Source organism: Nostoc sp. DedSLP04 (genome assembly GCF_034530775.1).
In the GTDB taxonomy this organism is placed as follows: Bacteria; Cyanobacteriota; Cyanobacteriia; order Cyanobacteriales; family Nostocaceae; genus Nostoc.
The window spans coordinates 1-57671 of sequence record NZ_JAVRCL010000053.1 but is presented as its reverse complement, the minus strand read 5'-3'; the positions used below and the strand labels follow the sequence as shown (position 1 = coordinate 57671).

46 protein-coding genes are annotated in these 57671 nt (G+C 41.6%); 20 read left to right on the top strand and 26 right to left on the bottom strand.

Features of this window, described 5'->3' with window-relative positions; translation table 11 throughout:
* Positions 1-12: 12 nt before the first annotated feature.
* Together RMX89_RS25400 and RMX89_RS25395 are read right to left on the bottom strand one after the other, a co-directional pair.
* Positions 13-1932 carry a sensor histidine kinase gene (locus RMX89_RS25400; protein ID WP_322690900.1) on the bottom strand — a complete coding sequence of 640 codons (1920 nt, stop codon included), beginning with the start codon at positions 1930-1932 and terminating at the stop codon, positions 13-15.
* 116 nt (positions 1933-2048) lie between these two features.
* Positions 2049-7958: an AAA family ATPase gene (locus RMX89_RS25395; RefSeq protein ID WP_322690899.1), complete on the bottom strand. Its 5910-nt coding sequence runs from the start codon at positions 7956-7958 to the stop codon at positions 2049-2051.
* Positions 7959-8149: 191 nt separating this feature from the next.
* Between RMX89_RS25395 and RMX89_RS25390 the strand changes: the two genes are divergently transcribed.
* The 4 genes from RMX89_RS25390 to RMX89_RS25375 all read left to right on the top strand — a co-directional run bounded on the left by RMX89_RS25390 (position 8150) and on the right by RMX89_RS25375 (position 11061).
* Entirely contained in the window at positions 8150-8875 is a 726-nt protein-coding gene (locus RMX89_RS25390) for a pyridoxine 5'-phosphate synthase (RefSeq protein WP_322690898.1), read from the top strand.
* 135 nt (positions 8876-9010) lie between these two features.
* Entirely contained in the window at positions 9011-9730 is a 720-nt protein-coding gene (locus RMX89_RS25385; protein ID WP_322690897.1) for a SnoaL-like polyketide cyclase, read from the top strand.
* 66 nt (positions 9731-9796) lie between these two features.
* On the top strand, positions 9797-10126 hold the full coding sequence (locus tag RMX89_RS25380) for an MgPME-cyclase complex family protein (RefSeq protein WP_322672049.1): 330 nt from the start codon (positions 9797-9799) through the stop codon (positions 10124-10126).
* Between the two features lie 269 nt (positions 10127-10395).
* Complete coding sequence (locus RMX89_RS25375) at positions 10396-11061, top strand: hypothetical protein (protein ID WP_322690896.1); 666 nt, start codon at positions 10396-10398, stop codon at positions 11059-11061.
* Positions 11062-11338: 277 nt separating this feature from the next.
* Here the strand turns inward: RMX89_RS25375 and RMX89_RS25370 are convergent, their stop codons facing one another.
* The 3 genes from RMX89_RS25370 to folD form a co-directional block, all read right to left on the bottom strand.
* Positions 11339-11794, bottom strand: coding sequence for a divergent PAP2 family protein (locus RMX89_RS25370; protein ID WP_094350479.1), 456 nt, complete (start codon positions 11792-11794; stop codon positions 11339-11341).
* A gap of 293 nt (positions 11795-12087) precedes the next feature.
* On the bottom strand, positions 12088-13020 hold the full coding sequence (crtE, locus tag RMX89_RS25365) for a geranylgeranyl diphosphate synthase CrtE (RefSeq protein WP_322684944.1): 933 nt from the start codon (positions 13018-13020) through the stop codon (positions 12088-12090).
* Between the two features lie 175 nt (positions 13021-13195).
* Positions 13196-14083, bottom strand: a complete 888-nt coding sequence (gene folD / locus RMX89_RS25360; protein ID WP_322690895.1) for a bifunctional methylenetetrahydrofolate dehydrogenase/methenyltetrahydrofolate cyclohydrolase FolD — start codon at positions 14081-14083, stop codon at positions 13196-13198.
* A 256-nt stretch (positions 14084-14339) separates the two neighbouring features.
* Here folD and RMX89_RS25355 point away from each other — a divergent pair, with 256 nt between their 5' ends.
* The 3 genes from RMX89_RS25355 (at position 14340) to RMX89_RS25345 (ending at position 16440) form a co-directional block, all read left to right on the top strand.
* Positions 14340-14756, top strand: a complete 417-nt coding sequence (locus RMX89_RS25355) for a hypothetical protein (RefSeq protein WP_416212008.1) — start codon at positions 14340-14342, stop codon at positions 14754-14756.
* A gap of 21 nt (positions 14757-14777) precedes the next feature.
* The gene (locus RMX89_RS25350; RefSeq protein ID WP_322690893.1) at positions 14778-15212 is read left to right on the top strand and encodes an NUDIX hydrolase; all 435 of its coding nucleotides are present in this window, start codon (positions 14778-14780) and stop codon (positions 15210-15212) included.
* A gap of 124 nt (positions 15213-15336) precedes the next feature.
* Positions 15337-16440 carry an AI-2E family transporter gene (locus RMX89_RS25345; RefSeq protein WP_322684948.1) on the top strand — a complete coding sequence of 368 codons (1104 nt, stop codon included), beginning with the start codon at positions 15337-15339 and terminating at the stop codon, positions 16438-16440.
* A 216-nt stretch (positions 16441-16656) separates the two neighbouring features.
* Here the strand turns inward: RMX89_RS25345 and RMX89_RS25340 are convergent, their stop codons facing one another.
* The 6 genes from RMX89_RS25340 to RMX89_RS25315 all read right to left on the bottom strand — a co-directional run bounded on the left by RMX89_RS25340 (position 16657) and on the right by RMX89_RS25315 (position 23167).
* Complete coding sequence (locus RMX89_RS25340) at positions 16657-17787, bottom strand: sensor domain-containing diguanylate cyclase (protein ID WP_322690892.1); 1131 nt, start codon at positions 17785-17787, stop codon at positions 16657-16659.
* Positions 17788-18265: 478 nt separating this feature from the next.
* Positions 18266-19000 carry an HAD family hydrolase gene (locus RMX89_RS25335; RefSeq protein WP_322672057.1) on the bottom strand — a complete coding sequence of 245 codons (735 nt, stop codon included), beginning with the start codon at positions 18998-19000 and terminating at the stop codon, positions 18266-18268.
* Between the two features lie 131 nt (positions 19001-19131).
* Positions 19132-20226 (bottom strand): 30S ribosomal protein S1, encoded by a 1095-nt coding sequence (locus tag RMX89_RS25330; RefSeq protein ID WP_322672058.1) that lies wholly within the window; start codon positions 20224-20226, stop codon positions 19132-19134.
* A gap of 322 nt (positions 20227-20548) precedes the next feature.
* Positions 20549-20656, bottom strand: coding sequence for a photosystem II reaction center protein T (locus tag RMX89_RS25325; RefSeq protein ID WP_084227385.1), 108 nt, complete (start codon positions 20654-20656; stop codon positions 20549-20551).
* A 135-nt stretch (positions 20657-20791) separates the two neighbouring features.
* Positions 20792-22321: a photosystem II chlorophyll-binding protein CP47 gene (gene psbB, locus RMX89_RS25320; RefSeq protein ID WP_322690891.1), complete on the bottom strand. Its 1530-nt coding sequence runs from the start codon at positions 22319-22321 to the stop codon at positions 20792-20794.
* Positions 22322-22840: 519 nt separating this feature from the next.
* On the bottom strand, positions 22841-23167 hold the full coding sequence (locus RMX89_RS25315) for a hypothetical protein (protein ID WP_289795423.1): 327 nt from the start codon (positions 23165-23167) through the stop codon (positions 22841-22843).
* Between the two features lie 533 nt (positions 23168-23700).
* Here RMX89_RS25315 and RMX89_RS25310 point away from each other — a divergent pair.
* Both RMX89_RS25310 and RMX89_RS25305 read left to right on the top strand, forming a co-directional pair.
* A complete protein-coding gene (locus RMX89_RS25310) occupies positions 23701-25353 on the top strand; it encodes an ABC transporter substrate-binding protein (RefSeq protein ID WP_322690890.1) in 1653 nt (550 codons plus the stop codon).
* Between the two features lie 174 nt (positions 25354-25527).
* Positions 25528-26553 (top strand): ABC transporter permease, encoded by a 1026-nt coding sequence (locus tag RMX89_RS25305; RefSeq protein ID WP_322690889.1) that lies wholly within the window; start codon positions 25528-25530, stop codon positions 26551-26553.
* 452 nt (positions 26554-27005) lie between these two features.
* Here RMX89_RS25305 and RMX89_RS25300 read toward each other — a convergent pair whose 3' ends face one another.
* The 3 genes from RMX89_RS25300 to RMX89_RS25290 all read right to left on the bottom strand — a co-directional run bounded on the left by RMX89_RS25300 (position 27006) and on the right by RMX89_RS25290 (position 29921).
* Positions 27006-27695: a class I SAM-dependent methyltransferase gene (locus RMX89_RS25300; RefSeq protein WP_322690888.1), complete on the bottom strand. Its 690-nt coding sequence runs from the start codon at positions 27693-27695 to the stop codon at positions 27006-27008.
* A 97-nt stretch (positions 27696-27792) separates the two neighbouring features.
* On the bottom strand, positions 27793-28908 hold the full coding sequence (locus RMX89_RS25295) for an ABC transporter permease (RefSeq protein WP_322690887.1): 1116 nt from the start codon (positions 28906-28908) through the stop codon (positions 27793-27795).
* Between the two features lie 131 nt (positions 28909-29039).
* Complete coding sequence (locus tag RMX89_RS25290; RefSeq protein ID WP_322637286.1) at positions 29040-29921, bottom strand: Npun_R2479 family HD domain-containing metalloprotein; 882 nt, start codon at positions 29919-29921, stop codon at positions 29040-29042.
* A 568-nt stretch (positions 29922-30489) separates the two neighbouring features.
* Between RMX89_RS25290 and RMX89_RS25285 the strand changes: the two genes are divergently transcribed.
* The 3 genes from RMX89_RS25285 (at position 30490) to RMX89_RS25275 (ending at position 37212) form a co-directional block, all read left to right on the top strand.
* Entirely contained in the window at positions 30490-31947 is a 1458-nt protein-coding gene (locus tag RMX89_RS25285) for an efflux RND transporter periplasmic adaptor subunit (RefSeq protein ID WP_322690886.1), read from the top strand.
* A gap of 140 nt (positions 31948-32087) precedes the next feature.
* Positions 32088-35231 carry an efflux RND transporter permease subunit gene (locus RMX89_RS25280; RefSeq protein WP_322690885.1) on the top strand — a complete coding sequence of 1048 codons (3144 nt, stop codon included), beginning with the start codon at positions 32088-32090 and terminating at the stop codon, positions 35229-35231.
* A gap of 607 nt (positions 35232-35838) precedes the next feature.
* Positions 35839-37212 (top strand): alpha-amylase family glycosyl hydrolase, encoded by a 1374-nt coding sequence (locus tag RMX89_RS25275; protein WP_322690884.1) that lies wholly within the window; start codon positions 35839-35841, stop codon positions 37210-37212.
* Between the two features lie 60 nt (positions 37213-37272).
* Here RMX89_RS25275 and hisD read toward each other — a convergent pair whose 3' ends face one another.
* Entirely contained in the window at positions 37273-38553 is a 1281-nt protein-coding gene (gene hisD / locus RMX89_RS25270) for a histidinol dehydrogenase (protein ID WP_322690883.1), read from the bottom strand.
* Between the two features lie 140 nt (positions 38554-38693).
* On the opposite strand from hisD, the gene RMX89_RS25265 reads away from it, so the two are divergent.
* Positions 38694-39506, top strand: a complete 813-nt coding sequence (locus RMX89_RS25265) for a tryptophan-rich sensory protein (protein WP_322690882.1) — start codon at positions 38694-38696, stop codon at positions 39504-39506.
* Positions 39507-39669: 163 nt separating this feature from the next.
* Positions 39670-40416 carry a pentapeptide repeat-containing protein gene (locus RMX89_RS25260; RefSeq protein WP_322690881.1) on the top strand — a complete coding sequence of 249 codons (747 nt, stop codon included), beginning with the start codon at positions 39670-39672 and terminating at the stop codon, positions 40414-40416.
* On the opposite strand, the gene RMX89_RS25255 is transcribed toward RMX89_RS25260, so the two are convergent.
* The 3 genes from RMX89_RS25255 to RMX89_RS25245 form a co-directional block, all read right to left on the bottom strand.
* The gene (locus RMX89_RS25255; RefSeq protein WP_322690880.1) at positions 40388-40912 is read right to left on the bottom strand and encodes a hypothetical protein; all 525 of its coding nucleotides are present in this window, start codon (positions 40910-40912) and stop codon (positions 40388-40390) included. The genes RMX89_RS25260 and RMX89_RS25255 overlap by 29 nt on opposite strands.
* Positions 40913-41252: 340 nt before the next feature.
* The gene (locus RMX89_RS25250) at positions 41253-41615 is read right to left on the bottom strand and encodes a hypothetical protein (RefSeq protein ID WP_322690879.1); all 363 of its coding nucleotides are present in this window, start codon (positions 41613-41615) and stop codon (positions 41253-41255) included.
* A gap of 107 nt (positions 41616-41722) precedes the next feature.
* Positions 41723-41992 carry a hypothetical protein gene (locus RMX89_RS25245; protein WP_322690878.1) on the bottom strand — a complete coding sequence of 90 codons (270 nt, stop codon included), beginning with the start codon at positions 41990-41992 and terminating at the stop codon, positions 41723-41725.
* A gap of 78 nt (positions 41993-42070) precedes the next feature.
* Here RMX89_RS25245 and RMX89_RS25240 point away from each other — a divergent pair, with 78 nt between their 5' ends.
* Entirely contained in the window at positions 42071-43714 is a 1644-nt protein-coding gene (locus RMX89_RS25240; RefSeq protein WP_322690877.1) for a calcium-binding protein, read from the top strand.
* Positions 43715-44608: 894 nt separating this feature from the next.
* A complete protein-coding gene (locus RMX89_RS25235; protein ID WP_322690876.1) occupies positions 44609-46276 on the top strand; it encodes an MBL fold metallo-hydrolase in 1668 nt (555 codons plus the stop codon).
* A gap of 99 nt (positions 46277-46375) precedes the next feature.
* Here RMX89_RS25235 and RMX89_RS25230 read toward each other — a convergent pair whose 3' ends face one another.
* The 5 genes from RMX89_RS25230 to RMX89_RS25210 form a co-directional block, all read right to left on the bottom strand.
* Positions 46376-46687, bottom strand: a complete 312-nt coding sequence (locus RMX89_RS25230) for a DUF6679 family protein (RefSeq protein WP_012408115.1) — start codon at positions 46685-46687, stop codon at positions 46376-46378.
* A 575-nt stretch (positions 46688-47262) separates the two neighbouring features.
* Positions 47263-47481 (bottom strand): hypothetical protein, encoded by a 219-nt coding sequence (locus tag RMX89_RS25225; protein WP_322672909.1) that lies wholly within the window; start codon positions 47479-47481, stop codon positions 47263-47265.
* Between the two features lie 271 nt (positions 47482-47752).
* Positions 47753-48541, bottom strand: a complete 789-nt coding sequence (locus tag RMX89_RS25220) for a Nif3-like dinuclear metal center hexameric protein (protein ID WP_322690875.1) — start codon at positions 48539-48541, stop codon at positions 47753-47755.
* A 32-nt stretch (positions 48542-48573) separates the two neighbouring features.
* Positions 48574-49323 carry a hypothetical protein gene (locus RMX89_RS25215; protein ID WP_322690874.1) on the bottom strand — a complete coding sequence of 250 codons (750 nt, stop codon included), beginning with the start codon at positions 49321-49323 and terminating at the stop codon, positions 48574-48576.
* Between the two features lie 310 nt (positions 49324-49633).
* A complete protein-coding gene (locus tag RMX89_RS25210) occupies positions 49634-50047 on the bottom strand; it encodes a secondary thiamine-phosphate synthase enzyme YjbQ (protein WP_322690873.1) in 414 nt (137 codons plus the stop codon).
* Positions 50048-50246: 199 nt separating this feature from the next.
* Here RMX89_RS25210 and RMX89_RS25205 point away from each other — a divergent pair, with 199 nt between their 5' ends.
* On the top strand, positions 50247-50993 hold the full coding sequence (locus RMX89_RS25205) for a class I SAM-dependent methyltransferase (protein WP_322690872.1): 747 nt from the start codon (positions 50247-50249) through the stop codon (positions 50991-50993).
* A gap of 368 nt (positions 50994-51361) precedes the next feature.
* Here the strand turns inward: RMX89_RS25205 and RMX89_RS25200 are convergent, their stop codons facing one another.
* Complete coding sequence (locus tag RMX89_RS25200; protein ID WP_322690871.1) at positions 51362-52447, bottom strand: glycosyl transferase; 1086 nt, start codon at positions 52445-52447, stop codon at positions 51362-51364.
* A 78-nt stretch (positions 52448-52525) separates the two neighbouring features.
* Positions 52526-53719 carry an aminotransferase class V-fold PLP-dependent enzyme gene (locus RMX89_RS25195; protein ID WP_322690870.1) on the bottom strand — a complete coding sequence of 398 codons (1194 nt, stop codon included), beginning with the start codon at positions 53717-53719 and terminating at the stop codon, positions 52526-52528.
* A gap of 23 nt (positions 53720-53742) precedes the next feature.
* On the opposite strand from RMX89_RS25195, the gene RMX89_RS25190 reads away from it, so the two are divergent.
* From RMX89_RS25190 to RMX89_RS25180, 3 genes are all read left to right on the top strand, one after another.
* Entirely contained in the window at positions 53743-53931 is a 189-nt protein-coding gene (locus RMX89_RS25190) for a hypothetical protein (RefSeq protein WP_322690869.1), read from the top strand.
* 274 nt (positions 53932-54205) lie between these two features.
* A complete protein-coding gene (locus RMX89_RS25185) occupies positions 54206-55570 on the top strand; it encodes a histidine phosphatase family protein (RefSeq protein WP_322672902.1) in 1365 nt (454 codons plus the stop codon).
* 265 nt (positions 55571-55835) lie between these two features.
* Positions 55836-57113, top strand: a complete 1278-nt coding sequence (locus RMX89_RS25180; protein ID WP_322684973.1) for a dihydroorotase — start codon at positions 55836-55838, stop codon at positions 57111-57113.
* 249 nt (positions 57114-57362) lie between these two features.
* Here RMX89_RS25180 and RMX89_RS25175 read toward each other — a convergent pair.
* On the bottom strand, positions 57363-57671 hold a 309-nt coding region (locus RMX89_RS25175), incomplete at its 5' end, for an ATP-binding protein (RefSeq protein ID WP_322690868.1).

The window sequence follows — 57671 nt, the reverse complement described above, 5'->3', positions numbered from 1 at the left end:
TTTCAGGACTTTTTAATTTTTACTTGTTAAAGGAATACGGATGGTAAACTCTGTACCACATCCTGGGGTTGAATCAACTTCAATAGTCCCTCGATGTTTATCTACAACAATTTGATAAGCGATCGCCATTCCTAATCCGATTCCTTTACCCACAGGTTTAGTAGTAAACATATGGTCAAATACTCGTTGCTTGACATTCTCTGACATCCCAATACCGTTATCGTAAATCTGAACGATCGCGCAATGACTTGATTTGTCAATTTGGGTTTGGAGCTTAATTTGATTGGGGTTAGTTTTAAGATCCTCAAAACTTCGCTTTTGGCTGGCTTCTTCTAGTGCATCGATCGCATTCACGAGAACATTCATAAACACTTGATTGAGTTGCCCTGCGTAGCATTCTACTAGCGGTAGATCGCTGTATTGCTTAACGATCTGAATTTCTGGTAGGTTGGGCGTGGCTGTAAGGCGACGATTCAAAATCATCAGAGTGTTATCTAATCCTTCGTGAATATCTACAAATTTCATATCTGCTTCATCGAGGCGCGAGAAATTACGCAGCGACAGCACAATTTCACGAATGCGTTTGGTTCCCACTTGCATTGATGCCATTAATTTAGGTAAATCTTCTGCCAGAAACTCAATATCAAGGTCTTGAACGCGATCGCTAATTTCGGGGGTAGGATTTGGGTATGTTTGTTGATAAAGCTTGAGCAAATCGAGGATATCTTGGCTGTAAACGCTGGCATGGTTGAGATTGGCATGGATAAAATTGGCGGGATTATTGATTTCATGTGCCACTCCAGCCACTAATTGTCCCAGACTAGACATTTTTTCGGTGTGGATGAGTTGAGCTTGAGTATTTTGCAATTCTTTCAGGGTTTTGCTGAGTTGTTGCGTCTGCTGGCTAGAAATCAAGGCGCGATCGCGAATCTGTTCATATAGTTGCACCTGTCGCCACGCACTAATCAACCCAACCGCCAGCAATCCTCCCAAAACGGTAGCCAACAAATTCAACGCCTGTAATGGCGATTCAATATTTTCTTTTAGCACAATTAACGCTACTGACCAATTTGCCTCTCTGAGGGGAGTGTAAGCAACATAGCTCCATTTACCATCCAGTTGAGCTAATTCAATACTTGTGCGTTTAGCTACCATTTTTTGGGTAATTTCCGCTAACCTGGGATTGGGCGAATTAAGGAAACTCTGAGCGGCTTTTTCGGCTGTACCAATTAGTTCCGTGTTGGGATGGGCGATGGGAACTCCTTGAGAATTCAGCGCAAAGGCATAGCTGCCTTTACCTTGATGCAAATTGCCGATCGCCTCAACGACTCGGTTAATTGGAATTCCTCCCATTAAAACACCTGCTGGCTTTATGCCTGTTTCGGCAGGAATCGGCGAACTAATCTGAATCTGTAACTGTTTAGTTGTGCGTCCAATAATTGGATCGGTTGCTACTGTTTCACCTGCTATACTCCGCTGAAAAAATTCTCGGTCTTTAACATTGAGATGATCTCCGTGAGTATTGATTAATAGAGCATCCGGTGTGACCAACCCCATGAGCAAAAACGTTTGTAGCCGCTTCAATTCAGATTGCAAGTAAGGTTCCATTACAGACCAATCGAGCGATCGCACCACACCAGAATTTGCCAAAGTATTAATTTCTGTTTTACGAATGGCTAACCAATTATCAATATCATCCTGGCCTTTGCGTGTTTTTAATAGTACTTGTTCTTTCAGACTATCGAGTAGCAATCCCTTAACAATTTTGTAACTAGTGATAGCTGTAGCGCTAATACTAATAGACAAAAATACTACAATTGATAATAATATAAAGTTACGCGATCGCCATTTAAATGAGTAGTATTTTTTGTCGATTTGGGCATTCCATCGGGGATTAATTTTCAACCATACTTTCCGCAATTGAAGCATCATTGTAGCTTGACTCCAAACTAAAAATTTAAAAAGCAAAAATGAAAAGTGCTGAGTAAAGTGGAAATTACTCAGCACGGGCTAAACACTCCGCTATCGCTAACAGTACTCAACACTCATTATTGTTGTTGAGTAGAGATTTGAATGACAAACTCTGTACCTTTTCCAAGTTCGGAAGTACAAGAGATCGAACCGCCATGTGCTTCTACCACAATTTGACGAGCGATCGCTAATCCTAATCCAGTGCCTTTTCCTACAGCCTTGGTAGTGAACAAATGGTCAAACACTTTTTGTTTAACCTCCGGTGGCATCCCCACCCCGTTATCAGCAATCTTAATCAAAACATTTTGACCTGAATCTACTACACGAGTTTGAATAGTGATGCAATTGGGGTTGGCAAGAATCGCTTCCAAACTGCGTTCTGTATTGTATTGTTCAAGCGCATCAATGGCATTTGCTAACAAGTTCATAAACACTTGATTAAGTTGTCCCGCAAAGCATTCCACTAGGGGGAGCTTGCCATAATTCTTCACTACCTCAATTGCTGGACGGTTTTCATTAGCTTTTAAACGGTGTCTGAGAATCAGAATAGTGCTATCAATCCCTTCGTGAATATCAAAAGGAACTTTATAATCCTTATCTGCTCTGGAGAAGGTTCGCAAACTGGTACTGATACTACGAATACGGTTAACACCCAATTTCATCGAGTCTAGTAATTTAGGCAAATCTTCGCGTAAATAATTCAAGTCGATGGCATCAATTTCATCTTGAATATCTAAACTGGGATTGGGAAACTTTTGTTGATAAAGATTAATTAGTCCAAACAAATCTTTAACATAATCTTTGGCAGGTTCAATATTACCAGCAATGAAGCCTACAGGATTGTTGATTTCATGGGCAACACCTGCTACCAGATTGCCAAGAGCAGACATTTTTTCATTTTGCACCACTTGCAATTGCATCGTTTTGAGTTCTTGCAACGCTTGTTCCAACTGTTGTTTTTGCTGCTGTAACAATTGTTGTGCTTGTTGGCGTTCAGTGATGTCTTCAGATGTGCTTAGAATGCCAAAAACGTTTCCTTCTCTATCTTTTAGAGGAATTTTATTTGTATTAGACCACTTTTGTGTTCCATCTACTTGCTGCACGGTTTCGATAATGTTGAGTTCCGCTTCCCCAGACTCAATAATGCGGCGATCGCGCGCTACAAAAAAATCTGATTGCTCACTAGTCCAGGGAAGATTGTAGTCTGTTTTCCCAATAACATCTTCTGGCATTCCTAGACCCCAAGTTTGTGTAAATTTATGATTACAGCCTAAATAAACACTATTGCAGTCTTTCCAGAAAACAGATTGTGGGATATTGTCAATAATTAACCGCAAAAATTGTTCCGTCTGTCCCAAGTTTTCTAGAGTATTTTGTGCTTGCTGGTAAAGTCGGGCATTTTCTAGGGAAATTGCAGCTTGAGTGCATAATAGATTGAGAATTTCGACGCGATCGCTAGTAAACGCCCCACTCATCAGATTGTTTTCTAAATATAAAATCCCTAACAATTTTCCTTGATAGAGAATCGGCGTACACAGCAAGCTTTTGGGTTGCTGACGAATAATATAGGGATCGGTTATTAGCGCCGGATGCAATGTTGTATCAAAGATAACGGTAGATTGCAAGTTACGTTTAACGGCGTAAATTAGACTATGAGGAACGTCTGCACTATCTTCCACAAAAATGGACTGTAACACTGTTGATTGTTGCCCAACTTGAGTCATCGCCTCAACTAGCAATCTATCTTCTTTAAGCAGTAGTAACGCACACTTATCTGCTCCAGCATTTTCAATCACTACTTGTAGCAGCTTCGTAAGTAATTTATCTAATTCAATTTCACTGGAGAGAGTCTGAGAGGCTTTTAAAACTGTTGCCAAATCTAGCATTACTGATGTATTGCTGCTAGATGTTACTGATTTATGAATGCTTGGGTGGAAGGTAGTAATGCTGTCAATATTTGCGATTGTGTCATTGGGTGTGAGTGGCGATCGCCTCTGTTGTAAAATTGGGGCTAACAGTTGTGAATAACGCTGTTCTAGGTCATCGACTTTAGCTTTAGCATCCCAACGGGTGTAGCAATAGTAAGCATTAATTAAATACTCTTGAGCAATGCGTTCTTTGCCCCATTCTAAATAAAACTTGGCTGCAAGCTCGTTGGCGAGAGCTTCTTCGTTGACATATTCGTTTTCTTTGGCTTTAGCAATGGCGCGATCGTATGACTCGATTGCATCCATATATTTGCCAGAAATTCTTGCTATTTCCGCAGATAACAAGAGATATCGATGTAGAAAGTTGTCTGGGCAACTATTCGCCCAATTTTTCTGAATTTGTTGATGCTCTCGAATAATGTCCCAATACTGCTTTTTCTTCTCTAATGTCACATTGGGATAAAGAGCTATCAAGCTGAGTGGATAATAGAAATGATACTGAATAATTGGGAAAAAACCAGAGTTACAACCAAGAGTTTTCTCAGCTTCTTCTGCTGCTTGTACAGCATCTGTGTAACGACCATAAAGGTACGACAATTGGATTTTAAGAAAACAGTACCAATTAATTCCATGATCGAAGTTACTCTTCTGTCTCCATACTTCTATATAGGGAATATTTTCATCGTTGCGATCGCCTAATAAATCGGTATTTTTAGATATATCTTGCAGATTTAATAAAAACTGCTGCTGTAAAGTAAATGCATACAGCATATTGGCATCATTAACCTGTTGGACATAACTCAGATATTTTTCAGTTTCCGCGTAAACATCTGAGAGGCGATCGCCTTTAATTAACATTGCCCAAATCAAAAACGAAACCGCCCAAACACCAAACACCAAATTTCCAGTTTCTTGACAGACTTGGAATGATTCCTGAGAAAGTGGCAAATTCGTTTTCAAATGCTGATTATAGGGATTAATCGTGTGTGCAAAGATATTATTGGTCTTAAAAATAAATTGAGTACTATTAAAGTGACGATCGAGTTTTAGTGCTAATGTACCGAACTCATAAGCAGTTTGATAATTTCCTTGATTTGCCAGACTCATCCCATATATACAGTAAGCAAAACCAGAACTTTCTGCATTGCCATATTTAAACGATAAATTGATCGCTAATAGAGGAACCAAGCAACTGAGGTATCGATCTCCTCCCATATAAGCTGCTGCCCAAAGGTCAGCTAAAATACCCATACAAACCTTCTTCTCTGGATCTGTCATCTCAGGCAGATCGAATAAATCTGATATGCGAATCGTTTGCAGTTTAGCTTTTAATTCTTGAAGTTCAGTTTCGATAACAGCTTGCTGTTCTTCAGGAGTGACTAGCAGATGCATCCCCATAATGCTCAAACCTTTTACTCCAGCTTCAATACTAGCTGCTATATTTTCACCTTGAGTCATTCTCAGATACATCTGAATCCTATAAATCTCTACTTGCTCAAACCTATCTTGGCTTTGAGCTAACGCTATCTGAAATAATGTTTCGGCCTGGTGAAAATTACTATTTAAATATTCACATTCTGCGGATTCTCGATATAATTCAAATGTAATTTTATAATTAAATAACCAACTTTCTGCTATCAGCAAGCTTCTACCCAATGTAAAATATTTCAGGGCTGCTTTATAAGCAGTAGAAGCTTTCGCTTTCTTACCAGCGATTAGATTCAGTTGAGCTAGTTCATATCTTTGAGATTGTCCATCAATTATGTCAATTCCCTCATTTAGCTGATTAACAATGTCAAAAATGCTAGCTTCAAGCGCTTCAGGTGATGTATTGTTTAACAGTAATTGCCCAATCTTGAAATGAGTAGCTTTTCGTTGAGATTCAGGGATAAGAGAATAGGCTGCTTGCTGAACGCGGTCATGAAGAAATCTGTAAGAGCAAGAATCAGGAAAATTGTGTTGCTGAAATTCGGAGTTTTGAATTCTCAATTGCGACTCGTCATGATAGAACTTGTAAATTTCATTGGTAGGAATAATCAACCCATCTTGCAAAGCTTTCCAAAAGTCTGCGGCTGTTTCGACTTGGGATTTTTCATGGACGATCGCTAACGTCGCTAAATCAAATTGATTTCCTACACAAGCCGCTAACTTCAAAACTTCTTGAGTTTTTGCTGACAATTTCTGAAGCTGAATTGCCATAAACTCTACTACATCATCGGTAAGAGCGAGCGATCGCACCTGAGCAATATCACATTCCCAATAACCACCATTAAAATTAAATGTAATTAGTTTATCTTGATGTAGCGCTTTGAGAAACTGGGTGCTGAAGAAAGGATTTCCTTTAGTTTTGCTCAATACTAATTCTGTTAGAGGTGTGGCTAAAGCTAAAGAGCAACTCAATGTATCTGCAACCAAATAATTGATAGAAACTCGATCGAGAGGTAATAAAGTAATCGTATTGACTGTAGCATCTAACTTTTGAATCTCTTCTAAAGTCAGCATCAGGGGATGTACTGGGTTGACTTCGTTATCTCGATAAGCACCAATTAACAGCAGATAACCGATGTCAGCTTCGCTCATTAACAAGTGCATTAAGTTTAAAGAAGCAGCATCTGCCCATTGCAGATCGTCAATAAAGATTGCCAATGGATGCTCTGATGCAGTGAAGACTTGAGTGAATTTCAAAAACAGCGAATTGAAGCGATTTTGGGCTGCACCACCAGAGAGTTCTGGCGCAGGAGGCTGTTTACCAATCATACTTTCCAGTTCTGGAATCACCTCAATCATCACTTGTCCGTGTTCACCCAAAGCAGAAAGAATTTTGCGCTTCCATTGCTGGAATTGGGCGTCAGTTTCACTTAGCAGTTGCCCGATTAAGTCTCGAAAGCCTTGCATAAAGGCAGAGAAAGGGATGTTGCGCTGGAACTGGTCAAATTTACCTTTAATGAAATAACCCCGTTGTCGCACAATTGGCTTGTGGACTTCGTTCACCACAGCAGTTTTGCCAATGCCAGAAAAGCCCGCTACCAACATAATTTCAGTGCTTCCCTGGCTGACTCTCTCAAAGGCATCCAGTAAATTTTGAACTTCGGCTTGGCGACCGTAGAGCTTTTCTGGGATGATGAAGCGATCGCAAATATCCCGCTCACCCAATTGAAAGGATTTAACCCTGCCAATTTCTTGCAATTGAGACAAACATTTTTCTAAATCAAATTTCAGCCCTAATGCACTCTGATAGCGGTCTTCAGCATTTTTCGCCATCAATTTCATCACAATCCCACAAAGAACTTCGGGAATTTCTTCTTCCCCCCTGATCCCTGCCCCCTGTCCCCTGCCTCCTAATTGCTCTGGAAGCTTTGCAATATGACAGTGAACCAACTCCATCGGATCGTTAGACTCAAAGGGCAGATGTCCAGCCAGCAATTCATAGAAGGTAACGCCGAGGGAATAGTAATCACTGCGATAGTCAATTCCACGATTCATCCGCCCGGTTTGTTCTGGGGAAAGATAAGCGAGAGTACCTTCTAAGACATTGGGACTGTGAATTTCGCGGGTTTCTTTAGGTAAAAGAGAGGCAATACTAAAGTCAATTAACTTGACTTGCTTAGTTTCCGGGTTGATGAGGATGTTGGCAGGCTTAATATCTTTGTGGATAACCTGATGGCGGTATAGTCCGTCAAGAATATTACTTAGAGCGATCGCAATATCCAAAAACTCTGTCAAAGTATATTGGTTGCTCGCCATTTTTTGGTTGAGCCAATCTCTGAGGGAAATACCACCAAAATCCTCCATCACCAAAGCATAGCTATTGCGGTAAGGTTCCAGGCTGTAGGGATGAACAATACCGGGTAGGTCAAGATTTTTAGCAATAGTGTACTGATTACGGAACAGCAGCAGTTCATTGAAGTTAGGATACTCTTGCTGGAGCAGTTTAATCACAACCGGAAGTCGATCCGCCTCTCGAATAGCACGGTAAACTACGGTTCTAGAGCCTGCATAAAGTTGTTCGCTAATTTGATAGTTCAAAAGCTTGTCCATCGGCTCAACTGCTGTATTCATACTTCATCAACTCTTGTGAAATCAGCTACTTATTTAAAGTAGTTTGCCCAAGAATAAGCTTTTGCTAACTCAGTTTTCTTTTAAACAATCGCATTGTACGCGTGTAATCTATCTGTAGCTCCTTCAGCAAAACTACCGCTATTTCCAGTAAAATCAAATTCTAAGGACTGTGGATTTGGGAGAAACTTGGGGTGCCTACACTTGGCGTTAACATTGACCACATCGCCACTATCCGGCAAGCGCGGCGGACGGTGGAACCAGACCCGGTAGCGGCGGCGGTACTGGCAGAATTAGCAGGTGCAGATGGAATTACGGTGCATCTGCGCGAAGATCGGCGACATATCCAAGATCGGGATGTGCGGATATTGCGGCAAACAGTGCGATCGCATCTTAATTTAGAAATGGCCGCTACAGATGAAATGCTGGCGATCGCTCTCGATATCAAACCAGATTACGTGACTTTAGTCCCCGAAAAGCGCGAAGAAGTCACAACAGAAGGCGGACTAGATATTGCCCTCCAAATTGCTAGAATAGGTGAGATAGTCGATAAATTGCAAAGCGCTAGCATTCCAGTTAGTTTATTTATCGATGCCCAACCAGCACAAATTGAAGCATCTGTCAAGACACAGGCGCAGTTTATTGAATTGCACACCGGACAATATGCTGAGGCTAAAGATGAAACAAATCGCCAGCGAGAATTAGCCATATTAGCAAAAGGGTGTGAACAAGCGATTCAAGCCGGATTGCGAGTTAACGCTGGTCACGGACTCACCTACTGGAACGTCTATCCAGTGGCCGCGCTTCCAGGCATGGAAGAATTAAACATTGGTCATACCATCATCAGTCGGGCAGCATTAGTAGGTATAGAAAGGGCAGTCCGCGAGATGAAACAAGCTATAAGAGGGAATGGGGAATAGGCAATAGGCAACAGGGAAATACTTAATAAAACTTCCCCCCTGCCCCCTACTCCCTGCTCCCTGCTCCTTATATAAAAAGAGGGGTTGTCACTGCGAAATCTAGAAATTGGGATCGAATCTTCAGCAAAAACTTCTATGAGCGCAACACAATCTAACAACCTGCCACTTTGGGTACAGGATCGCGATCGGGTGATAGCAGAAAGCACTGATGTCGAGTGGCGCTATCAGACACCGCCTGATTATTCTCGTTCCAAAGAGAATCTTGCTAAAGAAAGTATCTATAATCATCTTGAAGGAACGCTGGAAGCGATCGTGCAAAACTTGGTGAGAACCTTCGAGATGGAGGTATCCTTCAAAGCTAACCCGCAAGAGTGGTTATCTATTGTGAATGACAACTTTCGCGTCAGTACCAATGGCGGAGTAGAGTATACCGCAGCAGATTTATCAGCCCAAGGTACTTACAATCTATTTATGCCTGATTCAGAGCATTACAAAGCTTCAGAAGAAACCTTTGAATCATCCGCAAAAGTCTTCCACACAACATTTCCTCAAGGATTTCCTTGGGAAGTGCTGGAAGTTTTCTCAGGGCCACCGAATGTAACATTTAAATGGCGGCATTGGGGACATTTTAACGGAGAATATAAAGACCATGCACCTACTGGAGAAACAATAGAAATTATCGGTATGAGCATTGCAAAAGTTACCGATGACTTGAAGGTTATTTCCTTAGAACATTACTTCGACAATAATCTGTTCTTGGAAAAGCTAACATCTGGTGGCAAACAGACAAAATCTGAAAACCAGAAAAGTGCTTGTCCGTTCAGTTCTTGGTTCAAGAAATCCCAGAAAAGTTAGTTAGTTTTGTTAGGGTACAGAGTCACTGTGCCCTGAAATTATTCACATAGCAAGCAAAGGATGAAAATGCAAACATACCATTACGTTTTGGCAAGTCACCGCTTTCTTCTCGAAGAAGAACCGATACACGAAGTTCTCAAAGAACGCACCCGTAACTACCACGAACAAGAAAAAGAAATAGATTTTTGGTTAGTTGAGCAACCAGCTTTCTTGGAAACACCGCAGTTTAAAGAGCTAAAAGCAAAATGTCCCCAACCAGCAGTAGCAATTATTTCTACAAATCCTCAATTTATTACTTGGTTAAAACTGCGTTTAGAGTACGTTATTACTGGCGAATTCCAGGCTCCTTCTGAGGCAATACCAGATGCTTTGGCATCGCTTACTACCGTATCTTAGGCATAGCGCATTCGACATTGGGCATGGAGAAAAGATAAGGAAGATGGGGAAACAAGGGAGATTGTTCAATAATTCTCCCTTGTCCCCTTGTCTGCTCTGCTCCCCTGCCCCTCTGCCCCTCTGCCTCTTCCCCCACTCCCTGATTTTATTTTTGAGTAACAAAATATATTTTTTGACACATATTTCATCACCATACTGAAGTAGCTAGGTTTTCAGCTTTTTTCTTATAAAATCTTCTAGGACACCTTAATTTACATAATCTAACTTTTGTGCATAGATTTCAGAATTTCCCAAGTGTTTTAGGATTAGCGATTGTAGGGTTGATTGGTGGCATGAGTTCTGTACTTGCTCAAAAAACCATTCCCTCTTGTCAACCACCAAATGCGGGTGAGTATCTTTTATTAGTAGTCAGTCCCACAGCAAATAATCAAAAGCAGTTACGTAGCGCTTTACCACCTGAACTTAAAACTATCACCTGCAAATATCTCAACGAAACCGTGACGCGAGTCGGAGGCTTTAACAAAATTGATGATGCCAATCGTTGGGCAAGATATGTCAGCAATATTGTTGGCTTATCTGCCATAATTACCACTCGACCAACGACAACGGCAGATGTGCAGCCACAGTCACAGCCACAGTCACAGCCCAAACCACCTCAGCAGACAGTCAGCTATAATCCTCAAGCATTAGGAGAAGGTTATGCAGTACTGGTAGATTATTACAACCGTCCAGAATTAGTAAATAGTGTGCAGCAAGTGGTCGGAGGTAACGTCGGTTTTGTTTCTTATGGACAACGCCCTTACTTGCTAGCAGTTTATACCACTAACCAAACTGAAGCGTATAATACATTGCAAAAGCTAAACAATGGCGGTTTCGTTGCCAGCCTAGTAGATAGTCGTAAAGTGATTCTGCTGCGCTCGACTGTGCGGTTTTAGCGATCTTAAGTTCAGTGGTATCTTGATGCGGTCTACCAGAGTGGTAATTTGTCAATTGAATTAATTTGTGATTTTAAATTCCAAATTTCAAAGGGTTTTCAGCGAATATATTTATACTCGCTTTGCGTGAAATAAGTTCTTTGGAACAAATCCTTTCATTCTTAATTCCCTAAATTTATTCACGGGGTAAATTTAAAATCCAAAATCCAAAATTGATTGACAAATTACCAGTTATTAATTATCAATAGCCCCTCAAACAAAGATTTATTACTCTAGTTTAATAAGCAGACCTAGCTAACCAATAGATGGTTATACCCAAAGCCGATCCAGCGATTACCTGAACTGGTGTATGTCCGAGTAATTCTTTCAGACGGTCTTGGCTAAAGTCTGGTTTTTCATGGAATAATTCATCAATCATTTGATTGAGAATACGAGCTTGCTTGCCAGCTGCTTGGCGAACTCCGGCTGCATCATACATGACAATGATGGCAAAAACGATCGCAACGGCAAAATCAGGAGATGCCCAACCCAGTGTTTGCCCTACACCAGCGGCTAAAGCCGTAACCAGAGCCGAATGGGCACTGGGCATACCTCCGGTTGTCACCAAAACACGCACATTCAGTTTGCGATGTTTGACGATCTCAACTACGAGCTTTAATGCTTGAGCAATTAAACAAGCTACCAGAGCAACCAGCAGCACCCGGTTGTCTAAAATGTTGCCTATGTCCTGCATGTTATTTTGGTTAGGTTAGTAAATATTAGCAGCAGTTGTTGGTTGAGGAAACATTTAGATTCAACCCAAAATCCCAAATTAATCTATCACGTTAGAAAAAGACCAGCGATTCAAAATAACCTAAAAGCTTATCAAGTAAGCTTTTGTAATTTTGAATCAGTGAATTTTTAATTTCGTTGGGCAGTAGTAGTACAGTATGGTGTAAATAAACCACCCATTCCCAATCAATGAAACGCTTGCGGTATAGGAATTACGAATTACGAATTACGAATTACGAATTACCCAAAGCGTTACTAGTTATTACGGCTGATAATAAAATGAGCGATCGCTTGGAGTGGTTTAGCTCTGTCTCCAAATGGTTCTAATTCCACACAAGCTTCTTTAACTAGCTCTTGGGCAATTGATCGCGATTCCTCAAGTCCCCACAGGCTGGGATAGGTAACTTTCTGAGCTTTTTGGTCTTTGCCAGCTGTTTTACCTAATTGCTCTTGGGTAGAAGTGATATCCAAAATATCATCGATGATTTGGAATGCTAGCCCAATATTTTGAGCATAACGGGTTAGTCGCTGCACATCTTCAGGTGATGCATTAGCAATCAGCCCGCCACAAACTACGCAAGCTTCCAACAGGGCGGCTGTTTTGTGTTTATGAATGAAATTTAGGGTTTCTAAGGAAATATCTGATTTACCTTCCGACTCTAAATCGACAACTTGACCGCCGACCAAACCACTTGCCCCTAAGGCTCGGCCAAGACGGGCAATAACCTGCAAGACCACCTCTCTCTTAACACTTTGGGGGGTTTGAATGGCAACAGACTCAAAAGCAAGAGCCAACAAGCCATCCCCAGCCAAAATCGCTACATCTTCCCCATAGACTTTATGATTCGTCAGCTTTCCACGACGGTAATCGTCATTATCCATCGCTGGTAGGTCGTCATGTATCAACGACATTGTGTGGAGCATCTCCACAGCACAAGCTGTTGGCATGGCCATGTCAATGGTTCCACCTATCATTTCACAGGTGGCAAGGCAAAGAATGGGACGTACACGCTTACCTCCAGCTAATAACGAGTAGCGCATCGCCTCATAAATCTTTTCTGGATAAATGACTGAGATAGACCGATCCAAAGCATTATCACAAAGCTTTTGTCGCTCTTTTAAATAAGCTGCTAAGTTAAATGTGGCTTCTTCTGGTGGTGTCTTTTGGACGTTATCAGTTGCTACCATTCTTTAATTCCTGACATTTTGCGATTTTTGCCTTATACGTCACAATTTTAAGGTGCTGGGGGACTGAAAAAAATGAAGAGTTAAGAGTTAGGAGTTAGGAATTAGGAGTTAGGAGTTAACAACTCTTAACTTTTAACTGATCGCTTTCAACTTTTAACTCATCACTCCTCACTCCTCACTCTCTTTCTTCTTTTGCCGCTCTAGAATAGCTAGCAAATGTATTTTCCAACAATATGGCAACAGTCATCGGGCCGACACCACCAGGAACTGGGGTGATAAATCCTGCGACATCAGCGGTGGATTCCAAATGGACATCGCCAATGAGACGACTTTTGCCATTAGCATCGGTGACGCGATTCATCCCCACATCTACCACAACAGCGCCCGGTTTCACCATATCAGCAGAGATCAATCCGGGACGACCTACTGCTGCAATTAGAATATCAGCATTTTGGGTGATGGTTTTGAGGTCATGCGATCGCGAGTGAGCGATCGTGACTGTGGCATCAGCTTCTAATAGCATCAGCGCCATCGGTTTACCCACCAAAATACTGCGCCCTACCACTACTGCCTGTTTTCCCTGCAAAGGAATCTCATATTCTTCTAAAAGCCGCATCACACCAGCCGGGGTGCAGCTACGTAACCCAGTTTCTCCCCGTACTAGTCGCCCCAAGTTAACTGGATGCAGTCCATCAGCATCTTTATCGGGATCGATTTGATGTAGCAGAGTTACAGCATCCAGGTGGTTAGGTAAGGGCAATTGCACAAGAATGCCATCCACTCTTTTATCGTGGTTGAGTGCAGCAATTACCTCTTCTAACTCTTGGAGAGTAGTTTCGGCAGGAAAATGCTTACCAAAAGAAGCGATCCCAACTTTAGCGCAGGCTTTTTCTTTATTGCGTACATAAGCGGCTGACGCTGGGTTATCACCAACCATCAACACTGCTAAACCAGGTGGTCGTCCAATTTTTGGTTGTAATTGTGTAATGGCAACAGAAAGTTCTTGCTGAATTTTTGCAGCTAATGCTTTCCCATCAAGGATTTTGGCAGTTTTGGTTTCCATGAAAATTCCCAGCTATGTTCGCTTTTTGTCCAAAGTCCAAAATGAAAATATTGATTCTTAACTCTTGACTTTCGACTATTATTGTGTTGCTGTTTGATGTCGTAGCGTTTCTCTCACAGTAAATTCATAATGTTTATTTTCTCAGATCAACGGCATCATCTGAAGAATAAAGAATTAGGAAGTGGGGAAGAGCAGGAGAAGAATGCCCAATGCCCAATGCCCAATGCCCGATACCCAAAATAAATTGATGGCTTTTATGCGACAAATAAAAAATTTATCTCTTTCGTTCTTGTACGGGCACAGTATTGTTCCTTACCGTTTGGGGTTAATTTTTTTCCTGATCGCAGGACTTTGTAGTTGTGGTAACTTGACATCGCCTGGTTTGCGTGGTGCTGGCTTAAAAATTGGTACAAATGTCACTCCAATTGGAGAGATTAAACCAAAACAAGACAATCAGGCTATAGTTTACATCCAAGGTCAGGTAGAAAAGCAAGCTCCCCTGATCGAACAGTGGGCTTATAAAATTAAGGACTCAACGGGCAAAATTTGGGTTGTCACCAATCAAAAAAATCTGGGTGAAGGTTCAGAAGTTGTAATTAAGGGTAAAGTTCGCTACCGAAGTATTCCCTTAGCTGGCAAAGAATTGGGGGAAGTTTATTTAGAAGAAGAATAATTAAAAATTAAAAATAAAGATATGAACAATCAACAGGTGCACGTAGCGATCGCAATTCTCTACCAGAAAAACAAGTTTCTCATGCAGTTGCGTGACAACATCCCCGGTATTCTCTACCCTGGTTACTGGGCGCTGTTTGGCGGTCACATCGAACCTGGTGAAACGCCAGATGTAGCGGTAAAACGAGAAATTTTAGAAGAAATAGGCTATAATCTACCACCCTTTGTTGAATTTGGCTGTTATCCCAACGAAAGAGTTATCCGTCATGTCTTTCATGCACCACTCTTGGTGGAATTAAATCAACTGGTTCTGAATGAGGGCTGGGATATGGCGTTATTTACGCCAGAAGATATTCGCCAAGGTAACTATTATTCACAAAATGCTGGCGAAGTGCGACCTTTAGGGGCAATGCATCAGAAAATTATGTTGGATTTTATTGAGAAAAATCCAACATAATTTGGGGATTAGTCATTTGTCATTTGTCATTTGTCATTGGGCACGAGAGGCAGAGGTACTGCTCCCCACTTCCCACATCCCTAGAAGCCAAAATCAAGTTAGAACTCTTATGAGGTGATCGCTAATGCAATCAGCAAACAAACTGCCGCGATGGTTAACTATAGGAATGGCATTTCCCATTGCCATTCTCAACGGCTGGCTATTGCTCCAACTTATACAGTATTTTCAACCCTTAGTTAGCATTATTGCCGCCGCCATCCTACTAGCTTTTGTCTTGAACTATCCAATCCAGTTTCTCCAGGAACAAGGAGTGAAACCCAACTTAGCGATCGGGGGAGTGTTACTTTTGACTCTGGTGGTTTTAGTAGCTTTAGGCATCACCTTAGTTCCCCTGATTATTCAACAACTCGTTGAACTGGCTAATATTTTGCCCAGTTGGATTGATTCTGGTACTCAGCAGCTGCAAGCTTTTCAAGATTGGGCGTTAAGTCAACAGCAACTTCCGATTAATTTAAGTGGTTTATTCACCCAAGTTCTGGAACGATTATCTAACCAACTTCAGTCCTTTACTGGTAGAATTCTTGGTTTTGCTGTCGATACCATTGGTATTGTCCTCAATGTGCTGCTGGCGGTAGTGCTGACTATATACTTAATATTGAATGGTGAACGTCTTTGGGACGGAATTTTTCAGTGGTTTCCCCCTAATATTGGGCCAAGAGTACGAGAATTACTGCGAGAGGATTTCCACAATTACTTCATCGGTCAAGCAACATTGGGAGCTGTGTTAGGGGTGACAATTACTCTGGTGTTTTTGGCGCTGCAAGTTCCCCTAGCTTTACTTTTTGGTATTGGTATTGGCTTATTTTCACTTTTCCCCTTTGGTACGGGGGTAGGTATTGCCATAGTAAGTTTGTTGGTAGCGCTGCAAAATTTTTGGTTAGGGGTGGAAGTCTTAGGTGTAGCTGTTGCGATCGATCAAATTAATTCTAATATTATTGCACCTCGAATTCTCAGCAATTTGACTGGCTTAAATCCTGTGTGGGTGGTGATTTCTTTATTGCTGGGCGCAAAGTTAGGAGGAGTACTGGGTTTGTTAATTGCGATCCCTATTGCCAGCTTTATCAAAGATACAACAGATAGCTGGCAAGCTGGAGAGTTTAATAAGATAGAGGATATAGAGTCAGAACCTGTGACGGTAAAAAGTGAGAGAGCAGGAACTTATACTTAAAACTCTTAACTAAAAAATTGATGATATTGTCCAGCAATCAACTGCAAAATCCTAATTTAGGATGCCAACATCATCGCCAGAAATTAACGTAATTTAAACGAATACAAAGCTAAAAAGTGTAAATTGAGAATTAGGTCAAGATAGCGGAAGAACTGTCAGGAATGAAAAAAGAGATAAAAAAGCTGAGTATTAACATTAGATATGCTTTGTAAAGGATTAAAAGCTGCTGTTGTTATTGCTAGAACTTCGCTTGGCACGTTTTTGCTGGTACATCAACTCATCTGCCTGGAATATGAGTTTTTCCAATGAAACATCTTCATTGATAACGCACTCTTGAACTCCAATACTCATTGATAGATGATAACTTCTACTTGAATTTTGATTAAATAAATCAATGTTAGTTTGTAGGCGAACACTAATTGCATTCGTACGATCTGAACATTTCGGAATGAATACAACAAACTCATCACCCCCCCATCGGGCAACGATATCAGAATCTCTATAGGTTTGACTTAGTAATTCTGCGGCGTCTACTATTACCCGATCTCCAACTTCATGTCCAAAGGTATCATTGATTTGCTTCAATCCATCTATATCTATAAATAAGAGACAACAGGGCTTTTGTAGCCGATGGGCTAGTTTTAATTGCCGATCTGCAAATAGAAAAAAGCCTCGTCGATTATACACTCCAGTTAATTCATCTGTTAGAGATAAGCGCCTAACTTCTGCCTCAATTTTTTGATGCCCCTCTATTTCTTTTTCTAATGCAGCAGTTCGATTGTGGACTCTTTGTTCTAATTCATTATAAATCTGCACGTTTTCCATTGCGACAGCTGTTGTGTCTGCCAATGCCTGTAATAGCTTTACTTTTTCTTCTGTTGGCTGATGTAACGTTGCCCAATATGTTCCAATTGCACCGATGGGGTTACACATTCGGATCGGTACCATTGCCAAACTTTTGACAAAAGTTGGTTGGTAAGCTACAAATGGAATCCGTTCATCTCCATAAATATCGCTAATCACAACGGACTGACGGTTTTGCATTGTATACCCACTAATGCAAATACTCATCGGGAAGCGTTGGCCTTTCCATAAAGGAGCGATCGCATCTTCATCTGCGTAATAACATTGATCTCCATCTCGCAGTACAAAACTAGCCCCATCTGCCCCAGTCAACTCACGCGCAGACTTTCGTACAATCTCCATGATTTGTTCTAGCGTCCGTGCTAGTGACAATGCTTGAACAACCTCAATTAAATGCTCTATCCCCTGAACATAAGACATTTCAGCTTTGACATCATTAGAATCAGAAATGATGACCGGTGAAGCAGAGCTTTGAAAATTCATGCGCTTCCACCAATAAAAAACGATCGAAAATTAGTTGAGACTGCGATCGAAATTGCAATGTCCTTATTCTCAAAAACAGGACAAACGCATCTTATTTGTATAATGCTTACTCAGCCAAGGTTTAAAACATTATTTATTTTTGGAAATAAAATTTGAAATCCTTGTTGGCTATGGATTACAGAATTTAAATGCGTTTACCCTGATTTTAAAAAATTTATTATTTTATTCTATGAGAGATATTACGGATCTCTTTAACTATCTATCTAAAGAAAGATTGCAAAATTATATTGATATGTTAATTTGAGATGATTTTTGCGAATAAAATAGAAAGCTTCTCAGGTACAGACAGACACTACGGTATATTGACTTGACTTGACACAGATATTCTGTGACATAGATGATTTCTATGTCATCTGAAAACTAATGTGTCAGAAAACGCCCCAAATGCCGTTTTTGAGTTCATCGAACTCGCATTAAATTAATCCTCTAAAATCTTGATTTCATCAAGTTGATTAATCACCACATCCGCACCTCGGACATTATCTGACTTACCTATCCAAGTGATACCAATACAACCTGCGGCTTTAGCATTACGCGCCATTTGCATATCACCAACTGCATCACCCACCATCAAGGTAGCATTCGGTTCAACTCCCAAAGCTTGGCAAGCTTGCAAAAATAGCACTGGATCTGGTTTACTAGGCCCTTCATCTACGCCCATTTGCAACTGGATATAATTACTTAATTGGTGATTGGCTACAAAATTGCGTACTTCTTCAGTTGTCGCAGCCGAGAGAATGCCAAGTTTTAGACCACCCTCCCGCAGGTATTTCAAAATTTCTAGGCTACCTACAAACAGTGGTGAAGGAGTTTCTCCAATGTATTTTTCCGCTTCATCCAAAGCTTGACGGGCTATTTTTAAGCACTCAAACCATCCTCTTCCTGTTTCGGCAATATATGCCGCAGCCGCAACTTCTGTTTCGCGGCGGCTTGCTACTGATATTAAACCTGCGGGATCTAGAAAATTGCCATTGATGCCAAATGCCATTAATAGGGGTTCCCCAGTTCCAGGAATTTGAGCATCTATTAATCTTGCTGCCTTTTGTGCTAGCGATCGCAAATACGTTTCTGAATCTTCTAGAGTACCGTTTTTATCAAACAAAATTGCCTGGATATTACTAAAAGTGATATTTTTACATTTAATGGTTGCCATAATATTTAACTTCTACTACTTTCAATTCTTAACTTTCACCGATTCTCCACATAAAAAAAGAGGGAAAAACCCTCTTTATAAAAATGATTTAATACTCTTACTTCAAAACAAGTAAAACTATAAAAAATCTATTACTCTTCAATAGCTGCTGGAATTTCCTCTTCAATTTCCGTTGCTGCTGGAATCTCTGTTTCAATTCCCGCAACGACTGGAATATCTTCCTCAAGTTCTGTTGCTGGTGGAATATCTTCGTCAAGCTCTGTTGCTGGTGGAATATCTTCGTCTGCAAGAACTTCCGCAGGTGCAGCCGCAGCAGTAGCACCTTGCTGCTTGGCTAATAGCTGTTCGCGATACTTAGCAGCCATTTCTTCCGCCTTATCGTAGACCAAATCCCGGTTTTTAATCATGTCGCCGGGTTCTGGTTCTAGCTGCTTGGTAGATAGGGAAATGCGACCCCTTTCTGCATCCAAGTCAATGATCATAACTTTCACTTCATCATTGACATTGAACACGCTATGAGGTGTATCAATATGTTCGTGAGAAATCTCAGAAATATGCAGTAGACCACTGACGCCGCCAATGTCGATGAAAGCACCGTAGGGTTTGATACCACGAACAGTACCAATTACTACTTCGCCGACTTCTAGGCGGTTCATCTTGCGCTCAACCAGCGCCCGACGATGAGATAAAACGAGGCGATTACGTTCTTCGTCTACCTCTAGGAATTTCAATGGCAGATCCTCACCTACCAATTCTTCTTTAGGTTTGCGGGTACTGATGTGAGAACCTGGGATAAAGCCACGTAATCCCTCAATCCGTACCAATGCTCCACCGCGATTGGTTGCAAATACGCCAGAACGGACAGTAGCATCTTCTGCTTGCAACTGCCGCACGCGTTCCCAGGCCCGCATATATTCAATACGGCGAATGGAAAGGGTTAATTGACCATCTTCGTTTTCATCGGTAAGGATGAAAAATTCGCGCGTTTCGTTTGACTGTAATACTTCTTCCGGGCTATCCACCCGGTTAATAGACATTTCTTGTATAGGTATATATGCTGCGGTTTTAGCACCAATGTCAATCAGAGCGCCGCGCGGCTCTATACTGAAAACTGTTCCTGGCACAACATCGCCAGGGCTAAAATGATAATCGTATTTGTCAAGTAGAGCAGCGAAATCTTCGTGAGTGAATCCAATTTCTGTAGCGGTTAAATTCTGATTGACCATGCTGATTTGTTCCTGGTTCTAGTCTCCGTAAAGGTGGTGTGACAAGCGCGATGCTTTATGTAGGCAGTACTATGGCAGCTTACACAAAACATCCTTTTTTATCCTAGCGCACAAAAGCTAGCATTAACACATATCTACTCCCAAGATTGGAAATTATATCACAACATTTGGTCATTGGTCATTGGTCATTAGTCAATAGTGAGAAACAACATAAAGGACAAAGGACAAATGACAAAGGACAAACACAATAATATCCGTTGCCACCATACTTAGTAGCAACGGATATTAAGATTAAATCCGCTTAAAAGTCTGTGAATAGGATCTACTTATCTTTTGGTTTCTCAAAGCGAGGGGGTTCGCGAAATGCGATCGCAAAGAAGAGAGTACCTATACACAGAGTAAAAATCAAGATGTACGCAACGCTTTCCATATTACGATTTCCTCTTTATCCAGCCAGTAATTAAAGTTCTGAGTGCTGAGTGCTGTTAGCGGAAGCGGGGCGTTTAGCCCGTGCTGAGTCAGAGCCTTAACTCGGAACTCAGCACTTCTTTACTCAACACTGAAATTAAAGGGCTTCTTTCCGGCGGGTTGACTTATCGCCCACTTTCTGGAATAGACCCCACTCAACTTGCTCTTCAAGATCCGCGTCAACACCAGCAAATACGTCTCGGTAGATTGTCCGAGCGCCATGCCAGAGATGACCAAAGAAGAACAAGAGAGCAAATACGGCGTGTCCAAAGGTAAACCAACCTCTAGGACTGGTGCGGAATACACCATCAGAGTTCAAGGTTTCCCGGTCAAATTCAAAGATTTCACCGCCTTGAGCCTTACGGGCGTACTTCTTCACATCAGCTGGCTCTGTAAAGGTCTGACCATTCAGATCGCCACCGTAGAAACTAACGCTAACACCAGATTGCTCGAAGCTATACTTAGATTCTGCCCGACGGAAGGGAATGTCAGCGCGGACAATTCCATCTGCATCAGTCAAAATCACTGGGAAGGTTTCAAAGAAGTTGGGGAGACGACGTACAGTCAATTCCCGTCCTTCAGAATCTTTGAATACGGCATGACCTTGCCAAGACTGAGCAATGCCATCACCCTTCACCATTGGCCCTGTACGGAATAGACCGCCTTTAGCGGGGCTATTACCGACGTAATCGTAGAAAGCCAATTTTTCAGGAATCTGCGACCAAGCCTGAGCGAGGGTTGCACCTTCAGCAACGTTAGTTTGGACGCGGCGCTGAATTTCTTGACGGAAGTAGCCTTGATCCCATTGATAACGGGTAGGGCCAAACAATTCGATGGGCGTGGCGGCATTACCGTACCACATAGTACCAGCAACAACGAAAGCAGCAAAGAAAACTGCTGCAATACTGCTAGAAAGTACTGTTTCGATGTTCCCCATCCGTAGGGCTTTGTAGAGCCGTTCGGGGGGTCTAACTGTCAGGTGGAATAAGCCTGCAATAATACCAACAACACCAGCAGCAATGTGGTGAGCCGCAATACCACCAGGGTTATAGGGGTTAAAACCATCTGGGCCCCATTCTGGTGCTACTGCCTGGGCCGCACCAGTTACACCATAAGCGTCAGAAACCCATATCCCTGGCCCAAATAGTCCGGTGACGTGAAAAGCACCAAATCCAAAACAAAGTAGACCAGATAAGAACAGGTGAATGCCAAACATCTTTGGCAAGTCTAAGGCGGGTTCACCAGTGCGGGGATCTCTAAAGAGTTCCAAATCCCAGTAAACCCAGTGCCATACGGCAGCTAGGAACAGCAGACCGGAAAGAACAATGTGAGCGGCAGCAACGCCTTCAAATGACCAGAAGCCAGGATCGGTTGATGGCCCACCAGTAACGTTCCAACCACCCCAAGATTGAGTGACGCCCAAACGTGACATAAAGGGTAGGACGAACATCCCTTGACGCCACATCGGGTTGAGAACTGGGTCACTAGGATCAAAAACAGCTAGTTCGTAGAGTGCCATCGAACCAGCCCAGCCTGCTACTAAGGCTGTGTGCATTAGGTGTACAGAAATCAGCCGCCCTGGATCATTCAGAACGACTGTATGTACTCGGTACCAGGGTAGTCCCATCGACTACGCTCCTCCTCGATGAGTTAGTTTACAAAGCAATTTTCTTACTGAGGTTATGAGAGACGAAAATCGCCACTCATAAAACTCTCTCTTGTTTTTTGTTATTGCCAGAGCCAGAGTATCACCACAGCGTAGTCTTAAGAAGTCAGACAGCGTGGGTGCTTTGGCAATGCTTACTCGCTTCGGGAGGTTTACCTATGATAGGGTAGCCATCGCCAAGCAAAAATGAGAATGTTTTAAAAAGTGTAACTATTGATGGAATTGTTTGCAAGCGTGTAAATTGATGCGATCGCGTAGCATCTCTAAGTTTTTTCGCTACCAATACCCGTCTAGGATGAAATTTGCTTATCTTTTCTTTACGTAGGGATTGGGGACTGGGGACTGGGGACTGGGAAAATATTCTAAAATTTGCTGTAGGTAATAACCCGGAACATCATTTTTGAGCTAGCTGATTACCCAATCCCCAATCCCTAATCCCCAATCCCTAATCCCCAATCCCCAATCCCCAGTCCCCCATATTTACTGAACCACCAAGTGGATATTTTGCAGTTGACACTTTGCCTCAGCTGTACCCAGGCGTTCGATTACCTGTTCGGCGCTCATCAGACGCTTGAGTACTACTTGGCCGATGGTCTGACTACCAATTACTGGTGTTGTTGGCTTCACTTCTACGGTTAAAACGGCTTCTTCAACTCGATAAAGCCAGAGCAATTCATTTTCTTCGACTAAACAAATATTCATTCGCTGAATATCTGGTTGGCGTCGCCATGCAGTTATTTGCCAGAGTCCATCAGATGCCCAAACTCTTGCAACTGCCCATCCCTCAGATAGAAAGAAATACTTCACGGTCTTAGTCTCACTATTAGACTTTCAATCTGCTGTTAACAATATCGCGATCGCTTTAGTCGCTGATGTTCAAACACACTTCTTTTTGAGAATACAGCCGATCTTGACGAGAAAACGCTTTGTCGGTGTCTGTTCCCAAGCAGCAACAGGTGAAATCTCAACTTACACTACTTGGGCTAAGTGTCAAAGCTTAACAAGACCTATTTTTCTAGTAACTATGAATTTACGACAAATTTAACCAATGTTAAAAATTTTAATTACATAAAAACTTTTCAATACTTAACAAATCTTAAATTTAAAATTATGTATTTCATCAATGATTTTTTGTAACCAAATAGTGCATAGGCGTAGCCTGTTGTAGGCATCACAGCAATAAACTTGATTATGAAGTTGAGTATCCGCCACAAATTTTTGATTTAGATAGCTCCAGAGCGTTCCATTGCAACAAGAACCACTATAAATTGTGAAGATTCAGCATAATAGTCACAAATGTAGTAAAATTGCTGACCGCTGATATCAAATATATTAACGCCATGACCTGGTTTTCCTTGTCCGTGAAACGGTGGGGTCGGATTACACAATTCCTATCTTTGTTCTGTCTATGTTTATTTTTAGTTGTTAGTTGCGCTCCTCGTCCGCAATCAACTACGCCGCCATCTGGTTCTGTAAATACCCCTACAGGTGATGGTCGTATTACTATCGGTACAACAGCCAAGCCAAGAACCCTCGATCCGGCTGATGCTTATGAGTTAGCAGCTTTAGGTTTGGTGTTTAATATGAGCGATCGCCTCTACACCTACGAACCAGGAAGCATCGAAATTAAACCCCAATTAGCTACAGCATTACCCAAAGTCAGTCAAGACGGCTTAATTTATACCATCCCCTTACGTCAGGGAGTAGTTTTTCACGATGGGACTCCCTTTAACGCTCAAGCAATGGCCTTTACCATTCAGCGCTTTATTGAAAATAAAGGAAAACCCTCATTCTTACTAGCTGATATAGTAGATTCGGTAAAACCTACAAGCGAGTATGAGTTGACAATCAAGCTGAAAAAGTCCTTTGCAGCTTTTCCCTCACTGTTGGCGTTTCCTGGAGTGTGTGCAGTTTCGCCCAAAGCTTACGAAGTCGGCGCTGGTAAATTCAAGCCGAATATTTTTGTGGGGACTGGCCCTTACAAATTAGGACAGTATGGTACTGATTCCATCCGATTTGATGCGTTTGATAAATATTGGGGAGAAAAACCAGTTAACAAGGGTGTTAATCTCCAAATTCAAACTAGCCCGGTTAATTTGTTTAATGCTTTCCGTACAGGTGCAATCGATGTAGCTTATTTGTCGCTGCAACCAGATCAAAATCGGAGTTTGGAAGAAGGTGGTAAAAAAGGGGATTGGCAAGCGATCGCAGCTGAAGGTAGTGTAGTAAGTTATCTGGTATTAAACCGCAATCAAAAGCCTTTAGATAAATTAGAGGTAAGACAAGCGATCGCCTCCATAATTGACCGTCCACTTTTAAACGAGCGAGTATTATTTGGTCAAGCAGATCCGCTTTATAGCATGATTCCCACAACGTTTAAAGTTTCTGTGCCATTATTCAAAGATAAATATGGCGATGCTAACTTCGATCGAGCTAAAAAATTATTAACTACTGCTGGCTTCTCCAAAGAAAATCCTGCAAGAGTGCAAGTTTGGTATCCTTCTAGTTCACCTACTCGGAGTTTGGCAGCACAGACACTCAAATCTCTTGTGGATGTCAAAATGGATGGAATACTGCAATTTGAAGTTACCCAAGCGGAAGGGCCTGCCTTTTTTAAAGATATTGCCAAGGGTTTGTATCCAGCAGCTTTACTTGATTGGTATCCAGACTTTTTAGATCCAGATAATTACGTCCAGCCATTTTTGTCTTGTGACAAAGGTTCAACTGCTAAAGGATGCGAAGATGGAGGCAGTCAAACTCAGGGTTCGTTCTACTATAACGAAGCTATAAATAAACTGATTGATGGGCAACGCAAAGAACAAAACCCCGAAGTGCGTCAGAAAATTTTTAACGAAATTCAAACGCAAGTAACTACTGATGTACCTTACGTTCCCTTATGGCAAAACAAAGACTATGTATTTGCCCGAAATGGTGTTAATGGCGTAAAACTTAACCCTACCCAAATTTTGGTTTACCAGACACTTAAAAAATAATTCGTAGTTGATAATTCGGAATTCGTAATTTAATTTTTTGAGGTCTAAATTCCAACAGCTAAAAGCCGCAAAGTTGACAATTTAATGTGGTGAAAAGCCTAACTATTACGAATTACGAATTACAAATTACGAATTACGAATTACGAATTACGAATTACGAATTAAAAATTACTTATGTCTCGTTCTAAAGCTTTACAATATTACATTGTTTCTCGGTTGCTTCTTGCGCCACTCCAGCTATTAACAATTATCACCATTGTATTTCTCTTATTAAGAGCAACACCAGGAGATCCAGCAGATGCAATTCTCGGTGGACGTGCGCCAGAAGCAGCTAAAGAAGAATTGCGAAAACAACTCGGTTTAAATCTTCCCCTATGGTTACAGTACCTCAATTATTTGGGAAATTTGTTGCGCTTTGATTTGGGAAGTTCTTTGTTGAGTCGGGGAGAGAATGTTTGGGACATTATTGGGCAATATTTCCCAGCGACGGTGGAGTTAGCAGTATGTAGTATGGCGGTTGCACTTATGGTCGGAATTGCGGTTGGGACTCTTTCGGCTTCTCGTCCTGGGACATATTTTGATGTCGGTGGGCGCTTATTTGGAATTATCACCTACGCACTCCCCATGTTTTGGGCGGGAATGCTTTTGCAGTTGATTTTCTCAGTCCAACTCGGTTGGTTTCCCAATTCAAACCGCTTTCCGCCCAATCTTCCCGCTCCCATTACTGTGACTGGATTGTATACAGTTGATAGCTTACTCGGTGGAAACTTTACCCAGTTTTTCGCATCTTTGCACCATCTGGCTCTACCAAGTCTTACACTAGGAATTTTGCTCAGTGGAATTTTTGAGCGAATTGTGCGAGTGAATTTAAAGCAAACTTTGCAAGCCGATTATGTAGAAGCTGCTAGAGCCAGAGGTATTGGTGAAAATAAGATTTTAGCCTCCCATGCTTTAAAAAATGCGCTAATTCCAGTAATTACAGTATTGGGATTAACTTTTGCGTCTCTGTTGGGTGGGGCGATTTTGACAGAGGTAACATTTTCTTGGCCTGGTTTAGCTAATCGACTGTATCAAGCGATCGCCGATCGCGATTATCCCACAGTCCAGGGAGTACTAGTATTTTTTGGTGCGATCGTTGTTAGTGCCAGCATTTTAATTGATATTTTAAATGCTTATGTAGACCCGCGAATTCGATATTAGCAAAAGTTTATTAACTATTTGTAATCTTCGTGTGGGGTGGGCATCTTGCCCGCCTTTTTTAGTCAGTAATACCGCATAAGAGATGCAGTTTCACTATATTAGTTTTCTGCTACTTCCAGAAAATTTTGGCTTTCAAACAGGCAACTCAAATTACTGTCCAACATCCAAGATAAGGCTATTAAGCTGTTCCACATTTAACTTGCATATCTTGGGAGGGCGAGACGCCCACCCCACAAGAAATGTACAATTTCAGATTATGCAAACTAGATGTGGTTTAGCTTAACATTTATTCTCGATTAATGATTTTAAATCTAGGCAAAGTTTTGATAATTTTTTTAATAAGTTTAAAATAGAGCTATAGTAGTTATAAAAAATAAAAATGATTAAGATTTTATTCTTAACCATCGTCACTTAAGCAATCATTAGATGAGTTACAGCATTACAAATTAATTCTAAAACTTCGTATTATTAGCATAGATAAAATAATGGTCTGTCACTTTTACATCGGCTTTAAAACCAACTTGGATCAGATGCTTTTGCAATTCATCTTGCTGATAAAAAACTTTCACTATTTGAAATTCTTGCCCATTATTTAACTTCCGGCTTTTGTAGATACTGCCATCATCATTCAGAATATGGTTATTAGCTGTAGATGTCGGTTCAAAGCGCGAGTCAACAATAAATACTTGTCCACCGACACGCACAGATTTATAAACTTTTAGCAAAAACGATTTCAGCAATTCTGGCGGCACATGAGATAACCAGAAAGAAAAAAATACTAAATCATATTCAGCGTGTGGTTCCCAGGCAAATAAATCAATTTGGTGATATTCTACTTTTTGTGAATTTAACTTGCTGCGATTAATTTCAATTACTTCTTCGGAGGCATCAATTGCAGTAATTTTCTGTCCAATTTTTAAAAGCTCTTGTGTCCAAATTCCGGTTCCACAGGCTAATTCTAAGATTTCCTCAGCTTGGACAATTTGTTGTAAACCCTGTTTGACAATATCAACTTCTTTAAACCAACGCTGGTTTAGTTCCTCACCACGATCGTAACGACCAAGACGATAAAACCACTGATCGTATTCGTTGGCTCTAGCACGATAGTAGGCAATTTGTTGTTGCAGAATTTGATTGGTCATTGCCAGCTTATCATCTACTCTCATCAACTCTAGATAAATTTTACAGCTAAAAGTTCTGCTGGCTGGCTACGTCTACGCATTTACTATTATTGAAGTCTTATCTTCTTAAACTGCGCGGGTCGAGTGCATCTCTCAGCCCATCACCGAGTAAGTTGAATGCCAGCACTGTGAGTATAATCAGCACAGCCGGCGGCCAGATTAACCAAGGTTGCAACACCAAAATTGAAGCATTGCTAGCTAGAGAAAGCATATTTCCCCAAGAAGGGTCTGGTTGTTGAATACCCAAGCCGATGAGACTCAATATCGCCTCTGCGCCAATAAAGCTAGGAATTGCAAGAGTTGCAGAGATAACTACATAACTAGCCGTTTGCGGTAAAACATGACGGATAATTATATAAATTGGGTTCCCGCCCATTGCACGCGAGGCTTGGACAAATTCTCGCTCTTTAATTGATAGTACCTGTCCCCGAATCACCCGTGCTAAACCAGCCCAGCTAATAACCGAAGTAATCACCACAATCAGCAAAAAGCGCTGGGTACTACTTAAACCAGCTGGTAAGACTGCGCCCAATGTCACCAAAAGATAAATACTAGGGAAAGTCATTAGCACTTCTGCCAAGCGCATAATAATGCTATCGGTTACACCGCCGAAATAGCCAGAAATTCCCCCGATCAGCAAACCAAGGGGATAGGTAATGATAATGCCAAAAATCCCAATAAACATGCTGATGCGACCGCCATGTAGCAAGCGACTAAATTGGTCGCGGCCTTGGTCATCAGTGCCGAAGATGTTGACTTTTACACCACTTGTTGTGCCAAATAAATGCCAATTTAAGGGGATACCGCCAAAAATTGTGACTTCATCCCACTTCGGCGGTAATGGCAAACTCATCTGCAACAATCGGTATTCTGACCCGGAGACAAATAGACGCAGAGGCGAAGGCTTTTTCGAGTCTACAATGAGTTGGCGATCGCCTGTATCTAAATTCGTATCTCCCTGAGTTGTCGGATAAACATAAGGCCAGGTAAACTGCCCTGACTGAGAAACCCAGTGTATCTTCGTTGGTGGCAGCAGTGAACCATTAGGCTGTGAAGCATAGGGGTCATAAGGAGCTACGAAATCAGCTGCAATTACTGCTATATAGAAAATTAACAGTAAAATTGCCCCAAATCGTGCTAAAGGATTTTTCTTAAGTCGTCGCCACCAATCCATAGTAGTTAGGAGTTATAAGTTAGGAGTTATGAGTTATTAAATTTTTATCTTAATTCATAACTCATGATTAATAATTTTCAACTCCCAACTTTTGTACAGACAAGGGTTACTCGCGTCTCTACTCCTAACTCCTAACTCTTAACTGCTAACTTCTCTAAATACCGCTGCTGTTCTTCTTGTTGTTTTTCATGTTCCACAACAAACACGTTTGAGTAAAGATTTGCAAGAATTTGTTTTCCCTGTTGTGTCAATGATAGGTAATGCAGTCCTTCTTGAATATAGGGATATACGCCATTCCAGTAAAACTTAGCGTAGTTGTTACGCAAATCGGCAGGGGTTTTATAGCCCAAAACTTTATTTACACCAGTTTCTTCAAACTCGTAAAATAAAGAAGTAATTTTCTTCAGGTAACGCGGGTCACTTAGTTGACCAATTAAATCAGCAGCCCGGACTAATCCTGCAAAACACCTTGTATCTTGATGATCTTCTGCCGCAGGTACGGGAAATCGAGTCAATTCAATATTGCTCTTAATTGCCTCAGCATCGATTAATTTGTGACCTCCAAAACGCTCATCGATGAAAAGCTTGGCTCTATCAACATGATAAGGTGTCAGACTGGCATCAGAAGCACCAGCAGCTACAGAAATCATTCTGCCATTTTTACCTGTGGCATATAAGTTTGCTGTTTCTCGGTCTTGCCGACAAACCCCTTTAACGTAGCCAATATCGTGACACACTAAAGAAATAATACAATGCAACCAGTCTTCACTGGAAACACCGCCTTCCCTGATATGTTTGCCACGTAAAATTTCTTGCCCCACTAAGGCGACTAGGACTGTGTGTTCAACATTATGGTAAAGGGCATCGCTATTAGCAATGTTTTCCAAAGCCATGTTACCCGCCCAAGCGATAATATCCTGATAATCATTTTTAAAGCAGCCATAAGTGCGGCGATAGCCGTCTCGAATTTCATTTACAAAGGCATCAATTAAAATTTCAGTGGCATTGAACATATCTGCTTACTCTGGTAAATACCAATTTTTTATTGATTTGATTGATTTCAAAATTCCATAATTAAGGCCACCCTTGCTGGAATTTCAGGCAATGGAGTTTGCTCCTTTGTAACTCACGTGTAGCTGTAGACGCTAGCTTTATCTGTGCCTGAATACACGGCTTCCTGGCAACACAAAGGCTTTAGAGAAATAATTGATTACGTATAAAAAATAATTTCCTGGTCTACCAAGGTACATAAATATTTTCGACTCTAATTAGATAAATCTAGATCGGCTATATTAGTTTTTCATATTTAGGCATTGGTTGACAGTGATCTCAATACAGATGGTGTGTGACATAGAGTAGCTTTATGAGATGAGAGAATTTTTTGTATCATAATCTACATAAAATTTATTACCATGTTTTAATAGTAATTTTGCTTACTTAAAAAGTTATATTATATACTGTTGCAGATAAAAGACATTCACTATGAAATGCGTCATAGTTGATATCGAAGTAAATAAACTTCAAGTTTTCTTAAGAAAATACCAAGGTTTGGTATGTATAAACAGCAAGTAGAGGTGAAATGTGAGCGATGAAAGTCTTTCAGAAGTTGAGGTGGAAGAAGCTATAACCTCTGAAGATAGGAATTTTTTAAGCAAATCAGATCAAAAGCAGACCAGGGCATGGTTGAAGCCATTATTCTTGGGTACTGGTTTAGGAATTGCGATCGCCTTACTTGCAATGAGTGTATTAAATCGTTTTCCATCCCGTCAACAAAGCGTAGTAGCGGATAAAAAAGTTAACCCAGCGATGACAGTTACTATCGCCACAGTAGAAAGCGCCCGTGTTGTCCGTACACTCAAAACTACTGGGACTGTAGCCGCGAGTGATTTAATTCCGGTGCTACCGCAAACAAACGGTTTACAAATTAAAAGCATCCCCGCAAATGTCAAAGAAGGAGCTTTTGTCAAACAAGGTCAAGTGTTGGCAGTGTTAGATGGTTCCATACTGCAAAGCCAAATTAGCCAAGCAAAAGCAGATGTGGAATCGAAACAAGCAGATGTGGCATCCAAACAAGCCGATTTGGCATCCAAGCAGGCAGATTTGCTATCAAATAAAGCAATAGTCCAGCAAAAACAAGCCGATTTAGCTCAAGCTAAGGCGAGGTTGGAGGAAGCAGCCAAAAATTATCAGCGCTATCAACAACTTGCTGACTCTGGGACAATTAGCAAACAAGAACTTGATACTCGTTCTTACGCTGTGAAAACTGCCATAGAAGTTGTGAACCTGTCCCAAGAAAATATACGTAGTGCCCAGGCTAATATCGGCAGTGCCCAAGCTAATATTAATAACGCCCAAGCCATCGTCAACAAAGCCAAAGCCGATGTTAAAAGCAGTGCTGCGAAAGTACAACAACTGCAAACTCAATTGAGACAAACTGTAGTACGTGCGCCGGTTTCAGGAGTAATCGCCGAGAAACTAGCTAGAGTCGGTGATGTCACTGGCGTACCGCCGCAAACCCAAGTGGGGACGGTGATTGGTGGCACACAAAAGCTATTTTCGATTATCCGAGATGAAAAGTTAGAACTTCAGGCGAAGGTGCCCGAAACTCAACTAACTCAGGTGAAAATTGGCGCATCGGTGCAAATCACTTCTGATGTCGATCGCCGGGTGCGATCGCAAGGACGAGTCAGAGACATACAACCACAGCTGAACGATCAAAGACGGGAGGCGACAGTGAAAATTGACTTGCCGCCAACAACTTTACTTAAACCAGGAATGTTTGCTAGTGCTGCAATTACTACTGACTCTGGGATGAAAATGGTAGTGCCACAAAAAGCAGTGCAGTCCCAAGCTGACGCAAGTGTAATTGTATTCATCTTATCGAGTGAAAATACAGTCAGCAGCCAGAAAGTCGAATTAGGAGATCCTGGAAATAACGACACCGTAGAAATCAAGAGTGGGTTACAGTTAGGCGATCGCGTTGTCGTTGATGGTGCAGGCTATCTCAAAGATGGCGATCGGGTTCGAGTTGCAAATTGAAGGGAATAGGGAAAAATAACCAATGACAAATGACTAATGACCCTTCGGGTTCGCAGTTGCTTATGGGGGAAACCCCCAAGACCGCACTGGCTCACCAATGACCAATGACCAATGACAAATCCCAAATCTCAAATTTCCCAATGTCTTTTAATATCTCAGCCTGGTCGATAAAAAAACCTGTTCCCACGATCGTTTTATTTTTAATTTTGACGGTTGTCGGTTGGTTCTCATTCATATCCTTGGGGATTGATACTAACCCAAATATTGATGTACCAACAGTTTCGATCAAAGTCAGCCAACCAGGTGCAGGCCCAGCAGAACTAGAATCTCAAGTGACGAAAAAAATTGAAGATGCTGTGGCAGGGTTGGGTAATATCGATTACATGATTTCCACCATTAGCGATGGGAATTCTCAGACGACAATTAACTTTGTTTTGGGTACAGATAGCGATCGCGCCACCAATGATGTTCGGAATGCGATCGCTCAAATTCGCCAAGATTTACCCCAAGACATTAACGATCCAATTGTGGAACGCCTAGAATTTTCCGGCGGCCCGGTGATTACCTACGCAGTTAAATCAGATCGGCGTTCTGTAGAAGAGTTAAGCAATCTCGTAGACCAAACTATTAGCCGTGCCTTATTGGGAGTTCGGGGTGTAGCACAAATTCAGCGTGTGGGTGGCGTTGACCGAGAAATTCGGATTAATCTTAATCCAGATCGCTTACAATCTCTAGCGATCACCGCCACTCAGGTAAACGACCAAATCCGCGCTTTGAACATTAACTTACCTGGCGGACGTGCTGAAGTTGGTGGTAGCGAACAAAGTATCCGTACTTTAGGAAGTGCCGTCAGTGTGGATATTTTGAAAACCTACGAAATCGTTTTACCACAAGGTGGTTCTGTACCTTTATCTAGCCTGGGAACTGTAGAAGATAAATTTGGTGATGTACGTCAAGCCGCCCGTTTGAATAATCAACCTGTGGTAGCTTTTCAAGTCTTGCGTAGTACTGGCAGCGTTCTGGTGACAGTAGAAGAAGGAGTGAAAGCAGCAGTCAAACAACTAGAAAAAACCCTTCCCCCAGATGTCAAACTGGATTTAATTTTTACTAGAGCCGATATTGTCCGTCAATCTTACCAAAGCACCATTGATGAATTGATACAAGCTTCGGTGCTGGCGGTCATCGTTATTTTAGTGTTTTTGCGGAACTGGCGAGCAACATTAATTACGGCTGTTGCCTTACCCTTGTCAATAATTCCCACCTTCGCAGTGCAGCAAGCCCTTGGTTACACCCTCAACAACATGACTTTGTTGGCATTAGCCCTGGCGGTGGGCAACTTGGTAGATGATGCCGTTGTGGAAATTGAAAACATGGAACGCCACATGGCTATGGGCAAGTCAGCTTGGGAAGCGGCTTTTGAGTCTTCCGACGAAGTAGGATTAGCGGTAATCGCCAGTTCAGCGACGATTATTGCAGTGTTTCTGCCCGTTGCCTTTATGGGTGGGATTCCGGGGCAATTTTTTCAACCATTTGGCGTTACCGTTGCCGTTTCCACAATTTTCTCAACTCTTGTCGCGCGGATGGTTACGCCGATGATGGGGGCGTATCTTTTACAGGAGGCAGAGGGGCAAGGGGGCAGGGGGGCAGAGGGGCAGGGGGGAATAATAAAAATTTTTAATTTTAAATTTACACTTCCAGGTGGTGGGAACGGAAGTAGAAAACTTGGAGATGAAAAGCGTCAAGGTTTTCAACCTTATAGATCGCTTTTACAGTGGGCGTTACGCCATAGATTGACAACAATAGCGATCGCTTTAGCTTTTTTTATTGCCAGTGCAATGCTGGTTCCTTTAATTCCCAAGGGTTTTGTTGATGATGGTGATTTCGGAATTTCCAACGTATCTATAGAACTTCCTCCTGGTTCCACATTAGAAGACGTTAACAAGGTAGTCACACAAGCAACTGATATTATCCGCCAAAATCCAGTAGTTGAACGCGTACTAGCAACAGAAGAGATCAATTCTGCCAGCCTTGCGATTAATCTCAAACCCAGAGAGAAACGAAATATTTCCCAAAAACAGTTTGAGGAACAAGTGCGTCCTAACTTTGAGCAAATACCAGGAGCTAGAATTAGTTTTCAAAGTCAGTCACCAGGTGACAGTCGCAAAGGTTTATCAATTGTCCTCAGAAGTGAAAATCCCGCAGCATTGAATCAAGCTGCTGATGCCTTAGAAAAGCAGATGCGATCGCTAGCCGGATTGGTAGAAGTGGCATCTACTGCAAGTTTAGTCAAACCAGAGATTTTGGTAATTCCCAACCCGCAACGGGCAGCAGATTTGGGTGTGACAGTGCAAGCGATCGCTCGGACTGCTTCCCTTGCCACCATCGGCGATAATGAGGCGAACTTGGCGAAATTTAATTTAAGCGATCGTCAAATCCCCATTCGCGTCCAAATCGATCCGCAAGCGCGAGCTGATATCAACACAATCACAAATCTACAAGTCCCCAGTCAAAATGGCAGATTAGTTCCCCTGATAGCAGTGGCAGATATCCGCTTTGGTAGCGGCCCTGCTACCATCAATCGTTACGATCGCGCCCGTCAAGTAGCTGTAGAAGCGAATTTGCAAGGGCTTTCTTTAGGAGAGGCAGTCCAGACAATCAATAAACTACCTGCAATGCAAAACTTACCACCAGGAGTAGTACAGCAACCATCAGGTAGTGCCAAAATTATGCAAGACATTTTTGGTCGCTTTGGCGGTGCATTGGGGCTGGCATTAATGTGTATCTATGCAATTCTGGTGCTGCTGTATAACAACTTTCTCCATCCATTATCGATTATGGCAGCCTTACCCTTTTGTTTAGGCGGGGCATTGGTAGCGTTGATGGTTGCTCAAAAACCCTTAGGAATATATGCCCTGATTGGTATCGTGTTGCTGTTGGGGATTGTCACTAAAAACTCGATTCTGTTAGTTGACTATACCATCATCAACATGCAAGAAGGCAAAACCCAACGTCAGGCGCTCGTTGAATCAGGCGTATCACGTCTGCGTCCAATTTTAATGACTTCTTTCGCAACGATCGCCGGGATTCTGCCCTTAGCATTGGGAATCGGCGTGGGTTCTGAAGTTCGCCAACCAATGGGAATTGCCATTATGGGCGGTTTTACAACTTCCACTCTGTTGACACTGGTAGTAGTACCAGTGATATTTAGCTACATTGACAACTTCCAAACTTGGATTATGGATACAATGCGCTATGGCTTTGGTAAAAAACCATCGCGTCAATAATGCCCAATCAATTTTGGATTTGTAATTTTAGATTTTATAGTGTTTCTCGGCTGAGTCCAATACAGACCTAACAAGAACAGCCCCAACCCATTTAGGTTTAAGCGTAAGTTTTACCCCTGTCTAACCCTCCCCGTATGTATTGGGGAGGGAACTAAATTTTATGTTTCCCCCTTTTTAAGGCTACGGTGTATACACAAGTCTGAAATAGCTGAAAAACCCAAGGTTTTACCCCACCCTAACCCTCCCCTTAGAAAGGGGAGGGAACTAGATTTTCCAGTTTCCCCCCAATACATCGGGGGGATTAAGGGGGGTAATACGACTTGTGTGTACACCGTAGTTCCTTGCCAAGGGGAGGGGTTCTTGAGGTTTAATAAGTAACTAAGCGGACATGATATTACTCAATAAAAAGTCAATTTTCTTTGGCAAACTAATAGTAAAACACAATCTGGTTTAGGAGTAATATCATGTCCGCCAAATTACCCATAATAAAAGAACCCCACCCCCAACCCCTCCCCGCCTGCGGGGAGGGGAGACAAAGCACAGCTTTGGCGGGGTGGGGTTCTTCGGGTTTAATAAGCAATCAAGCGGACATGATATAATATCTTTGATGAAAAATATCTTCATCTGTGCAGTTGTCATCTGCGCAACTTGTATTTACCCAATTCAGGCATTAGCAGGAGAAAGACCTTCTGCGATTTTTCATGCATTTGACCAGCAGTATACTGATATTGAAAAGTTTGTCTGTGAAATAGGGAAGCAAGGATACTCTCACATTCAAATTTCTCCAGCCCAAAAATCTAATCCTGCTCCAGAATGGTGGACCCGCTATCAACCTGTAGATTACAGCGTTATCGAAGGTAGAGGTTCACTCTTAAATTTAAAAAAGCTTATTAATCAAGCCCACAATTGTCAGGTCAAAGTGATTGCTGATGTTGTTTTCAATCACATGGCTAATTTAGATGGCAATGATGATTTTGAAGATTTAACTAAATTTTCAGGTCTTTCTATAAATGACTTTAATTGGGATTTAAATCGTCCAGGGAAAAAATCTTGTAGCATTAATTATAGTGATGGCAATAGAGATTCAGAAATTAATTGTTGGTTAGGTGGACTTCCTGAATTGAGATTTACCAATAATGTTAAAAAAATTCAAAAAGCTCATTTAAAAAAACTGCTAGATTTAGGAATTGATGGATTTCGGTTTGATGCTGCCAAGCATATGCCAGCAGATGTTCTTAAAGAGTACATCAGCTATGTGGATCGACAAAGTCAAGGCAAAGCATGGAATTATCTTGAGGTAATCACAGATAGTGACACCAGTGCAGAAAATTATAACTGGATTGCTGCTGTCACAGATTTTGTTCTCTACAATTCAATGAAAAATGCCTTCAGCTTTGGTGGAGATTTGCGTTCTCTGCGAGTTCCGACAGCCATAAACGATCCGCGTAGCGTCACTTTTGGCAGAAACCACGATACGATCCGCGATATTAATTCTAATGCCATTAACCCCTATAGCGATCCTTCTGATTCTTTCCTCGCAACAGCATATATCTTGGCGAGAGAAAGTGGCACTCCTTTAATACTCAACTGGGATAATAGAGATGCTGCTTTTATGAAACATGGTGTCAAATTCCGCCAAATTATGCATCAACGAGGAACTCAGGGAAAAAATACCAAAGAAAATGTTTTAGCAGCAATTGATAGTCCGACTGTATTACTAATGGAGCGGGGCAGTGAAGGATTTTTTGTTGTCAATAAAGGGGAGAATAAATTTAATATCTCAGCACTGGATTTGACCTTAACGAATTTAGATGGATGTTATCGGGAACTCCGTAATAATTTTACTGTTGCGATTGAACGTCGCCAAGGTGAGAAAAAATTTATAACTCGTTGGAGAAGCTGGAATAGAGGCGGTATGGAAGTTCAAAAACGCGATGCACTCTATTTTGTTCGAGAACCTTTTAATCAATGTCAAATATAGATGCTCTCTCCTGCCTCTGCCTCCTGCCTCCTGCCTCCTGCCTCCTGCCTCCTGCCTACTTCAATGTAAGCGTACAGATACACTACCTGCATGGGCTGGCAAACCTTCTGCCTCTGCTAAGGTGACAGCTGCTTTGCCTATTGTCTGTAATGATTCTTTGTCACATTCTAAAAAAGTAATTCGTTTGAGAAAGTCGTAGACACTCAAACCAGAAGCAAAGCGGGCAGAACGGGCAGTTGGCAGTACATGGTTGGGGCCACCTAAATAATCGCCAATCGCTTCTGGAGTATAGCGTCCTAAAAACACGCTGCCGGCACACTTAATTTGATTGGCAAGGAGTTGCGGATTATCCACACACAATTCCACATGTTCTGGAGCTAGTTGATTGAGCAGTGGTATACTCTCGGCTAAATCGCTAACTAGAATCACGGCTGCATAATTTTGCCAACTTGCACTGGCAACTTCTCTGGTAGGTAAATCGGTGAGAACTTTCTCAACAGCCTTTATTACTTGTTGCGCGAAGATTTCGGAATCAGTAATTAAGATTGACTGGGCACTAGGATCGTGTTCTGCTTGCGATAGTAAATCCCAGGCAATCCAATCTGGGTTGTTCTGGTTGTCAGCTACCACTAAAATTTCTGAAGGGCCAGCGATGCTATCAATGCCAACAGTGCCAAAGACTTGACGCTTGGCTTCAGCAACATAAGCATTACCAGGGCCAACAATTTTATCTACTGGGGCAATGCTTTCTGTACCATAAGCTAATGCTGCGATCGCTTGCGCCCCACCAATGCCATATATTTCTGTAACACCAGCAACTTGAGCAGCAGCCAATACGACAGGATTAATCTCACCACCAGGCATCGGTACTGTCATGACAATTCTTTCAACACCAGCAATTTTGGCTGGTAAGGCATTCATCAACAAAGAACTTGGATAGCTAGCCCGTCCCCCTGGTACATAAATTCCCACTTGCGACAACGCTACCCAATTCAATCCCAGTTTTACCCCGACTGCATCGCTGTAGGCAATATCTTGTGGTAATTGTTTTTGATGGAAAGCTACAATCCTCTCAGCAGCAAATTCCAGCGCAGCCAAGACATCAGCAGGGCATTGCGTTGCGTGTTCGGCAATAAAACTTTCGCTTAGATGCAAAGACTGGAGATGGTTGCGATCGAAGCGGCTAGTATAATCCTTAACTGCGGCATCACCACGCACTTTGACATCAGCTAGAATCTCGCGTACTGTCCCACTAACATCAACTGTAACTTCCCGGCGATCGCTTACAAGGGTATGGAATTTGACAGAAAAATCTTTGTCGGTAGTTTGAAGTAGCTGCATGGACAATAGCTTAAAAGCAGTGAGGTCAATAATTAGTTTAACTCCTGATTAACTTGCTCGATATGGCTGTGGCTTATATGCATCACTCTTTTCAGATGTAAGCTGAAAGAAAGCCACAAAAGATTATGAGTTAACATCCTATGCAGCAGTCCACAAGAGGCAATTACCGGGATCTTTGGCGGCAGCTTGTTACTTTGGCTGCAATCTTTGGTGCTTTTGTTATCAACGTAGTATCGAACATTTTTCCGCTCAATGGACTTAACATCGGGGAAATTTCCAATACTTTGTTTAAAAATGTCTTGATTATCCCTGCTAATTACGCCTTTGCGATCTGGGGGCTGATTTACCTGGGGTTGTTTGCTTTTGGCGTATACCAAGCTCTACCTAATCAACGATATGAGGCTGATTTACGTAAGACAGGTTATCTGTTAGCGATCGCCTGTGTTGCTCAAAGTATTTGGGTATATCTGTTTCTGTCTCGGCTTTTTGCTTTTTCTGTAATTGCAATGCTCTTGATTCTGTTGCCCCTGATTGCTGTCTATGTGCAGTTAGAAATTGGCAAATCGCGTGTGCCTCGGCTGAAAAAATGGTGTATTCACTTTCCGATTAGTATTTATCTAGGCTGGATTAGCGTCGCGACTATTGTCAATGTAGCGTCTGCCTTGGATTTTCACGGGTGGAACGGTTGGGGGATTTCTCCTGTAATCTGGACTCTCATCATGGTATTGATAGCAACAGCAGTTGCAGCAGTTATGGTTATCCAGCGTCGAGACATCGCTTATGCAGGAGTAATAGTCTGGGCATTAGTGGCGATGGCTGCGCCAACGTCTGCGACGAACGCACTCAAGCATTTTGATAACTCAATGCTCAGAAATACCGTATTGGTTTTGGCCATTTTCCTAGTTTTAATCGCTACGATTAACAGCTTACGCACCCAACAAGAACATATTTAAGTGTAATAACATACCCGCCCAGCGTTTGTTAAGAGAGAACTTTTAGAAGCGTTCGTTAAGCACGCACAATAAGGGTCGGTTGTTACACACACCAGTCTGATTGTCATTAGCCAAAATAGATAGTTAAAGCCGGAATCGTCTAAAAAATTCAAAATTTATAGAAATGAAAAATATTATCTCGATTGGTTGGAATAACTGGTTAAAAGGGCATAAAGAATCTGTTTTACTATTTGACTCAATTACTGCCGCTAATGAGATTGCTCTAATGCTTAACGGTCAATGGGATGGCTGCAATGGTGTAATTATAACTTCTAATGATGAAATAGCTGTTAACACTGCTGCCAAACTATTACAAGCTACATGGTGTTATCAAGGCACATCAAAAGCCGTTTTGAACAGAGTAACAACTGATGAAATTTTACGCCGTTATGCAATCGGAGAAAGAAATTTTGTTAATGCTAATTTGAGGTGTGCAGTACTTGCGACCATGAAGCTAAGTGAAATTAACTTAAGTTATGCCTCATTGAGTTGGGCAAACTTAAGTCAAGCTAATCTCAGTAAAGCTGATTTAACAGCAGCAGACCTCAGTCAAGCGAATTTAAGTGGAGCCGATTTAAGTAAAGCATACCTGATGAGGGCTAACCTAAGCGAGGCAAACTTGCAAAAAGCTTCACTTCAGGGGGCTAACCTTAGTGGTGCTAACTTAAGTGAAGTCAACCTCAGTGGTGCAGATTTAACAGGAGCTAATCTGTCACTAGCAGACCTAAGAGGGGCAAATTTTCACTTGTGCAATTTGAGTGGGGCTAACCTAACAAATGCCAAGTTAATTGAAAGTGACTTGGCTTTTGCTCAACAATCATCGCCTGACTCCAGTATTACCTCTAGTCAGTTCCACCCCAAGTCCAGGTAGGATTGCCATTCTTGAAACTATTTTTTAACACTACTAGGGGATAATCATTAGGATCGAAGCCACCAGCCAAATCCAAGATGAAATAAACTTTACCTTTAACAAAGTGCATCCGTAAATAATTAATCTTTCCAGAGTAGTCTTGCCCATCAACCTTAGTCATTCCAGCAGAAGCAATGCATCTAGCATATTTTGGTTTGAGTGTCCCAACCCATGTAACGCTAAAGTTATTACTGGCTTGAACAGAAATATTAGTAGCATAGGCACTCAGGTTAATAGAGCCATCTGTTGCAAAACTACCTTCTTGATAAGGACGGGGTTTTTCAGTGACAATCACTTTGCTTGGACAGCTTTGTTTTTGCTCGTTTTCACTATAAATTTTTAGCTCAATGTTTTGTGATTGATTTTGTGCTTGGACGCACCAGTTGGACAACAAAGGCAGTAAACCAATACTTGTGCCTATAATCAAAATCAATGGTCTAAATGAAATCATACTCATATCCAAACCAATACTAAATTGAATAAACTGATTGGCTAAGTAAAAGGCTGTTGATAGAACAATACGCTTGGGTTAGGGCCAAAAACCATATACTACGTAGGTTGGGTTGAGGAACGAAGCCCAACATTTTCATAGCTTTGTTAGGTTGCGCTTTGCTTCACCCAACCTACAATTCTTCTACTTAGAAACAAACAAACGGGGGAAACAGCAAATTCAGTTCCCTCCCCAATCCACAGGGAACCACTGCGGTCTTCTCCCAAAGGGAGACGCCAAGGGCGATGGGGTTTCCCCAAGTGGAGCAAGTAGCGTGAGGGTTAGGGTGGAGTAAAACCCAAATTTATCAAGCAATAGCCTCTTGCTTAGGCTTTCGCACCGGACGCTTGCGATCGCTTCGACGAACGCCCCCCGCCATTTTATACTCATCGCTATTCTTGCCATACTTTGCAGCTACACTGAGTAACATGTGTTCTGTTAGTTCCATCAGCGACTTTTCGGCAACTTCTAAGGCTCCCTGAGTCAGATCCACGGTGGAAAGGCTTGAGTTATAAGCTTCCAATTTGTCTTGCGTTGTTTTGATGATGGCTGCAAAGGAGTCAATTGTTACCCCATTGCCTAAGTCTAAGGTGGAACTGATCGATTTCAAAGCCGCAATCCGACGCTGTGCTTTATCAATTACTTTAGACCCGCGTTTTGGACGTGACATAAATCACTTTCCTATTATTAATAATGCACCAGGATAAAAACTGACTTCTACCTTGGACTGTACAGCACTAGGATAGACAGCATTAGGGTTACTTGACACCCGCATTATTAAGTATAAATTAATTTATTTAGTACAATTACATTGAATAGTTTTATGTAAATTCTCGGAGATTGCCCGAATTCAATCAACCACTGCCCGAATTCAATTAACCACTGCCCGAATTCAATCAACCACTGCCCGAATTCAATTAACCACTGCCCGAATTCAATTAACCACTGCCCGAATTCAATTAACCACTGCCCGAATTCAATTAACCACTGCCCGAATTCAATTAACCACTGCCCGAATTCAATTAACCACTGTCCAAATTCAATCAACCACTGCTCGAAAACAGCGCTAAATTCAAGATTGAGAACTGAAATTACTAAAAAAATGGAATCAGGTAGGTAAAAATTATGGCAAATATCATTGGAACCAGCGGCTACGACTTACTACAGGGTGGTACTGCGAATGATACTCTCATTGGTGGTGTGGGAGGTGATTTTCTCACAGGTGGCGGTGGCAACGATAAATTTGTTTACGACTTGGGCGACGGCACTGATACAATCACTGATTTTGGTGGCATCGGTAAAGGAACTAACCCGACAGCAGCAGTTATTGCTGAAGTGGACACGATCAAATTTCAGGGTGCAGGATTAACTGCTCAAAATTTACTGCTGCTTCAGAATGGCAACGATCTAGAAATCACTTTTGAGGGGAATACTGATACCGTAGTTATTCTACAAAATTTCAAACTAGAAAATTTAGAGAATCTGAAAGCTTCTGGAGGCAAACCAGCAATTGGTAATATCCTGTTTGACGGGCAAAATAGCATCACCGACAGCTTTAATGTCCTCGATTCCAACTCTACTGATACTAGCCTGGGCATCAAGAACACAGTAACTTTCCTCAATGACCTCAACAATAACATTACGGGGTTAGAGGACTCAAATGATGTCGTTAATGGTCAAGGCGGTAATGACAAAATCGATGGTTTGAGTGGAAACGATTTGCTCAGAGGTGGTGCGGGTGATGATACCCTCATTGGTGGTGCGGGAAATGATACCCTCATTGGTGGTACGGGGACTGACTCCCTTGTTGGCAATAATCTGCTTTCTGGGGGCTATGGCAATGATTATCTCTCCATTTCTGGCTACGAAAGCTTTAGCTACCCAGACTACGACTACAACTCTCGCTCGTCTGGTAAGAACACTCTTAACGGTGGCGTAGGTGACGATAACTTGAGTGCTAGCGGTTCAACAGGCAATAATTTGCTCTCTGGGGACGATGGCAATGATAATCTCTCCATCTCTGGCTACTACGACGGAGGTAACTATGCAGACTACGACTCTCGCTCGTCTGGTAAAAACACCCTCAACGGCGGTGCAGGTAAGGATACCTTGAGTGCTGGCGGTTCAACAGGCGATAATTTGCTCTCTGGGGGTGATGGCAATGATTATCTCTCCATCTCTGGCTACTTCAATTACACTCCTAGCGACCCGTACTCACCCCGCGATGTCTCCATCACATACGATTCTCGCTCGTCTGGAAATAACACTCTTAACGGTGGCACTGGGGACGATAACTTGAATGCTAGTAATTCAAAAGGTGATAACTTACTCGATGGTGGCGCTGGCAATGATTATATCTCTGCCTCTAACGCCTTTGGTAAGAACACAATCTATGGCGGCAGTGGGAATGATATCCTTATAGGTGGTTCTGGTAATGACACCCTCTATGGAGGCACTGGTACTGATACCTTTGTTTTTAATAGTTACAGTAAAGGTGTTGACAGTATTAATGATTTCAACGCTACTAATGAACTGATTCAGGTATCGGCTGCTGGCTTTGGTGGCGGGTTATCACCAGGTTCACTTAAGACAAGTCAGTTTACCCTTGGAACGTCTGCAACGACAAGCAATCAACGATTTATCTATAACAGTGCTACAGGTGGACTGTTCTTTGACCTTGATGGCAGTGCGTCTGGGTTTACTCAGGTAAAATTTGCACAATTATCTACTGGATTGTCACTCAGCGAAAACAATTTTGTGGTTGTTTAATCGAAATTAGGGACTTCCAAATAAAAAATATCCCAAAACTGACGCAAAGATTCTCTCTGTGTTCTCTGCGCCTGGAGTGGTAGTTTGCGGCCTACGTTCGCGCAGCGTCTCGCAGACAGACGCTTTGCGTAGCTTGCTTCCCCGTAGGGGTATGCGTCTACGTTTATTGGGATAATTTATTTCTTGGAAATCCTTTAGCACTCTTTAATTGCCAAGCGGTACGGTTTGGGAGATGCTATTTTTAGATGAAGATTTTTACGGGCTGTAGAAAATTGCTCCTGCTGTCATATTGCTTTACATCTAGATGGATAGACAGCTTGACCGAAAGGTTCTACAATTTGACTGATTGTGGTAAATTTACCTATTGCCCAATCCATATAAGCATAGTAAAGATTTTCTAGTGATTCCGTTTGATTGCGGAAGCACTAAATTAATATAGGAAAGTCTTTGAGTAAAGGGCAGCAGACAAATGGATGTAAAGCTGATTCTAGCTGGATTAACAGTTATATTTACACTTTCGTGCTTATTTTTTGGCACGAAGAATGGATTCTATGATTCAGATAATTATCATGGCAATGGCTCCGCACATTGAGATAAATCTGTAGACGCTCGATCGACTTCCCGGAGGGTGAGTTGGCTAAGAGCGTTCAAAACTTGTAAAGGGAAAAGAAACCAGAGGCAAACTGCTGTAGCTCCTAGTTTGATAGCTTCTGGTTAGCCCACCTTTTTGAACCAGTGCGGGTTCGGTGCAGGCGTCCTCCCCAATTAAAAATCTGTATTCTCAGGGTGTAGGGGCGCATGATAAAACTTACCCCTAAGTCACAAAACCAAAATTTGTGTAACTTTTGGCTTTTGGGATATGTCCATGACGATGAGGTTTGAGGGGAGGAGAGCATGAGGGATAATCTATCGGCATCCTCTCGCGTAGATGCTGCGGAAACGGGTAGTGAATTAGAATGTTTGCCCTATAGCGTCCAGCATGACAATGAGGGCGTGTGTTTGTTGGTGAAAATGGGCCCGCACCGCATCCTATTAGACTGTGGTTTTGAGGATATTTCATCGCTGGTTAAGGGGCTTACTAAATCGGGACGTGGAACTAGTTCGCCCCTACCAGCAGATTTAGTTTTGATTAGTCACGCTCACCCAGATCACGCCAAAGGCTTACTGGCGCTGCATACAGCTTTTCCCAAGTTACCGATTTATGGTAGTGAAGTAACTAGCAAGTTACTACCGCTGAATTGGGTAGATGAAGATCCTGAGAAAATTTCCCAATTTTGTCATGCCTTGCCATTGCGATCGCCTGTGGAATTCCAAGATGGTTTGGTGGCAGAATTATTTCCCGCAGGACATTTACCAGGAGCAGTAGCAATTCTCCTGACTTATACCACCCAGCAGCGTACTTACAAGCTACTGTATACAGGGGACTTTTTCTTATCGAACTCCCGACTAGTAGAAGGTTTGCGTTTAGAGGAACTGCGGGGTTTAGATTTGGATGTGCTAATTATTGAAGGTAGTTATGGCACATCCCGTCATCCTCACCGCCGCAACCAAGAAAATCAACTAGCCGAGCGAATTAATCGAGCGATCGCTGACCATTGTTCTGTAATCCTTCCTACCCCGGCTTTAGGATTAGGTCAAGAATTATTAATGCTCTTGCGATCGCATCACCACTTCACCGGACGAGATTTAGATATCTGGGTAGATGGTGCTGTCGCCACTGGATGCGATGCATATCTTGAACTGCTGCCCCATCTCCCCCCATCGGTACAGAACTTCGCCCGCCATCAACCTTTGTTTTGGGATGAACGGGTACGTCCCCGCGTGCGTCGTCTACAACCAGAACATCGTTCCAGTGTAGGTAAGTCACCTTGTATTGTCCTCACCGACTCGACATCTGATTTAGGCGAACACTGCCAACTAGACACCGGGCCTTGGCTGATTCTCCTACCAGAAAAAATTGATATAAAAGTTAACAAAGAATATTTAGCGCCCACCACTCTTGAAACTTATCTCTTAGCTCAACATAGCGATGGCCCTGGTACTACGCAGCTAATTCATAATTTGCGACCCCAGCACGTGGTTTTTGTCCACGGTTCTCCTGCTTACTTGGCAGACCTGACTAGCTTAGAGGAGTTGCAAAACCGCTACCACGTACATTCTCCGGCGGCTGATACCTTAGTAGAACTACCCATCGGCGACACATTTTTACAACCAGCAGCACCTGAGACTAACTACGAAGGCGAACTGACAGAGTTAGGAACAGTAATCACAATCACCCTACCCAATGTGATTACTGCCGATCAGCGTTGGCGGCAATTTGCTGATACTGGTTTAATCGAAGCTCGTTGGCAAGGAGAAGAATTAGTATTAAGGGGATTGTCTCAACGAGAACTGCTCAACCAGAACAGCGATCGCTATACCTGGACAGATGTAGACTGTTGTGGTACTTGCCGACATCAAAGGGGGCAGCGGTGTTGGAATCCAGCTTCCCCGTTGTATAACTTTAAAGTAACTCTCGAAGGTTACTGTCCTGCTTTTGGAGGCTTGAATGATAGCCAATAGTCATTAGCTGTTTTGTCCTTTGTCCTTTGTCCTTTGTCATTTTTGACCAATGACCAATGACTAATGACTAATGACTAATGACTAATGACTAATGACTATTTATTCTGGATTCGAGTCAGTGTAACGGTTGTGGATGCGCTCTGCTTCGGGACAATCTTCAGTCATCAGAGGTTCTACATTACCGCGCGGTACTGAAGCCAATTTTTGCGTTACAGCACCAATGCTCTCGAGGCGAACCATTTCTTCCCAAGAACAAACTTCGTCCTCTTCTTCTGTTTCATAGCGTAGGGTCACTAAATCTCCCTCTATGTCTATGATGCGGGCGCGTTCAATCCAGCGTTGCTGGTCCCGCAAGAAAACACATACCTCGCGCCCATCGCAACACAGTTGATAAATCTTGCGGTGTAGCATGTACTGTTTCTGCCTTTTTAAACAACGTAGTTAAACCTGTCAAAATCTGGGTTCTACCCCATTACATTACACCTTTAAGAGGTTTATTTCACCGTTTAGAACAAGTGCGCTTCATAACCCAATCCCAAGATTTGCTTCTATTTGTCAAAATATCAGGATAATGTTGGGTCATAAATCAATGGTTGCTCCAACAATGAACTCAATCTCCCTCCAGCTTATTCTAGGGAATGTCTGCTTCTATAAAAGTCAAACAATTCGGTACCTGTCCTAACCAGGTTCATATTTGCTGCTGAGTCATTCTTACCATTATGTAATAAAGAATACTCCAAAACAATTGTTGATTGCGGTTGTTTAATTTGCCTACTTTTAATCATTGGCATTACTGGGAAGTCCGGGGACTTGGCTTTACTTTTACCCACTTGTATCTGATCTTAACTCATTCTCTTGCTGACCTTGATGCTTTTCAACAACAACACCCAAATAGTTTTGAGTTTTTCAGGCAAAAACCTGAAAAAAGGCAACAGCGTCAGGGAAGAGTAAAGGAAAAGACCATGAGAAAATTCTACTCTAGAAGTTTAGGAGGATTTATGTGGTAAAGGAAATTCTATAAGCACGTTTGACGAGGATGCTTCTCGTTTAATTTTTCCGACGCGAACTGCATCGTATAGGGTTGCGAGTTCTGGCAAATCCTCTGGCTGATAGCATTTAGTGGCTAGCACCTGCTGGAGTAAACCCTCAGATTCAACACTCAGATATCCAGTTTGGAAAGCAGATGCGATAATTGTGCGAATCATCTTGATTAGGGCAGAATGAGCAAATTATTAGGTCTAGTGTGGAACATTTTCCTCTTTTACTAATTGATATGAAACATTAATACTGTGTGATTAGTATTACGCTCAATCAGTGATTGATATCACAATATGAGTTTTGGATACTCTAATATTACACAGATAAAAGGGCACAGGAATTTTCAGCATCAATGTTGAAAAGCCGAATATTTTAACAGAATAAAAATACAACAACTTTTTCAAAAAGCATTGACAAAATATAATGAGACATCAGCAATCAAGCAAAAAACTGGCGGAAATCTTCATCTTTTTGACTTAATTGCACCCAGTGTAAGTTTAAAGATTGGAATTTTTGCACTAAGCGATCGCAAGCGGGACGTTCGGTAGCGTAATGTCCGGCATCGATTAAAATGAGATTGCGGTCGCGGCTTTCTTGAAACTGATGGAATTTACAGTCAGAAGTTAGATAAGCTTGGGCACCTGTTTTGGCGACGGTTGAAATGTAACTAGCCCCCGAACCACCCAAAACAGCAACTCGTGAAATCGTTTCCTGTAAATCAGCACTTGGGGAAAAAATCAAATTAGGGGGAGAAAGTCGGGTTTGAATGGTTGCGAGTAATTCCTGTAATGTTAGAAATGGTTCTAGCAAACCAACACGACCATATCCTAATCCTGCTTGTGTAAGTTCTATGGGAGTAACTTCTTTGAGTTTTAAAATCTGAGCTAAAACGTCAGCAGTCCCATCTTGCACTTGGTCAAAATTCGTGTGAGCAGTGTAAATACCAATATTGTGGGTAAATGCTAACCGTACCATTTCAGCGATCGCTTCACCAGTACGTAAAGATTTGAGAGGATTAAAAATCAAGGGGTGATGGGCAAATATCAGATTAGCATTTTCTGCGATCGCTTCTTGCATTACCGCCAAAGTCGGTGTCAAACACACCAAAACCCGTGTTTTTTCCTGCAAAACTCCTGGTTCAATTTGCCAGCCACAATTATCCCAACTTTCACACCAAGCAGGATTCGCCCATGCTTCAAACCAAGTAATTAAATCAGCAATTTTCATAATTATTTTCTTCAGCAATTTTTAATTACTAATCAGCGTCTCTGTGGTTGAATATTTAATTTTAATGCTAATTGTTGCCGCATTTCCTGAAAAGGTTTATTCCATACAGGGCTAGCATTCCAGTTCCATACTGCTACTGGAATAAGTTGTTCTTCAGCAAGATAAGTTAGCAGACGGTATTCATCTTCTGGTTCGCGAGAAAAAGTGAAAGGGTTGCGGTAGCCCGTCTCACACAGTTTATAAGATACGACCTGACCATGCTTAATACGTTGTAAAAGTTCCTTACCTTTGATGAGTAAATAATCTAAAAATAACAGACTAAAAGGCTCTATATGTGCGCGTTTTTGTGGCTCTTTTTGTACCCATCTTGCCCACTCAAACCCATACATGAAATCATGAACATAACGAAAGCGGATTTCTGTTTTATTGCCGAACATCTCTGTTAGACAAACCATCTTTTCACCAAAAGTTTTTAAGAATGCAATAGCGCCCTCCTCTGCATTTAAAGCTTGCCTAAGCATACTGCTTACCAAAAAATCAAAATCCCAAAAGATGTTTTCTGGGAAGTTTTGCAATTGAGTACGGACTATGCTTTCGAGAGTTTTTTGAATACTTGTGATAATTTGAATGTCACTATTTTGTTCCACAATCAAATTTTCTAATTCTGCAAAGCTGGTAATTAATATTTTTTTAGGACTCAGTGACAATAATTTAACAGACTGCTGGGCAAGTATTTCATCAATAATCTGAAAAGTATTAGTTGGTGTTAGTTCTTGCTTCATAGTAATAGTAATAGCCCAAGCAGGTTACATAACTATTATTTTATATTAGAGTAAATAAGTTATTAAAATTATATAAATAAACTTAACTTTTAAGTTTACAAACTGACATGAAATACTCAGTGTATGTCTAGTTAATTATCAATAAAGGAATTTTTCCATCCCAAAAGTGTAAAAATACTTAGTATAGTCTCCCAAAAGTTAAGGTTTTGGAATCATTGATTATTGACTTTGGACAAGCTGCACAAAAAAATAGGACACTTGCGTAAGTCCTAATAGAATTTAACTACGATTTCTAAATTTAAGAAATTTGCTATGCAGAAATGTGCACAACTAGTTCTCTAGAATGACTGCGTTGACGATGTTCCCAAATATAAATTCCCTGCCAAGTTCCTAGTACTAAGTGGCCGCGATTAATAGGTATATGTTCAGAAGTATGGGTAAGTGCAGTACGAATATGTGCCGGCATATCATCGGAACCTTCGGCATCATGAATGTATTTGCCTGATTCTGGCACAAGTTTTGCCATAAAATTAGCTAAATCTACAAGTACATCAGGATCGGCATTTTCTTGGATTACTAAACTAGCTGAAGTGTGGCGCAAAAATAAAGTACAAAGGCCGGTTTCTACTCCCGATTCTGTAACTATAGCTTCAATTTTTGCGGTAATGTTTTGAAAAGATTTGCCAGTAGTAGAAATTCTGAGTAACTTTTGATAGTGAGTCATGTGGAATACTGAAATTAAGGTATTATAAGCATATTAAACAACTTGTTCTGGCGATCGCCACACGACTCAACTATTATTAAAATTGGCATCTAATCAAAATATCGTGTCCACGCTCAAAATTAATAGTCTAAAGTCTAGTATAATTAATATCTACCTATAAGATTTTTTTGCTTCAAGAGCCGACTTTGACGAGGGTTTTATGAATATATTTGCCGACAATCCAGCAAACTATTATGATTTATTATTTCAATATATTTACACTGAGTACCACGATGAGGTTGTTAGAGCTCTGTTTCCTATAATTAGAGACTCTAATAATATCCTAGAGATAGGAGTAGGTACAGGTCTAGTAGCAGAAAGAGTCTTAAAACTAAAACCGAATTGTAACTTAACAGGAATTGATATTTCTAAACAAATGTTAGATGTAGCAAAAAAACGACTGGGAAATAAAATTAAATTAGTCGAATCTGATGTTCTTAATATGCAACTAGAAGAAAGTTTTGATCTAGCTTATTCAAATAGTGGCGTTTGGTTTTTTTTAGATATAAATACCGACAATGAATACTTACTATGTAGTAGTATTAATAGTATTGAAAATAATGTAATAGCATTAAGGCGTGTCGCTGAACATCTTAAAATGAATGGTCTATTGGTTCTGAGCGCTCAAGGTATGCATATAGATAGGGTAGAGAAATTACCAGGAGATATAATCCATCAGGTCAAAGTTTCAAAAACAGATACAGGCGTTAAGAAGCAGTATCTCTGGATCAGAGAAAACAATGGTGAAATAATCAGCGATACAACTGCTGATTTGTTAATTCTTGATAGCAATAAAACAAAAGAATTGATGGAGCAGTCTGGATTTGAAGAGATTGGCATAGAAGGGAATAAAAAACTTATGAAAAACTTTTTACTGTCAAAGTTTCATATTTACCAGAAACGTTAACAAATAATTGTTTTGTCCAAAACTTACAAACACAGCAATTTGTGAAATTTGTTCAGCGCTCAGAGCAAACTCACTTAAATAATGACTAATGGCTACGCATTAGTCATATTTTTTTTAATAAAAGAGTGAAAATGTATAAAGTAGATATAGCAGTAGTTTTAGTAATTGAAGTCAAGAATTGAGAAGTACGTAATTTGGGTAAAAGCCAGGGCCGAATGCATTTAAATATAGATTATAGCAACTTTTAGGATTATTTATATTCTTTTGAAATCTTTTTTAGTTTTTATTAGTAAAGAAGATGCGTTTGCCCTGGGGATAAGTTTTGTTAGTAATTAGCCAATCTCATCTATTCTGAGGAATATTATCTACTATCTTTTAATCTGGCAATAATTGATAACAGCTTGAGCTATAGTTTCATTACCATCCTTAGCAATTGGTTGAGATTGCCTTGGAGGTTGGGGTAACTCATAAAGAAAATTCCAAGTCCCTTGAAAAAAATCAGATGGGGTGATAATTTGATGGTGATTATAATTAGCTATGCCTTCTACTATAAAAGTTGCTTCGGCAAAGTCTTCACGCGGTATAGTGACAATTGGTACTCCTAGTATTGCGGCTTCCGAAAAAGTACTATAACCAGGTTTAGAGACGACTCGGCCACAAATAGGCATAAAATCTACAGGGCGGTATTTGCGGTCATTAATTTTCACTAAATTAGGTAAATCAGGGGCAGATTGATCGAATACTATAAATTGCCAATCTGGAAATCGCTTTAGGTTATCATAAGGAATTTGCTGTAAACCCAACCCACCAAAGGTTAACAAAATGGTTTTTTCGACTGGTGCAGTTATTCCCCAAAGAGAACGTAAATCATCAGCAGAGTGACGGGGGGAACCGCCTGTTAAGCCGACATCTGTGATATTATTAAAGGCTGGCATTGGTTCGTGGAAAGGAAGACGAAACAGGCGATCGCACTTTGAATACAAATTACTAATCCAATCTGCAACTGCGGTAAATTCGCCTCCCCAATCTCGGTAGATAAAGTCCCAACCAAAGTTACTCATCATCCAGCAAGGAATATTTGCAGCTTTGGCAAACCCAGGAGCGAGGAAGGGAATATCTGCCAAAATAAGATCGACGCGATTTTGGCGGATAAAATTCACTTCTGAAGCAATCAGCGAATTTTGATGCTTCTGAATATCGAGCAACTTTTCTAAAGTCGCGACTTTATCCATTGTCAAACTATCAGTTTGCACCACACCCAAATCAAATGCACGAGGACGATAGATAAAATCGCCTTCTATATAGCACTCTAACAGCCAGCGTGGGGCAGTACTCACCACAATTAGCAGAATTTCTGGACATAACTTTTGAATTGTTGCAGCTACAGAAGCCGTGCGGGTAGCATGACCAAAGCCGTGGTTAGTTATGGCTAAGTATAAGATTGGGCGTTCCATTTTTAAGTTAGGAGTTAGGAGTTAGGAGTTAGGAGTTAAAATCATAATTTATACACGCTAACTTACAACTGATAACTTTTAATTAATTTTGCAAAAATTTTGAATCGCCCCAATCAATTGGTCGATTTCCGATTCTAAAGTAAAGTAATGGACGCTAGCACGTATACAGCTAGGATCGGCAATTGTCCGAGTTAATATTTTTTGTGAGTCCAAAAATTGCACCAACTTCAAATGAGCTTGAGGCTGATTATTTGCAAGTTGAAAAGAGACTATACCACTTTCAGGTGGGGAAGTTCGCAAACATTTAATATCAGGTAACGCCGTCATTTGTCGCCAAAGATACTCGCTGTTATGGCAAATTTGCTCATAACGTTCCTGTGATGTTCCCCATTGTTGATGAATTGCGATCGCTTCCTTTAACCCAAGATACAACGGATAAGCTAATGTAGACACTTCGTATCGTCGCCCATCTGGAAGCCAATCCACAGGTTGAGATTGACTATCTACAACAACACCATTCAAGCCAATAAACGTAGGTTTTAGGCTTTCTCGTGCTTCTGGCCGGACATACAAGCCGCCAGCACCCGCAGGGCCACATAACCATTTATGACCAGTGAAAGCATAAAAATCTACTCCCAATTCAGTCAAGTTTAAAGGCAATAAACCAGCAGATTGGGCAGCATCTATTAATAGTGCAGAATGATTATTTCTGCATACTTCGGCAATTTTGTCCAGAGGTAAAACTTGACCGGTATTCCAGAAAACATGACTCAATATTACTAGGCGGGTATTGGGGCGCAAGTGCTGGGCAATGATGGTTACAGGGTCGCCCTCATTTAAAGTCGCTTTTAGGGGACAAGTGGTAACTTCTACAGAGAATCTCCGCGAGATTTCTCGTGCTGTGGCAATTACACCTGGATGTTCGCAGTCTGAGAGCAGTAGATGGTCGCCAGCCCGCCATTCAATACCCCACATGGCGATATTACAGCCAACAGTGACATTTTGAGTGAGAGTAATTGTTTCAGATGGTGCATTTAACTCCGAAGCGATCGCAACTCTTGCGGCTTGAGTTTGAGGTGCTATCCAGCTAAACGCCTCATTGCCAAAGGGGCCTATTTGCTGAACATAAGCTTGAGTTTGGGCGATCGCATCCATTGCCCTTTGGGGCATGGGCCCTTGTCCTCCATAGTTAAAATAAGCCTTATTCCCTAAAGCGGGAAATTGCTCTCGATGACGATGCAGCTTGATTGGTGATGCAGAAATACTAGTCATAATTTACAAGGGATATCTGCTGTTTGCAGGCTATTGATATTCAAAAGTATTTTGACCGTTTCTCATGCCGACGTTACGGTATCCGCTCGACTGGCAATGCTGGATACAAGACTTCATGGATTACATCTTCGATCGTATTTCCGGCGATCGCACCCAGTCTATTATCAATAGTGAGTAATAATGACTCTCACGATATCCCTATTCATGTCTAGAATTGCCTCCAGTCTACCATCTAGAGTCAAAGGATGGAACTATTAACAGATAAGAATGAATGCCCTGATGACAAAGATGGCTAGAATGCTTGTACTGTAAGGAGTCATTTTAACTCAGAGTATTACTTGGAGTAATTAGGAAGTAAGATAAATCTGAGCATATATTGAGCACTGATAATAAGTATAAATATATACTTTTAATGTGCAACTATGCACTTAATTAATTAATTTGAGCATTAATTGAGTATTTTTTGTAAAAATAAGGCTGAAGCTTTTGAAAAATAAAACTTTAAAGGTCATCATTGTGCGCCACGGTCAAAGCGGTTATAACACCGAGCGGCGCATCCAAGGACGCACTGATGCGTCAACATTAACCGAAAAAGGTCGTAAGGATGCAAGTCTAGTAGGCAAAGCCCTCAGCAATATCTTATTTAATACGATTTACAGTAGTCCTTTACAACGAGCGAAACACACAGCAGATATTATCCATAGTGAGTTAGCTACTCATGCTAAAAAATCTGCTGTAGTTCAAGTTTCTGATTTGCTATTAGAAATCGACCTACCTTTATGGGAAGGATTGCTGACTGCCCAAGTCAAGCAGAAATTTGCTGAAGACTACCGCACTTGGCATCAACACCCCGACGAACTGCGGATGCTGCTTAATGATGCAGAAGGAACAAGAGAACATTTTCCCGTTCTTGCTTTATACGAACAAGCACGGCAGTTTTGGCAAGAAATTTTGTCTCAACATCAAGGCGAAACTATTCTCATAGTGGGACATAACGGAATCAATCGCGCTTTGATTAGCACAGCGTTAGGAATCCCTCCCAGTCGCTACCACTCAATACAGCAATCTAACTGTGGTATCACCGTATTAAATTTTGCTGGCGGATTGGGCGAACCAGTCCAGCTAGAATCCTTAAATCAGACGCAACACACCGGAGAAACTCTACCTTCATTGCGACCGGATCATCAAGGAGTACGATTGTTACTAGTGCGTCACGGTGAAACCGACTGGAATCGCCAAACCAGGTTTCAAGGACAAATTGATGTCCCCCTCAACGACAACGGTAGACAACAGTCACAAAAAGCCAGCGAATTTCTTCAAGATGTAGAGATTGATAATGCTTACAGTAGCACAATGCTGCGCCCTAAAGAAACAGCAGAGATTATCTTAAAACAACATCCGAATGTAAAATTAGAATTGCAAGATGGTTTAAGAGAAATCAGTCATGGTCTCTGGGAAGGAAAATTAGAAACAGAGATAGAGCAAGAGTTTCCAGGAGAATTGCAGCGATGGCGGCTGATACCAACGCAAGTGCAAATGCCTGAAGGGGAAAATTTACAACAGGTGTGGGAGCGCAGCGTTGTAGCTTGGCAATCAATTCTGCAAGCAGCATCAAATAATCAATTCAAAACTGTATTAGTAGTAGCTCATGACGCTACTAACAAAACCTTGCTTTGTCACATTCTGGGTTTATCGCTGGAAAACTTCTGGAGTTTTCGTCAGGGTAATGGTGCAGTCAGTGTTATCGACTACCCTGCTGGCATCGATGGTTTACCAGTACTGCAAGCAATGAATATCACTTATCACTTTGGTGGAGGTGTACTAGATAAAACAGCAGCGGGAGCGTTGTGAGTCCTGTTAGCGTCAGCGGGGCGTTTAGCCCGTGCTGAGTTCTGAGTAAGAAGGAGTTAGAAGGAGTGAGGAATAAAGTTAGAAGCAATGACTGAAAAACAAATAACTTATCAGTAGCTAGACGTAAATAAATTAAAGTTTGTAGTAAGGACTTTAGTCCTATAATCCTTTCTTTGAGCGATGAATCGCTCACTACGAACTAGGATTTTACTTTATGTTTAATTATGCCTACCTACTTAACTCCTAACTCATAACTAAAACTTTTATGATTGAACTGCTGCAAAAAGTACGAGTAATTGACCCTGTTTCTGAAATTGACGAACTCTTTGATGTACTGATTGCTGATGGTTATATCCGAGAAGTGGCTTCGCACATTTCTGACATCAGTTCCGATACTCAAATCAGAGATTGTCAGGGATTAGTTCTCGGCCCTGGGTTAGTCGATTTGTACAGCCACTCTGGTGAACCTGGTTTTGAAGAACGGGAAACCCTCTTGTCTTTCTTACAAGCTGCTGCTGCTGGCGGCTTTACTAGAGTTAGTATTTTACCCGATACATCCCCAGTTATTGATAACCCTGCGCTTGTGGCATTGCAGCACAAGAGAGCAGAGGGGCAGAGGGGCAGAGGGGCAGAGAAGAGTTTGTCTCCCCTGCTTCATATCTGGGGTGCTATCACCGTAGATGTTGCTGGGAAGCAGATGACGGAATTGGCAGATTTAGCGTCTGCTGGAGTTGTTGGTTTTACTGATGGTAAGCCCTTAGAAAATTTGGCGCTGGTGCAGCGAGTGTTAGAGTATCTCCAGCCTTTGGGCAAACCAGTAGCATTTTGGCCTAGCGATCGCCAGTTAACAGCCAATGGTGTAATGAGAGAAGGGACAAATGCTCTCCGTTTTGGTTTACCCCCAATACCCACCAGCGCTGAAACAACTGCGATCGCAGCTATGCTTGAATTGGTTGCAACCATCGGCACACCAGTTCATATCATGCGTGTTTCCACAGCTCGCAGCGTGGAATTAATTGCTTCAGCGAAAGCGGCTGGTTTACCCATCACCGCCAGCACCACCTGGATGCACCTTTTACTTGATACAAAAGCAGTTAAGAGTTATCACAGCAGCTTGCATTTAGATCCGCCTTTAGGTAATCCCAGTGATATGGCGGCGTTACGTACAGGGGTACGTGCGGGTGTAATCGATGCGATCGCGATCGATCACACACCCTACAGCTACGAAGAAAAAGTCCAAGCCTTTGCCGAAGCGCCTCCAGGAGCAATTGGTTTAGAATTAGCACTACCTCTTTTATGGCAATATCTCGTTGAAACTGAGGAATTTACAGCTTTAGAATTATGGCGGGCATTGAGTACCAATCCAGCAGAGTGTTTGGGGGAAAAAGTAAGTGCGATCGTACCTCATCAACTAGCGGAACTTACTTTATTTGATCCCCAGCAAACTTGGAAAGTCGAACGGAAAAGTCTTTATACACTTTCACAAAATACACCTTGGTTAGGACAACAGTTGAAAGGTCATGTTGTGCAAATCTGGTGTTAAAAAAACGCACTTCAAACCACTGAATAATAACTTGGCTATTTTATTGTGATTATATTGGCAAGTACACCCTAGTACTGCAAGGCGGAATTCAAAATTCAAAATTCACGCATTCAAAATTAATACAGCGTAAGCATTTACATTGGTTTTGAATGGGTGGTTTATTTACGCCGTACTGTACTAGCAAGGCAAACTAACACTTACAATAGTTCCTTTCTCAGGAATGCTATCGATTGTCAATTCACCACCATATCATTTAACTATATGTTGAACAATAGCCAGTCCTAAGCCAGAGCCTTGTTGCTCCCATAACTTTCGATTAAATTGTACAAAAGCTCCAATTTTACTAATCTCTTCAATTTTCATTCCTTTGCCATTGTCAATTACATATAAATTAAATTTGCTACCTTCTATCTTACTTATAATTTGAATTTCGCTGCTTGGTAAAGAAAATTTGAAAGAGTTATCGAGTAATTCTTCAATCAGAATACTCAATTTTTCTTCTGATACCCCTCTTCTGTCACTTTCCGACATAAGCAAGTAGTAAATAACTGAAATTAT

Excerpts from the sequence above, each read along its gene's own strand:
- RMX89_RS25400 (WP_322690900.1), bottom strand. The coding sequence starts at position 1,932 with ATGATGCTTCAATTGCGGAAAGTATGGTTGAAAATTAATCCCCGATGG.
- RMX89_RS25395 (WP_322690899.1), bottom strand. The coding sequence starts at position 7,958 with ATGAATACAGCAGTTGAGCCGATGGACAAGCTTTTGAACTATCAAATT.
- RMX89_RS25385 (WP_322690897.1), top strand. The coding sequence starts at position 9,011 with ATGAGCGCAACACAATCTAACAACCTGCCACTTTGGGTACAGGATCGC.
- RMX89_RS25380 (WP_322672049.1), top strand. The coding sequence starts at position 9,797 with ATGCAAACATACCATTACGTTTTGGCAAGTCACCGCTTTCTTCTCGAA.
- RMX89_RS25370 (WP_094350479.1), bottom strand. The coding sequence starts at position 11,794 with ATGCAGGACATAGGCAACATTTTAGACAACCGGGTGCTGCTGGTTGCT.
- crtE (WP_322684944.1), bottom strand. The coding sequence starts at position 13,020 with ATGGTAGCAACTGATAACGTCCAAAAGACACCACCAGAAGAAGCCACA.
- folD (WP_322690895.1), bottom strand. The coding sequence starts at position 14,083 with ATGGAAACCAAAACTGCCAAAATCCTTGATGGGAAAGCATTAGCTGCA.
- RMX89_RS25355 (WP_416212008.1), top strand. The coding sequence starts at position 14,340 with ATGCGACAAATAAAAAATTTATCTCTTTCGTTCTTGTACGGGCACAGT.
- RMX89_RS25350 (WP_322690893.1), top strand. The coding sequence starts at position 14,778 with ATGAACAATCAACAGGTGCACGTAGCGATCGCAATTCTCTACCAGAAA.
- RMX89_RS25345 (WP_322684948.1), top strand. The coding sequence starts at position 15,337 with ATGCAATCAGCAAACAAACTGCCGCGATGGTTAACTATAGGAATGGCA.
- RMX89_RS25340 (WP_322690892.1), bottom strand. The coding sequence starts at position 17,787 with ATGAATTTTCAAAGCTCTGCTTCACCGGTCATCATTTCTGATTCTAAT.
- RMX89_RS25335 (WP_322672057.1), bottom strand. The coding sequence starts at position 19,000 with ATGGCAACCATTAAATGTAAAAATATCACTTTTAGTAATATCCAGGCA.
- RMX89_RS25330 (WP_322672058.1), bottom strand. The coding sequence starts at position 20,226 with ATGGTCAATCAGAATTTAACCGCTACAGAAATTGGATTCACTCACGAA.
- RMX89_RS25325 (WP_084227385.1), bottom strand. The coding sequence starts at position 20,656 with ATGGAAAGCGTTGCGTACATCTTGATTTTTACTCTGTGTATAGGTACT.
- psbB (WP_322690891.1), bottom strand. The coding sequence starts at position 22,321 with ATGGGACTACCCTGGTACCGAGTACATACAGTCGTTCTGAATGATCCA.
- RMX89_RS25310 (WP_322690890.1), top strand. The coding sequence starts at position 23,701 with ATGACCTGGTTTTCCTTGTCCGTGAAACGGTGGGGTCGGATTACACAA.
- RMX89_RS25305 (WP_322690889.1), top strand. The coding sequence starts at position 25,528 with ATGTCTCGTTCTAAAGCTTTACAATATTACATTGTTTCTCGGTTGCTT.
- RMX89_RS25300 (WP_322690888.1), bottom strand. The coding sequence starts at position 27,695 with ATGACCAATCAAATTCTGCAACAACAAATTGCCTACTATCGTGCTAGA.
- RMX89_RS25295 (WP_322690887.1), bottom strand. The coding sequence starts at position 28,908 with ATGGATTGGTGGCGACGACTTAAGAAAAATCCTTTAGCACGATTTGGG.
- RMX89_RS25290 (WP_322637286.1), bottom strand. The coding sequence starts at position 29,921 with ATGTTCAATGCCACTGAAATTTTAATTGATGCCTTTGTAAATGAAATT.
- RMX89_RS25280 (WP_322690885.1), top strand. The coding sequence starts at position 32,088 with ATGTCTTTTAATATCTCAGCCTGGTCGATAAAAAAACCTGTTCCCACG.
- RMX89_RS25275 (WP_322690884.1), top strand. The coding sequence starts at position 35,839 with ATGAAAAATATCTTCATCTGTGCAGTTGTCATCTGCGCAACTTGTATT.
- hisD (WP_322690883.1), bottom strand. The coding sequence starts at position 38,553 with ATGCAGCTACTTCAAACTACCGACAAAGATTTTTCTGTCAAATTCCAT.
- RMX89_RS25265 (WP_322690882.1), top strand. The coding sequence starts at position 38,694 with ATGCAGCAGTCCACAAGAGGCAATTACCGGGATCTTTGGCGGCAGCTT.
- RMX89_RS25260 (WP_322690881.1), top strand. The coding sequence starts at position 39,670 with ATGAAAAATATTATCTCGATTGGTTGGAATAACTGGTTAAAAGGGCAT.
- RMX89_RS25255 (WP_322690880.1), bottom strand. The coding sequence starts at position 40,912 with ATGAGTATGATTTCATTTAGACCATTGATTTTGATTATAGGCACAAGT.
- RMX89_RS25250 (WP_322690879.1), bottom strand. The coding sequence starts at position 41,615 with ATGTCACGTCCAAAACGCGGGTCTAAAGTAATTGATAAAGCACAGCGT.
- RMX89_RS25240 (WP_322690877.1), top strand. The coding sequence starts at position 42,071 with ATGGCAAATATCATTGGAACCAGCGGCTACGACTTACTACAGGGTGGT.
- RMX89_RS25235 (WP_322690876.1), top strand. The coding sequence starts at position 44,609 with ATGAGGGATAATCTATCGGCATCCTCTCGCGTAGATGCTGCGGAAACG.
- RMX89_RS25230 (WP_012408115.1), bottom strand. The coding sequence starts at position 46,687 with ATGCTACACCGCAAGATTTATCAACTGTGTTGCGATGGGCGCGAGGTA.
- RMX89_RS25225 (WP_322672909.1), bottom strand. The coding sequence starts at position 47,481 with ATGATTCGCACAATTATCGCATCTGCTTTCCAAACTGGATATCTGAGT.
- RMX89_RS25220 (WP_322690875.1), bottom strand. The coding sequence starts at position 48,541 with ATGAAAATTGCTGATTTAATTACTTGGTTTGAAGCATGGGCGAATCCT.
- RMX89_RS25215 (WP_322690874.1), bottom strand. The coding sequence starts at position 49,323 with ATGAAGCAAGAACTAACACCAACTAATACTTTTCAGATTATTGATGAA.
- RMX89_RS25210 (WP_322690873.1), bottom strand. The coding sequence starts at position 50,047 with ATGACTCACTATCAAAAGTTACTCAGAATTTCTACTACTGGCAAATCT.
- RMX89_RS25205 (WP_322690872.1), top strand. The coding sequence starts at position 50,247 with ATGAATATATTTGCCGACAATCCAGCAAACTATTATGATTTATTATTT.
- RMX89_RS25200 (WP_322690871.1), bottom strand. The coding sequence starts at position 52,447 with ATGGAACGCCCAATCTTATACTTAGCCATAACTAACCACGGCTTTGGT.
- RMX89_RS25195 (WP_322690870.1), bottom strand. The coding sequence starts at position 53,719 with ATGACTAGTATTTCTGCATCACCAATCAAGCTGCATCGTCATCGAGAG.
- RMX89_RS25180 (WP_322684973.1), top strand. The coding sequence starts at position 55,836 with ATGATTGAACTGCTGCAAAAAGTACGAGTAATTGACCCTGTTTCTGAA.